Source organism: Vibrio sp. HI00D65 (assembly GCF_001635455.1).
In the GTDB taxonomy this organism is placed as follows: Bacteria; Pseudomonadota; Gammaproteobacteria; order Enterobacterales; family Vibrionaceae; genus Vibrio.
Window position 1 is genome coordinate 1 of record NZ_LWEH01000044.1, and the last position, 57,671, is coordinate 57,671.

Here is a 57,671-nt window from a genome sequence, read left to right on the forward strand (position 1 = left end):
CATCGGTCCCTCGCTTCCACACGCCCTTGGTAAAAAGTACCCGAACGCTTTTAAACAAATTGCTTGGATGTTTATCTTTCCTTCTTTAAGCATCTGTCGGCACCCACTGACTAATAAGCTTTGTCGGCATCATTTACACGATTCTGCACCAAGAAAGGCTCTCAAACGAGCGGTGCAACAGGCTAAAATCTTTAATAAACGAATAACATGCCATACCTTCCGTCATAGCTTCGCTACCGAACTGCTGCGCTCGGGGCAAGATATTCGTACAGTCCAAGAGCTATTAGGACATTCAGATGTAGCGACGACACAAATATATACCCATGTTATTGGCGAATATTTTGCGGGTACTGTAAGCCCACTAAATAAAATCTTTATTGAAAACTATAAGGAAAACCAATGATCCTTGCCATGAACCAAACATAAGAAAAATTAGGGCTTATTTGGAACAGATACTTGAGTGGAGTAAACAATCTTAATTGCTTTGGGGCACAAAAGAGCTAACATTGTCTCTGGACTAAGCTGTTTAGGAGGAAAACTACAAACGTCTTAACAAGTCGTAAACGTCATACTTCCATACCAGCACAGTAACAACCCTAAATTTACATTGAACAAAAGATTACATTGGCCACATTTATTACTTGATTAGGAGTGCGAAACTAATGCTAATGAAAATGCTGAGGTTACTAAAGCAATCTATTGTTCTATTTTGGGTTATGTTGATACTAAGTTTTGTAGTTGACCATTCAGGTATTCACAACGAAATGGCATTTACAATTTTAGGCGTATCTATTTTCAGTTCAGCTGTCACAGCTTGGTTTCTACCGCTCATAATCATAATAGTTAACAAAGAAGTTCAGAGTAAAGGAATGATACTATTCCTCTCATTAGGCCTCCCAGTATTCGGTGGAGTAATTAGTTATATGATTTTAACTAAACAAATAAGAATGATGACAACGTAAAGTCAAGTTTTGAGGCGATACTAAACAAACGTGCCACTTTTCATACTTAATAAACGATTTAGTTATACGGAAAAGTAAGTGTAGTGGGCGACTAAAACAGCCAATATTTGACATTAGATTTTGTTGGGGAAACGCGTGTCCCTTAAGTTTGAACATGTTTTTCTAAATCATATTGGGGCACTTTTGAGCTAGAAAGCGCCACGGGTAAAAACTCAACCTAAGACGCTTTTGGACAAAAGCTTGTTAGCGACCTATTTAAATTACAAATTAATTGATAAGTGAGAATGTGGAAAATTCGCTTAGTTTTATACCACTACTAACGGTAGTAGAACCGCTCAATAACGCTAGGGAACTGTGACAATCAGTGTAATGATCGGCAACAACGCCACCGATCATTTTTACTTCACTGTTTACGAGTTTGAGAATACATAATTAGGTAAATATCCTGACTCAACATCAAGGGTCAATCCATACTTTTCTTTGGCGTATTTAGCCGCTGTGAGCAACGGCAGTGACACATACCCCGTTTCCCTTTGGCTAAAATCTTTATCATGCGTCCACCACTCTTGATGCATTTCCAAAGCACGGTGCATAGCATCACGATATGCCTCTTGATTTTGTTGGTGTACCGCTTGCATCACATCATAGAAACCAAGCGTGATGGTAATACTGTGGAAAATCATCCAGCGCTCTCTGCCAGCGCAATCGCCTTCATCAATTAACTGCGTCAGTCGCTCAATGGCAGCAGTAATATCTTGGCTGGGTTGCAAACCCAATAAGTGCAAAATAATTTCGCAATGCAGCGAACCAAAAATTTCCCCACAATTTACTTGCCCACGCCCTAATTGGGCCATTAGGGCATTTAGATCACCATATCGCCCGGTTATGATTGTTATAAATACCCAATCTAGCCAATCAGTAACAGGTACTGACTGGGCTTTACCACGTGTGGGCACAGAAAAGTCGACTCCCTGATAGGTAAACGCCACAATGCCCCCTTCCGGTTCTGAAAGCACGCGCTGCCATCGCATTAGGTACTGCTGAGCCGTTCTCAAATGTTCAGCCACCGCTTGTTCCGAAACCGAGGGCGCATGATGGCCAATAAAAAATAATTTTTTTTGCTTTTCATATCCCGATTCAAATCCAAACCAATTGTGTCCTTCATCATCCATGGCTTTTTGGTTCATTTGCCAAAATCTGGATAACGTTACGTCATACAGCCGCTGCTTTCCTGCTAAATTACTCACGTGTGTCTTTACTGCCTTTATCATGGCTACGCCCCCAACTCAAATTTCACGTTATTTGACGTTTTAATGGTACCATCTTTGTTAAAGATGAGCTCCGCCTAAGGTTGTTGAAAATCTGACAACTGTCTAAGATTTAATTAATATTTATCAATACCTTATACCTAGTGGCTCATTTCATATACGACATTATGCCGCTATAAAACCTACTTCTATCTCAAAGCACTGCTCACTACGCAAGACGCAAGTTTGAGACAAAAATATGGAGTCAAATAAAGAGTAACTAGTCAGGTCGAAATTCAGCCTGTGAAGGTCTTTGACATACTCAATGCTAACTATTTATGCGATAACACTTGAGTCGTTCGGATACGCCCATAAACCTATTCGATTAAATTTTTCACGATTTTGTTGCGCAAACTCGGAATGGGGCACAAATGAGTTTGACCTTTTGTTTTTACTCATACCCTTATTGTACTCGATAACTCCTCGAAGATTTGCCGCCCGTAATTTCAACTTGAGCGTTCTGCGTAATCTCAATACAGTCAGTGGTACATGACTTCTTAGAGAACGGTGATACTGCCCTGCTTAAGCTGAGTAACGTAAACACAGTGACATTTTTTGCAATTTTGTTTTTCGTTGCAATTCACGTTCAGCCCTTATCCAACAAGGGCTGAGGCGATACGAAACTGATCATCAAAAAAACACAAATGATCATCAAAAACCTGACCTAAAACACAGGAATTCATATATTTCAATCACTTAACAAAAACCAACAGATCAATACTGATCGTCAAAATTTCAATTTATTGCAATTTTTTGCACTCTTCGCAATTTTATTAGGCGTCCTGTAAGCCATTCTCAGCCCTTCAACTATCCCCCATCCCCCGTTACTCCTGAAGGGCTCGCGGCTTGCTAGCTCCCTATTACGGTCGCAGAATTTCGCTGAAATAGAATTGCGAAAAAATGAGTTCGAAAACGCTGCAGGCGGGTAGGAGGAGTGCGTTTTCCGTGGATTGGGCATGCTTTCGGTGGGGCTTTGAGACAGGCGTAAAAAAGCCACCGGATGCGGTGGCTGTTGGAAGTAGTTGCAGTTCAAGCTTAATACTAGTGTTTCCGTATCCCTTCCTAGCCCGAAGAACATAACGCCAAGCTAACGTCACCGAAACCATGACATACACTTTTACGAAGCAAAAGTGCCACGTGTTCAGGGGCACTGTTGAGAGCCTTGTTATATGTACATTAATCCAAGCTAAACTGAATAATTAACAGCTCAATGTCTGAATCTGAATCGTTTATTAAACCGTGCTCGCCATAAGGCTTATTTTTTATCATATCGCCTTTTTTAATCTTTACCTCTTGGTTATCAATAGTCATTGTTCCAGAGCCTTCGAGAATGATATACATCTCTTCGTTGTTGCCATGTTTATGGTAACCAACCGTAGAATTTGGCGGGATAATTTGTCTGTCGATAAAATCGCAGCTGCTAGCGAAGTCTGACTTACTCCAAATTTCATATAACTCGACAGAGCCAATCCCATCATGGGCAGAGTTCTGAATTTGTTTTTCCGTTTCTAAATAATTACGAATCATCTGTAATTCTCTCTGTGCATATAACGCCCAGTTAAACTGTGAGTGAACGTGTGCCAAAATGGAGCGAAGCGAAATCGGCACGCGTTTGCGAATCAGACTTGAACGATTTGTTATAAATCTAGTAACGCTGAATTAACTCAATTTCTTCACCATCTGGACCACTATAAAACACAACTTTACTAATGTCTTTTTGACTATTCTTGCAACGTACAGTGAAAGGTCCACGTAATATACTTTGATTTTTATTACTCATATGAGAAATTGCGGAGTCAAGACATTCTACAGACAATGCGAAATGAGCAATACATCCTCTACCTTTAGAGTTGTACTGCTCAAACGGAAAAAGCTCTATATACGAGTATTCGCTTACTCTTAACTTAACATTCCCATTGTTACTGCCAAGTGTTCCATCTACTTTGAAGCCAAATATATTTTCATAAAAATTGGTTGATTCTTCAATTGAAATACAACTGATTGCAATGTGACAAAGCTCGTTAATTTTCAAAAAAAATGCCTCACTGAATTAGATTTATAACGCGCGTTAAGTAGTGAGCAACGCCACCACAAAACCTAATCAGACCACCGTAAACACTGAACCCAACGATGGAATGAAAAATGCCATGCGTTGGAAATCTGTCTTAAACACTTTGTTATACGTTCTATTCCACAATACTGTACGTCCGCTTTACATTACCTGTTACGCGCCCCCAATCTGAGGTTTTAACTCTTGCTTGATGACTTTCAAACGCTGCTTTATCTGTAAACTCTTCATACACAGTAATCCGAGTTGAAAGCTCACTACTTTGAGTTACTTCAAAGATTAAGCAACCCGCTTCATTACGAGTCAGTTCAATATGCTTATCAAGTGCTGTTGTGACAACTTCTAACTAATTTTCTGGGATATCAATGTAGCCCGATAAAATCACTTTACCCATTATTAAGCCCCTAAATATTTACGTTGTAAGTTAAATCTTGAACATCATCACCAGTCATACCACGAAAACCCCAACAATGAGGTGCTTGCTCTTTGAGGATAATTTCAATATCGATTGGTGAGATACCAAGACTAGACTCAATATTTGTAAATAGAGCCTTAATCAGTGCTTTCTTGGTTTCGACTTTACGCCCTGCCATCATGTTAATTTCAATAACCGTGTAGGCATCTGTTCTACCCTCTGGGTAGTAAAAGTCTGATTTATCCAGTGGAACGATCCGATGAGCGCGCTTGCCCTCAGGAAGTTCAAGAACTTGAGTCATAGATGCCTGAATTACATCTGATAATTGAGCTTTGATCGGGTTCAAACACTCTTTGATTCCATATATTACTACCACCGTGCCTCCTCTGAACGTATAACAGCTTTATTAGACAGAATTTACATTGATATGCTACATATTCAATAACTCATCTGTCACATATGATTCATCACTTCACAAAATACAGAATTTTTCTGCATAGTTTGCCAACTGTGGCTCATCTAGGTAAGCACGTCCCCTAGAAAAAACAAAAAGACATCCCAAAAGCCCTGAGGACTGTATAAATCATCAGCATAATTTAGTACCATGGGCTTATCATTTCGATAGGTTCATGGTGTTATATGAGAGTAGTTTGCCCCGAGTGTGGCGAGAAAGCCCGCATACAAAAATCAAACCGTATTTCAGCGAGTTATAGCGATTTATATTGTAGTTGTAGTGACCCTGAGTGTGGCCATACCTTTGTGATGAACCTTTCCTTCAGCCATACTCTTAGCCCTTCAGCTAAGACGACTTCTCAGTTGGCTTTTGAAATGGTTAAAGCCTTGGCACCCGATCAGCGCCAAGAGCTAAAACAACAACTTTTGATACCTTAGTTGGGTTTTCTACTTTGGAACCGCAGTGAAAGGAACCTCATCGTCAATTCCCAAACGCCCATCCTTAAATGTACCGCTGATTTCAGTATCAGAAATGTAATCAATCAATATTGTTTGCTGCACATAATTCCCACTGAACGTACCATCTTTAAAATATAAATTAGATCCACGTCCATTTACTTCTCCTGAAATTATGTACGTATTCTCACTAAAACTCATCGTTATACCTGGACGATCTTTAACAGCCCATTGATACGAACTACGAAGAATATCACGACTTGATTCGGTGATATAATGGCCTAAGGCTGCATACTTAAGTTCACCGTTAGACGTTAGATATACAATTTCTTGTTTTCCATTACCGTCTAGATCTGCAAGTTCAAAAGACTGTACATCCTCATTGGGCAATAGAGTTCTTGGGTTTGAAAATGAAAGATTTTTAGCAAATACCGACGCTGATAACAACGACGCCATTGATAAAATTAAGAAGCTTTTTTTCATACTGAATTCCTTTTTTAAACACTAGATTGTGCGGCCAGCACACGATTATCGGCACAATCTAAATCTAAAAAAAACAATAATCAATAACATTAAGTTATTGATATTATTGAAAATAATAAGAATGCTAACTTTAATCCCATAGAAATATATTTAACTAGAAATCCAAATCACGTTCGGATCTCATCAGCCATCTCGATTAGCTGCTTAATAGCGGCTAATTTTTCTGGCTTCAACTCTCCTTTTTGATCCGCAACCAATAGACTCATCAAATAAATACCCATATCAGCCCTGCTTTCACCTTCAGTGCTGAGCGCTACAGCATCAATAATGAACCCCATTGCTTGTAAGAATATGTCCTGATTTTTTAATGACATAGCTCTACTCCAAATCAAATTACTGTATAAATATACAGAAATACTGTACGTATTCATACAGTATTGTTATGAAGCGAGATTCATCCCTCAGTTTTACTCACACAACAATGCCTCAAAATGTGACTCTAAATACTGTGCTTGAGTATCCATCCAATAACTCTTTTCGTCGTCATCCACATCCAAAATAAGAGGGCTATCTTCAAATACTGCCTTCCAATAGGCTCGCCGTTCCTGGTGATGAACAAAGCTACTTTCGTAATATGTATCAGCCTCTTGTTTGAGATCAGCTAAATCCAAATCTCTACACTCCATAGACCAACCACGAGCACCAGCTGCCCAATACAGAAACTCATCAACCTTGGTACGTGACTCGTCACCTTCAAACGTCACTGAAAACCGGTTACCACTAGAGGCATGCACTCCACGTTCGCGAATTTCTTGGTTTACCTTTTCTGCCTGTTTTTCTAAACGAATAATTCGGCTCTGCATTTTGTCTGTGAGAGATTTCGGTTTGCCTTGTTTCATGGCTATCGCCTTGGCTTTAATCGTTTGGTCTTTAGCTACCTTCAGCTTTGATATTCTCCGCTTTAACGGTTTTTTCCACTGGTCTAGCTTATGGCCTAGTTCTTTAATGACTGCCGTCATGTTGTCCGCTTCAAACGATGCCAAGCACTGCCACTTTGGCGCTCGTGTACATTTAGATATGCTGTAACGATTTCCCTTTATCAGCCCTTGTGCTGAATCCCCTCCTTTAGCGGCATAGCCCACAGCCTTAATGATGTAAGAGCCGGCAGCCTTTGGCTTTTTGATTCTCTCGAGTGTTGCAAATCCGTGTCCCCAAATTTTTTCTAGACGTTTTGCCCAGGCACTAAAGAACCTAGGTTCAACATTCCACTTTAAAAGAACATGTACGTGGGGGTTGGGTTCACCATCCTCATTTGCAGGACACTCAGCGACCCAAATGTAATGAAAGTCGAGCGGTTTATCTGTTGGGCCAACGTCACTAGGCTTTCCAATATATGCCGGCACTTTTTCAGCTTTTAAATCACAATATTTCTGGCCGCTATCTGTATCAACTTGGACTGTATGATCAGCAACCCAACCTCTTTGATACATTTTCTTCATCGCATCAAGAATCCGAGACACCTCTTTGCCCATTGTGGTTTCAATAGTTTTCTCTAAGGTAAACTCAGCTTTCGGCTTGTCTTCCAAGCGGCAGTAATCACCTGCTATCTCACCACCTCCATTCATCAACTTAGTCCGAGGTCTATTGGCAAATGGGACCGTTGAATAAGGCCCACCGATATCCATGACCGGCAACGCCACTCGTTTCTCAGCCGGGCTACTCGCATAAGTCACCATGTTTCTTCGATAGCGGATAGGATGACGCGCACCAAGATGCCCGAGAGCAGATTCATCGGCCATACCACCAAAAATCGCCAATCGCTGAGCTTTGGTAAACGTCAGAGTGAGGAACGTAGTGAATCCATCATTGCAAATTGCTGAATACGCAGCACTTTCAAAAATCTGGGTAACAGCTCGCTTGGTTAATTTGTCTGTGTATCTATCACCACTGTTTGCTACAGGTGCTTTGCTCGCCGGTGTTTGTGTTATGTGCTGAATTCGATACTGGTTAAAGCATTCACGTTGCTGCAGTTGTACCGATGTGGGAAGGATTTTGGGTTCACAGCGGTTTTCCCTCCCCTTTTCACGCAGCACAGCAGGCTGATTTCGCTCTGTAGAGCCATAGAGCGAGTCGTGGTTGAAATACGACTCTGGGCTTTGTAACACTTCTGATGGATTCACTACCTTGTCCAGAAGCCTCAGAGTGCGACGATTTCGCTCAATTCGATGCCTGTATTTTTCTGTCTGACTTTTGCGCCCTTTGACAGGCCTAGTGTTTTCGGCGATTCTCGCCGCCGCTTCGCGGTCGTGTTCCGTGCGATGGTTAAGCGCTTTAAAGAGATCGGTCGATTTCTGAAGCTCCACTTCTCGCTTCGATCTCTGGTTAAAAACGCGATCGTAAATTGGGATTTTCTTCACCAAACCGGAATCTAGAAGCGCTTGCTCTTGGTCGGTGTAAATTTTGGATACTAAAAAACCAGCGTTAAAGCTGGCATCGTTTCTGCGAATTTTATCGAGGGGCATTACAGCCCCTACGCTATAGAGAAGTTCATTCAATTCCATGCATTAACACTCATCCATGAAGTCTTCTGGTTTGCGGGTGATCTTCAGTTGAATTTGAATCGACTCATTTCCCGAAAGCAAAGTACCTAACAACACCTCATTATCGGGATGATTACCTTCCAGCATTTCCACTAATAAAGTTTCGATGTATCCCGGAGCCTCAGCGGCCACTTTTAACGCTTCGCTCATATCGCCTCCAACTCCTGGTTTGTCACCACCATGAACCCACTTTTACCCTCACCTTTTGAGATCACGCCTTTGTGCAGGTGGGTACATTCAAGCGTTAAGCAAGCTTGATTAACCGCATCGTCCATAGAGTCAAATTCCCAAACTTGAACGTTCGCGACCTGTTGAGTCTCTTCGTGGCGAACAATGCCACCACTTGGGCAAAGAAACACGGCTGAATATTCCATTAGGCCGCCTCCCCTTTTTGATCTTTGAACTCTGCGATGCGCTCAATTAACGTATCTTCCACTTCTAATAGCTCTTTAAGTGCAGACTCACTATCCAGTAGCACGATTAAATGAAGCTCTTTGGTGCGATTCCCTTCAAAGTGAAAGACCCCGAAGTACTTATGTTTAGTAGAAAACTCAATGCGGAAATCAATCACATCACTGTTCTCAAAAACCAAGTTGTAAATAGAATTGACGGTGTATTGAATAGCGCGTTTGTTCGCGACTTCTTGTGTCTGAGTAATCATGCTTAATCCTTAGCTTATGGTTATGACCAGTTACGTTTGATGCTTCTTGCTCTGCGGTTAATCGCCGTTTTTAACGTTGGGCTCTCCGCTTCTTCGTAGTCAGTTCGCAACTTGGAAAGAACACCGTCTCGTACTTGAGCTTTGACTTGCTTGAGCATTGCTAAGCCTTTGGTTTTCTGCTCTTGGCTTAGGCTGTATGCAGGTAAATCCGGGCAAGGTCTATGAATTGGGTTAGTCTATTCCATTCGGGCTCTCCTAAGTCAGTCCGGGAATAGCCGAACCATTGGCGACTAAATCCACACTCATGGCTAAGAATGGGGAAACGCCTTTTGTGCGGCTTTCGATATCGTTGATAAGAAGCACAAGGTTGCTAATACCCGCCTGTGCCTTTTGGATAATAATGTGTTTGTTGGTGCGGCTTAGGCGATCGTTCCCAGCATGTTCTAAAGCCATGCGAGATAAGTCACCCGAGTGCACCGCGTTTTCTAATGCGCGTTTAATGAAAGTCTCTTCACTCGCATCATTAGGGATTTGTGCTGTCACTACGCCGAGGCCAAGCAAAAGGCTATTTAGAATGGTGAAGTTGCCACTGGCCTTAGTGATGAGCACAAGCTCGACATTGGTAAGGATGTGCGGTTGCTCTGGGTTAAGCTTGTTACGAAGCATGGTCGCATTCATGCCCACGGCTTTCGCTAACTTGGTCATGTTCTCCGAGTTCGCAAATGCACAGCACGCTTCATTAAATGCCTTTTGTTTAAAGCCACGGAATTCGCACATTGAGTCAATTTCGTTCATAACCAATACTCAATTGAAGACAAACGGGATGAAAACGAAAACCCAACCAAGAATATTGAGCCACAACGGGCAATACTCTTTGGTTGGCATTAGGGAGGAAAAACGCATAGCGGCCTACCCTAACTTTTCCATCGTTTCACGAGTCGCCATTTCAACTAGGGCGATCATATTGATAAGCGGGGTTTCCTTACCTTTTGCTTTGGTTTTAATAGGTAAGCGACCGTCAGCAACCCAATCCATGATGGTACGTTTAGGCATACCAGAGAACTGAGAGTATTGGTCGTACGTCATGAAAGGCGTATTTAGGACTACTTGATATGAGAGCATAGTGCTATCCTTTTATGTTATTGAATGTTTTATACGGGAATGATTAGTTGCACCTCATCATTCACCCAACAAGGCGAATATTAGATCGATTATGAGTGATTATCAAGACTTGGATCGCCCAATTGAGTATTTAAAAGGGCGTGAAGTAACCGAAAAATTGAAAGAGATCACTAATTCACGTGATTTCCTGTCACTTGCAGAGGTTCTTGGCGTACCGAAATCAACGATTTCCACATGGCACCAACGTAAATTAACACCTTATGAGATAATTATTAGGACTCACTTGAGAACTGGAGCATCTGTTTCTTATATGGCTACTGGTGTAGGTGAGGCTTTCCCTGACAAAAACACGCAAAAGCATGTTTCCAAGAGGAATGAAGCGAAGACACTGTTTGACATCGATCACTTCGCCTTAGTGAACGGAAAGCTTATAGGGAATGAAACGTTAGCGTTTGATAAAAGCTACTTAGACAAACTTGGAGTTCTGAATGTAATGGGCATCGAGCATGATGGGACAACATTCATTGTCGATAAAGAAGTTCGCCAAGCAGTAAGCGGTACTTACTTAGTAGATATGGACGGCCTACTCTCACTTAACGAGATTCAGCGCCTTCCAGGTAAAAAACTAGCGATTAGCTTTAACGGATCGACATTAACCGTTGAGGAAGATGATGTGAGAGTTGTGGGGCGTGTCGCATTAATAATGGAGAAGTGCTAACGGCTGAGCTCATTCTTTGAGCTCATTCGCAGTCAACCTAGTTAACGGTATCGCTAACATCTAAATGGGTTATTATCACCCTGTCCTATCGGGGAAGGACGTTAACACCTTTGCTTGCAAACTAAAAAAGGCTGCCATTTGGCAGCCTTTTTCTTTGGATTAAGCTTCAGGAAAGAGCTTTGCCGCTTGATTGTCATGGATACAAAAGCAAAGTGGCCGGGATATAGTAAATCTTGTGACAAATGAGATGCCCCAGACAAGTACACAATATTATGTACAATTTTTTCCTAAGCTAGTTGAGCTACAATATTCGTTCTAAAAGACTTCTAAATATCTCAGCTATGTAACCAAGGTATAATTCCTAATCTTTATTTGATATTAGACTCAAAAACTTCAACTAAACCTTTAACCTTTTGCATACATTTAGCATTAACACAACCATATTTATCATTATAGCTCATGAGTGATAACAAGTATGAACGATAACCTTTAATTTTATTTTGCAATTGATCATCCGCATACTTAGAATAGAATTCATAGTTTTTTCCATATTTTCTAATGAATTTACTAGGGTTAAGATTAAACACCTTATCCATTATATATATTGGATCTTTTTCCTTTTTAAGCAATACAGAGAGTTTTTTTAACGGTTTAAGTTTTTTATCCGACAATCTGATATTTCCCACTGGCTTTTCTATATATTCATGAAAGAAGCCTTTATTTATTTTTGTGTTCTGTACAACATATCCATTTAAAGATATAGTATTCTCAGCTGCTTTTCTTTTTTTTCTATTCAACTTGAGAGAAAGTGTGGATACAAAAATAGAAATATCTCTTTCAAATTGTTCAGAATGTAAATACTTACTACTTTCACAAGAGAAAAGCATATCATCAGCATAACGAGTATAGACAATACCCTTCTCTTCACACATTTTCTGAATAAGAATATCTATTCGTCTGAAAATTATATTTGATATTACAGGAGAAGAAGAGAAACCTATAGGCAAAATGTCTTTTCCACGAAAGTCTTCTTCAATATAGGTGTCGCTAACCCTATGGGTAACAGACATATATGCAATATCTAGAGCTGAATATTTAGCCCCATTTTTTTCATTATTAAAATATTGAGAAAGTAATTTTTTTACTTCAATCGAAGGGATTGAATGGAAAAATTCTTTTATATCTAGCCTAAGGAAATAATACCCATGGACGTGAGGTCTTAGAAAATCATAATAAGATTTACATTGAACAAAACCACAAGCAGACGAATTAATGGGAATTTTATCTAGAACAATCTTAGTTATTCTATTATTTATACTTTTATGTTCAGACCCCCTAGATATCTCGAAAAACCTATCTCCACCAACCTTAAATTCACTAACAGAAGGAGAGAAATCGCTTAAAAGAGCTTTATTTCCATTAAGTATTGCTTTCTTAAAGAAATCATCACTGATCTTTTTTTTATTTTTAATCATAGAGCTTCAACCCGATACAAAAGAACACAATTACACCGTAGGTGTGTATTTAGCGCACAATAATCACAGTGACTAAATTAGCAATCATTAGGACTATGCTCGAAGCTAGAGGAAGTTGGACTTTTTCAAGCAAGGAGCGGGAGAGGCAAGCTCTCAGATATATGTCGAAACTCATATCTCCCCTCTACTATCGGGTTGAAGCATACGAATAATATCATAGAATTCAGGGAAGTAAACTCTAAATGTCGTTCCAAATGGTTGATTTCTATTTAAAGATTCTTTTTCAACGAACTCAACAGCATGATTTAAGAAACATGTCGTCCACCCATCGGTTTTTTCAAGATATTTATTGCGTACAGTACTCTCTTCCAGTAGTTTCATTAGCATTTTTGCATGCCTAGAAGTATACCTCAGCTTACCGCTTACCTTTTTATTTTTATCTAAGGTTTGTTTATAGGCTTCAATATTAAAATGATTATAGTCAGTCAACGCCATTGATTTACCATTAAAAATAATTCTAATGTAATCAATGAGCATACTCTCTGTAACATACTTGCTCCGTTCTATACGCTGCAATATAGCATCGAAATTAGAGTTATACTTTTTATCTAACCATTCATATACAATTTCTGAGCTATCTTCCTGAATTAAACAGCCCTCTAAAGTAGTTCTATTTATATAAATATTTTTATCAAGTAATCTACTCTTAACCGCTGTAAATATTGAATCGAAGTCAGATTCGTCAATAAATCGTTGAGACGTAGTATTCACTATGACTTCCTTATTTATAACTTCAAGTAATTTCTCTACATTTTCTCTCTTTTTTTTGAACTTCTTACTGAACCCAAACTTATACTTATTCAACTCTGACTTTAAAGTATCCGCTTTAAAATTGAAATAGTCGCCATTTTTCCCTAGCTTTATACACAGACTCTTAGGTTCGCCTTTAACTGAAATTGCCTTGTCTGCATCAAATAAAAACAAATATGGAATAGAAGAATTTGAATAAGAAGGGTTAATTCTTTCACCAATTACATTACTACTACATTTATAAATATCTACATGTCTCAAATGTGGAAAGTGCTCGGTCATTTTCATATTTCCAAAAGCTTCTAATTCACTTTCCCCCTCAACAAATAAAATAAAATCGCTGAAGAACAATCTTGCTTCATTATCACTAAAAATATTTATAAAACTTTCATTATCATAGGTAGAGTTCAGTTTGCTAATCTTAGTTTTACCATCTAGCTTCTTCTGAAAGCAATAAACACGCTGTCTATTTCTGAATTTTTTAATTATCTCTTTTACTATATTCGGCGAGTGAGTTGTCAAGAATACTTTTGGTCTAGTTACTCGATCATCTTTGTTTTCATTATATTTATAACTAACATATACATCTTGAATTAAAACCTCATTCATTTTCGGATGTAAACCTAGCTCTGGTTCATCAATAAAAACAAATGGTGTTATATATTCTCTTCTTGATATTGTGATTAGTATCTTTAGAAAGGTTTTTATAAAATGAAATGAGTTGGTTCCATCTGAATGAAATTTTAGATCATTCTCATCTATTTCAAATCGGTAACCTTTTAATCCAGCTTTTATATAACTCAATACCTTTTCTTTCTGAGAACTTGGCTTTGTAGAAATAGTTTTGTTTAAATCCAAAACATAATTCTTATACGAGTTATCACCATTAGAATTAATTGACTCATCAAAAAAATCGATTACAGATTGATCATCAATTTTCGATAAATTGAAAGATTTAATTCTTGATATAAGGTCCCATAAACTATCCCACTCATGTAAATCCATGTGTCTAGGTTCAATATGAAAAAATGGAAAAAGGTAAAGGATAAGGTTTAAAGTTTGTTTATCTTTGGTTGACCACTTAACTTTACCATCGTTGTAAATATTAAGTGTTAGAGTATAAGTAGTGAAGTCATCATCATAGCGCACTAATGAGAATATACTTCTTTTGTGTGCCGGCACAAGTTTACGAATGATAAAATCAAAATACTTATTTTTAGGTTGGCTTCTGGCCATCCTAAAAATCCTCGTCATATCGAAAGTTAATGATATAGTGCCTTTATACGAATAATTTGAGTTTAACTTGGGAGGTAGTTCTTCTTTACCTTCTAGTTTGTTATAAAAGAATTTGAGGACTTTAAGTAAATTTGATTTCCCGACGTTATTACGACCGACAATGCAATTCAAGTCGTTTAAGTTATCTACGTTTAGCTCATCGAATGATAGCAAGTTTGTAACTTTTATAGCCTGTACTGTCATATAAATCTCTTTTTAAACAATCATATCAAACACTTAAATGAGTTACCACACAAAGCTTTGTTTACTTTGCTAAATCTGACTAAAATCATCCAGAAAGTGTGTTGGACAGTTTTACTAGAGTTAGTATTCAACAAAAAAAATCACTTATTGTGCTTTCATATTTAAGGTTTACTTAGGGAACTTATTGTAATTTAATCAATCCATATTAGTGTGCAGGCTAGTATCTTCTCTGAATTACAATTTATTTTTAGCTATAGATAAAGTATGTATTTCTTTACTTTCATCTTTCGTTTGCTCAATTAAATCATTCCTCCACTCTGAGGCTAAGTTAGAGAGTGTTTTGTAGGCATATTCAGATTCAATCAATGTTTTCACATGATTAATCAAAAATTCGCAATCCATTGAAAATGCCGTTAAAACACGTGTAGTGTAATTATCCGGCCATATATAGGTCCACTCATCTCGATGCTTGAAATAATTTGCAGCACTATTAATAAGTTCTATTAATGAATAACCCTGAACTTTTATACGATGACTCCTGTATGCTTTGTCTTTGGTAATCTTATTGAGACCTAAACTAGTTCGGATTTCATTTATATCTCGTAAGCTTCCAAGACAATATGCTTGGGCTGAAACTAATAAAGAACCATAAAGGACTTCACTGTATTCACTCACCCACAGTCCATCAAACCAAGGTTCAGTCCGATTTCTATCAAGCAGCTTGTCGATACCAATTTGGATCGTTTCTTCAACATCGACTAATGGGCCAAGACCATAGTCAAGCTCTAAAATATTCATACAACTCATGAAGGTCATCTTTTTCTTAATAGTTAGGCTTCTTGCTCAATGATTAGCTGCTCATCAATAAGCACCAGATTGCCTTCCAAAGGTTTGAAGATAGTTGTTAAGCAGTCAAACTTAACAAAACTAGATCTCTAGTAATCGCTAAAATGGGATATCATCATCAAAATCGGTAATAGCTTTTGTCTGTTGTGGCCGGCGCCAAAGAGTTTGTTGCGGCGGAGGCATGTCCGTTGTCAAACACTTAGTACAGCCTTGTGACGTACTCTTATCCATATCTTGTTTCTTCAGATATGAACCACAACTATCACACTCTGGTATTTTGAAAAGCTCATTACCACATCCTCCACAGAAACGGGTATCTGCAATAGGATGTCCACATGTACACAGATAGACGAGTTTATTTCCACAGGAAGTGCAATGTATATCGATGCTGTCTGCAATAAAATTTGCACCTTTGTAGTACCCATTTGGAGACCAAGTTGCATCTGGACACTTCAAATTATCGCACAATGCCTTACTGGGAGAACTCACGGCAAAATGTCCTGCAATAGAAAAGCTTTTTAATTCTCTCAGCATAGATTCAACATTTTGGTAACGCTCGTTAGCATCATGTTCAGCTGCTTTACAGATTAGCTTGCGTAATGCGTAAGGGATCGATAAGTCTGGTTTTTCCAACCCTTTCAACGAAGCTGTACCAGTAAGCAGCTTACATAGTGTCAAGCCCAGTGAATATATATCAGTTCTGCAATCGACATTTTTCATATCTTCATTCTGTTCTGGAGATATATATTCTGCTGAGCCGAGGCGGTCCCCTGTTCTAGTCGCACGTGTAAATTTGGTGTTTCCCGAAGGTGCAAAACCTATAGAAAAGTCAATGAGATAAGAATGACCTGCTGAAGACAACATAATGTTAGAAGGTTTTATATCTCGATGGATTATACCTTTTGAATGAACCAATAAAAGGGCATCTAGAACCTGTGTTGCAATGTTGATAACTTGCCGCTGATCAAGTACTCCATTATTTTGAACATAGTCCTCTAGGTTAGTACCATCAATGTATTCCATTACAATGTATGGAATAGGATTTTGTTGATCTACAACTTCTCCGTGCGTTATTACATAAGGTATCGCTGGATGTTGAACTTCGGCAAGAATGAATGCTTCTCTCTGAAATTTCTTCTTAAGATCAGAGTTATTGCGATTGAATACGCTATCAAAAAACTTTATTGCAACAAACCTTTCTAAAGAAGTCTGCTTGGCTTTCTTTGTTGTTCCAGATAGACCACTTCCAATTTTATCAAGTAAATCAAAGCCTTGGCGCTTTAAATGGCTAGAATACACGTCCAATGTTTACCTCAATGCTCGTAGGCTATTAATGTTGTTTAGTTCAATCTTTAATAATTTGAGCCTATATTGCTGTCATTCTTAATGAATCTCAAGGCATATCAGATTCGTGTGTCAAAATTGAGGTAATCTCAAGGCTAAATAATCAAGAATTGTCAGTTCAGCTTCACCGCATGTAGAATATTTGGAGTTAACTCCCTCAATCAACGCGTTTTTGTGAATTAAGAAAGTTTGATATGGTGGCTTAATTGAGTATCTAGTACTTATAAAGAGCATGTACATTTCTCTTCTCACCCTGCTCAAAACCTTTAATACGATGATGCTTCGGTTGCCCGCCAAACAGTAAAATGTACAACTTCCGATCTTGATACGTCCCTACTACATAATGGTCTCTCTGTATCACGTACTCGATTACTTCAGCGTCTGCGTCAGTACACAGGTATCTGATATCAATCAGCTTCACTATCCGTAAACCTACAACGTTCTCTGCTTCAATGAACCCGCCAAAGGGTGCCCGAAACACATTCCCCATTTTTAAAAGTGCGGATACTTCGCCCGTATTTTTTTTGCTTAAGTCTAATGGGCCAGCGCTATTCATCTTGATAGCACTGTAGCCTACGCTCACATGAATGGATTGAAACATAGTAAAACCTGATTAAATTTCAATGTGTTGATATATACATCGAGCTTGTGCTTGTTGTGCGACATAAAACATTGTTCTACGTTTAAGCTCGACTTACACTGTTTTTATATACAGTTATTTTAGGCTTAATTATGTCAGTACGCAATTTGAAAGATGGTTCAACCAAACCTTGGATCTGCGAATGTTACCCAAATGGGCGAGCAGGAAAGCGTGTTCGTAAGAAGTTTGCTACTAAAGGCGAAGCTAAAGCCTTTGAGCTTCACACGATGAAGGAGATTGACGATAAGCCATGGATGGGTATTAAACCGGATAACCGAAGAATGAGTGAGCTTTTGGAAAATTGGTGGACCATCCATGGCCATACTCTAAAGTCAGGCAAGCAAGCCAAAGATCTCATATCCAAAACAATTGAAGAGTTAGGTAACCCAATTGCCTGCCAGTTTAAAGAACGAGACTACTTAGCGTATCGAGCAGCTCGTGTCCCCTATAGGGGCAAGAATAAATCCATCGAGATATCCCCAACCACACACAACCTTGAACTGATTTATCTAAAGGGCATGTTCAAGAAGCTGATTAAGTACAATCAGTGGAAATATCCCAACCCGCTTGAAGCAATCGAGCCGATCAAAACCAGTGAGAAGCACCTTGCCTATCTAACCAAGCCACAAATCGACGAGTTCTTTGATGAACTGCAGAACTGCAAGCGAGTTATCAAGGTATCAATCCCGCAAATCATTGTCATCGCGAAAATTTGTTTGGCCACTGGTGCACGAATCAGTGAGGCACTCACTCTAACTCGAGCTCAAATAACCGAGTTCAAATTGACTTACACAGAGACAAAAGGGAAAAGGAACCGCAGTGTGCCTATCTCACCATATTTGTATCAAGAGATATTAGATATAGCGGTGAGCGACCATGACATATTTAACACCAGTTACAAAGATGCTTGGCGTTACATAAAAAGAGCCTTGCCTGAGCACGTTCCGAATGGGCAAGCGACCCATGTTCTACGGCATACTTTTGCTTCGTATTTTATGATGAATAAAGGGGATATCTTAGTGCTGCAGCGTATTCTTGGTCATACAAAAATCGAGCAGACAATGGCGTATTCTCATTTTGCCCCAGAGCATTTGATGCAGGCTGTTCACCTCAATCCTCTAGATAATTAGTGGCGACAAAGTGGCGGCAGCCACTGTAAAAGAGCGTTATTTAGCGGTTTTAGACGTAAAAAAGGCGACAATTTACATTGTCGCCTTTTGCAAATCAGAGCCTAATTTAGACTATTCCCAATCAAGGATTACCTTGCCTGAAAGCCCGCTACGCATAGCGTCAAAGCCTTTTTGGAAGTCATCAACCTTAAAGTGGTGAGTGATAATTGGTGTTAGATCTAGGCCTGATTGAATCAAAGAAGCCATCTTGTACCAAGTTTCGAACATCTCACGACCGTAGATACCTTTGATAACCAAGCCTTTAAAGATTACTTGGTTCCAGTCTACTGCCATATCTGATGGTGGAATACCTAGTAGAGAGATCTTACCGCCGTGGTTCATGTTCGTTAGCATGCTGTTGAACGCAGATGGTACACCAGACATTTCAAGACCTACATCGAAGCCCTCAGTCATGCCTAAATCAGCCATCACATCTTCTAACTTCTCCTCCATCACGTTTACTGCACGCGTTACGCCCATTTTCTTCGCAAGGTCTAGACGGTATTCGTTTACGTCAGTAATTACAACGTGACGAGCACCAACGTGCTTAGCAACTGCTGCAGCCATGATACCGATTGGACCAGCGCCTGTGATTAGCACATCTTCGCCTACTAGGTCGAAAGAAAGCGCTGTGTGTACTGCGTTACCAAACGGGTCGAAGATAGATGCTAGATCATCAGAGATCTCCGCAGGGATCTTAAATGCATTGAACGCTGGAATCACAAGGTATTCAGAGAACGCACCAGTGCGGTTTACACCAACACCTGTTGTGTTGCGACAAAGGTGTGTACGGCCGCCACGACAGTTACGACAGTGACCACATGTGATATGACCTTCGCCAGACACACGGTCTCCGATTTCAAAACCACGAACTTCTTGGCCAATGCCAACAACTTCACCCACGTATTCGTGACCTACAACCATAGGTACTGGAATTGTGTTTTGTGACCACTCATCCCAGTTGTAGATGTGTACGTCTGTACCACAGATTGCGGTTTTCTTAATACGGATAAGAAGATCATTATGACCCATTTCAGGTTTTTCAACCTCGGTCATCCAAATGCCTTCTTCAGGCTTAAGCTTAGAAAGTGCTTTAATTTTCATAATGTTACCTAGTTCATCTCGCCTAACTGTAAAGCGAGAATCGAAAACTTTTTATCTATATTCTGAGTTAAGCTTCAGAATTAGATGATTCCCATCTCTTTACCCACTTCGATGAATGCATCGATAGCACGGTCTAGTTGCTCACGAGAGTGTGCAGCAGACATTTGAGTACGGATACGCGCTTGGCCTTTTGGTACTACAGGGAAAGAGAAACCTACAACGTAGATGCCTTTCTCTAAAGCACGCTCAGCGAAGTCTGCCGCTACTTTTGCATCACCTAGCATGATTGGAATGATTGCGTGGTCAGCCCCACCCATAGTAAAGCCAGCTTCTTCCATACGAGTACGGAAGTGAGCAGAGTTTTCCCACAGTGTTGTGCGCAGGTCACCAGATTCTGCTAAAAGATCTAGAACGCGGATAGACGCTGATACGATTGCTGGTGCAACTGAGTTAGAGAATAGGTATGGACGAGAACGTTGACGTAGCCAGTCGATCACTTCTTTCTTACCAGACGTGTAACCACCTGAAGCACCGCCCATTGCTTTACCTAGCGTGCCTGTAATGATGTCGATACGGTCAACAACGTTGTGGAACTCGTGAGTACCAGCGCCGTTTTCGCCCATGAAGCCCACAGCGTGAGAATCATCAACCATCACTAGAGCGCCGTACTTATCTGCTAGGTCACAGATAGCAGGAAGATTTGCTACTACGCCGTCCATAGAGAATACGCCGTCAGTCACGATTAGCGTGTGGCGAGCACCCGCTTCTTTAGCTGCGATAAGTTGTTGCTCTAGCTCTTCCATGTTGTTGTTCGCGTAACGGAAGCGCATTGCTTTACATAGGCGAACACCATCAATGATTGAAGCATGGTTTAGAGCATCAGAGATGATTGCGTCTTCTTTGCCAAGGATAGTTTCGAAAAGACCTGCGTTCGCATCGAAACAAGATGTGTAAAGAATCGTGTCTTCTTTACCAAGAAATGTAGATAGTTTGTCTTCTAGCTCTTTGTGGATGTCTTGAGTACCACAGATGAAACGTACAGACGCCATACCAAAACCGTGTTGATCCATACCCGCTTTACCAGCTTCGATAAGTTCAGGATGATTGGCTAAGCCTAAGTAGTTGTTTGCACAGAAGTTAAGTACTTCTTCGCCTGTTGAAATTTTAACAGCCGCTTGCTGTTGAGAAGTGATTACACGCTCAGACTTGTAAAGACCTTCTTCTTTAACTTCTTCGATTTGATTTTGAATCTGTTGATAAAATGCAGAAGACATTCTCATTCCTTCCTAGTTATTATTCAGCAGCATCGCGCGCCGCATTATGTAGGGATATAAACGATACTAAAACGAACATTTACACTGTAAAACTAATCTCTATATTCTAGTTGAACTCCCCCTTTTCGATTATCCCTCCAGTTGGAAAAACATTAATGAATCTGAGGCATGAATAATAGTTCATCCCAGTGACGCAGTGCACATTAACGCCCCTCTATTGTTCTTTTTAACGCCATATCCATCGAAAATTCGACCAGATTTCGCTTTCATATCAACTCTCAATTTTTAATCTCAAAAAGATTTAGTGGTGAATTACTGTTTCTCTCAGAATATGCGGACGTTACACCGATGCCCAAGATAAGATGAGAAACAAGCCCATGACACTATCCGATCACATCATTCAAGAAGCCTTCGAAAACGACTAGCACACCTGCTTTTATCAACCAAAAGTGGAATCGAGTGCCGAAAAGTGACAGGTGTACAAGCACTGTTTCGTCTGAATATTCTCGAAGAAGGAACCTTTTCACCGGGTGTGTTCATTGATCGTACTTTTGCATTGGGTTACGAAGAAGAGAGCTTCTGAGCAATCTTTAACTGAAGTCAAGTCGCTTCCAGCACACTTGAACTTGGCCGTTAATATCAACAAGAAAGCACTAGCGAACTCAGTTACTGCTCAATGGGGTGGAGAGCTCTGCGAACTGGTTAAACGCTATAAAGTGCTTGGTATTCAGATCTCTATCAATGATTTCGGTATGGGCTAATCTGACATGAAGAAGGTGATGAACCTTGATGTCGATGAAGTGAAATTTGATAAGTCGATTGTAAATAGCGAAGACAGCGCTCGCTCTACGCTAACCCAGCAAACTTTGGCTTACTGCAAAGCGTCTGGAATTGAAACCGCAGCAGAAGAAGTTGAAGATATAGATACACTCAGAATCTCCACCCCGCGTTAGCTGATGAACAGATAACGCCAAAACTACAGTTGTTGATAGTAGAAGAGCTTGAATAAGTGGGCAGTAAAACAGCGAAAGGAAAAGTGGACCAGCTACTGGCTAAAAGCCGCGCTTAAACCACAAAAAGTAACGCCCAATCATGTGGGCGTTACTTAGCCCTATATATTTAGAGCATAGGGTTTACACCGAGATCATATGAGGTCGGATATTGGTTGGCTCTGCGCTTGCTGGCGTTGGCTCTACTCCAGAAATCGCCGCCTGCTTTTCGATAAGATCTTGAATAAAGCACTCTGTCCACGCCTCTAACGCCGTGACATTCAGCATCGCCATCGGTTGTTGAGACCATAAAACGGCGCTATTTTCTTGGTGCGACACAACGTGCGCAGGCCAGTATTCACCAAAGATATTGCTCTTCGCCAACTGCTCCGATATCGAGTTTGCTTCACCAAGTTCTGCATACAGTACCATCCACTCTTCATTCTGATGCGTGAAATGAAGTTGATACTTTTGGTCAATCAGTAGGCTGTAGATACCATCTTGCGCGGTTGGGTTCTCTAGACCGTTCTTTTCGAAAAAGTGTTTAACTAAGTGATCGAATGTGGTTGTCATTAGTGGTTAACCTCCAAGTTGACGATGCTGAATTCTCCCGATAAACCGAATTTCGGTAAGTCGTAGCCTGATTTGTGCCAGAAATCCTGCACAAACCAACTGGTAAAATCTTCCTTGCTTGGGAAAGAAAACTCACCAAAGTTCGGGTCAAAGAAGGTCACTTTCTCCCCATCTACCGCGGCGGCAACGGCATGTGCATTACTTGGACCTTCAAGGCCGATCTTCTTCAATAGCGATGTTTTAGGGCCGTTATCAACGATCTTCGCCGCCAGCTCTGCTGCACCATTTCGGCCACGGCCTGTTTGTCCATACACACGTGATAATGCACCAAGTTCTCGGTAAGGTGATTCGATGTTGTTGCTTCTTAACCAACCTTCAGTGATCGCTTCTTGGTCATAACCCACCATGCCATCGGTTTGCAGTTGCGAGACAGACTGCATCGTCTCTTTGTTCAGCTTACCTTTGTCGCTTGCCGTTCCTGATTGAAATAGTTGTTCGCCAAGGTTAGAGCCTTCTGCTCGTGCCTTCATCCAGTGAGCGCTCAGTGCTTCACAACATCCTCCAGAGGTGTCTGTGTCTTTTAGGATGGCGTTTTTGATGCTGCCCGTTACCTGAGAGACTTGCATGGTCACTTCGCCGTTGTGTTTTGCTGCCGAGTTACGCAATGAAGAGGTTTTAGTGCTAACCAGAGCATGCAAAATACGGTCGCCCAGTGTTTGTACCACTGTTTTGAAGTTTTGTAGCTTTGAGCGAGGCTCTGCGCTTTGTTCTGGTGTCGTACTTTGCAGAGAGAACGAGCTGATTGGTGCTGGGTTTGCAGTAGCACCGCTGCTCATCTGTTGCAGCATCAAGTTGCGAATGGCATCTGGCGTCATTTGCGTGCTTGCACTCAAACCACCAAGTTGACCTTGGTTTTGTGGTTGGCTGACTGGTGCAGAGATGATTGGTCCACTGATAGAGGAAATATTAGTAATACCTTGCATAACTACCTGCTTTCTGTGTTTATTTTGTATGCAGCAAGGTTAACCAAAGCGATGAAGTTGGGCTGTTAGTCATAGTCGTTATTTTGTTGATTTGATCGTGGGGCTTGTTTAAAGAGATTTGGGACGAGTGTATTTTTGAGGTAAATAAATTCGTTGTAGTAGTAGTTCTGTTTGACCAGAAGACAATGATGATTTCCGCAACCATCATTGCCCTTTGAGGTTTATTTCCCTATGTATTGAGTTTTGGCAAACATAGAAACGGTTACTGCGGCACTCTATCCGAAATCACCTTTCCATCTTTGATGGTGATGATTCGCTTAGTGCGCTCTGCTAGGGCGTTATCGTGCGTCACGATGATCAAGGTTCTGCCTTCAGCATGGAGTTGATTGAACAAGGCTTCAATCTCTGCGCCAGATTTTGAATCCAATGCCCCCGTTGGTTCATCCGCTAAGATGATTTGCGGATCGTTAACTAGGGCTCTTGCAATCGCCACTCTCTGCTTTTGACCACCAGAAAGCTGATTTGGCTTGTGGTCGAGGCGATCCCCTAGCCCAACTTGCTCAAGCAGCTTCTCGGCGCGCTGGCGACGTTCTTTGGCTTTGATGCCAGAGTAAACCAACGGCAGTGCCACGTTATCCAATGCTGTCGCGTATTCCAATAAGTTAAAGCTTTGGAAGACAAAGCCTACCTTTTGGTTGCGAATACCGGCTAGCTCGTTGGGGCTTAAACTTGCGACGTTTTGACCACCCAATTGGTATTGGCCATCGGTCGGTTTATCTAGGCAGCCCAGCATGTTCATCAGAGTCGATTTGCCTGAGCCCGACGGACCAAGAATGGAAAGAAATTCACCTTGATTGATGGTCAAGTCGACGCCGTCTAGCGCACGTACTTCCGCCTCTCCGCTTGCGTAGTATTTACAAATGTTAGTCAGTTCAACCAATGGGGCGTTCGACATTTTCTCTCCAGAATTCTTATTATTATTCACTTTGCAGCGCCTCCATCGGGCTCACTTTTGCGGCTCGGTTTGCAGGCAACCAAGCAGATACGACGCCAATAAACACCAAGGTGGAAACCACAATCGCAACCACTATCCAAGACAGCTCGGGGATCGGTTTTCCAAGGCGTTCATACAGCGTGTTGCCCTCAAGATTTATAGCGCTGATTGCCGATACAATCGCATACGTCACTCCTAATCCAAGTAAACCGCCAAACATCATTGTCATCAATGATTGCACGAGATAGTGAAGGCGTATGGCTGTAGGCGTTGCACCTATAGCCATTCGAACGCCAATATCTCTAGTGGACCGTTTTACCGTGGCATACATTACGTTCGCAATGCCCAAGCCCGCCACGGCAAGCGTGACAAACCCAATGATGCCGAGAAAACTTTGTAAACCAACCAAGAATTGTTGCATGCTTTTCTGTTTAAGAAACATATCTTTGACTTGAACAACTTGCTCATCACTCACGCTGGCACCGTGTTTACGCGCGATCACTTGGCGAATGGTTTTTGCCAGTTTTTCACGATCAGCATGAAATTGCGGCTCGACGTTGATGCCTCCGATATCGCCGTTAGTATGAAAGCGTTGCCATGTGGCTAACGGTACAAAACTGGCGTAATTAATTTGGTCACCTTGCTCAACTTCAGCACTATTTTTTTCCAACACACCGACTACGGTGAACACTTCGCTGCCAATCTTCACTTTTTTCCCTACAGGATTGGTTTTTAGTGTTACTGGCGTAAACCAACTGAAGTCTTTATTAGGATTAAACAAGTCCGCAGCAAGTAAGTAGCCAAGAACAACCACCTTACGCATTTCTTTTTGGTCAAGGGGATTTAACCAACGACCTCCGTCCATCGGGGTTAATTTAGTCATGTCGGCAAAGTCTGTCGTGACAGCAAGTGGCTCTTGCCAAGAACCTCGGTCACCAACCGTAACCCGTTCATCCCATACAGCGGTTGGCGCGATACTTTTCACCTCAGGTAAGGCTTTAATCACCTCGGTATCACCTACATTTAAAGTCAAGAACTTACCTTGATGAAACGCACCGTGATCGACACTTGCCATGCCTCCAGTTAAGTGAATCAGGTTCCCATTCCCATTCTGCGCGGTTCTCAATACGCCCTGACGAATTCCCTCGCCCACGGCCAACATTGCAGCGATACACAAGGTCGCCCATGCCACAGCAAGAATGGTCAAACCCAAACGCAGCTTTTCTGCTGCCATTTCTTGAAAGATTTGTCTCATTGGTAGCAACATCATTACGCCCTCGCACTTAATGCAATTACGGGGGTAAGACGCGACGCTCGCCTAGCTGGAAAATAAGACGCCAGCAGCGCCAAAACCAGCGTCACGAATAACGACCAAGCAATGGAATCCGAAGTAATCACAGGTAAACCTAACCAATCCGGCAAACTAATTGAACCAAGTAGTGTAACCACCAAGTAAGCGACTATTAAGCCAAGTGTGGTACCGACAGCCACCAAAAAGAGCCCTTCGAGAATAAATTGGCTGAGTATAGACTTTTGCGTTGCACCAACCGCCAAGCGCACACCAATTTCTCGAGTTCGTTCTGTCACTGATAGGAACATGATATTTGCAACACCGAGAGCCCCCACGGCCATGGTCATGGCCCCGCTCGCACCAAGGAAAATTTGGATACCACGGAAGATCCCTGTAATCACCGCCGCACCTTCGCTGTAATCCGGCAAGCGGATTGCTTCTTTGTCCGTCGGATCAAAGTGCAATTGCTTGGCATAAAAATTAGCAATGGCTTGTCGGAAGGCATTGCTATCCATACCGTCGACAGGATTAAGTATTAGCAGCCATGGCTTAGCATCCCACAGATCAAGATAAGTCGTATGAGGAATAAAGACTCTACGGCTGTCACCAAACGACAAGCCAGCATCTTCGTCTGTCATAATCCCTACCACTAAAAATGGTATTCCATTAATTTTGGTTATTTGGCCTACATGTATATCCCCCATCTTCGCGATTTGGTCTCCTAAGATCACAACTCGCGTATGGTTGGCAATATCACTGGGCGATAGGTCTCGCGACCCTTGCTCTAGCTTTCTCTTAACTAAAGAGAAGTAGTGGGAATCAATGCCACTGACGAAACGCGTCAGGTTTTGCCCTTTTTCATTGGTAACATTCGCATCCCACTTGGCGTAGAGGCTAGATGCTTGTTTCACTAAGCCAGATTGTTCGAGCGTTCGGACCTGATCCTGCGAAATGGTAATCTGACGCCGTAAAGACAAACCTTGCCAAGGCTTACTTGTCCTCGATGGAATGGCCAACTGCACATTATTAGCCATAAATGACAGCTGATTAGTTTGATGGCGGTAGAAACCCTCCCCCAACGCAATCAGTACCACAACGGAAATCACCCCCCAAGCAATGGCCACGATGGCCAGCATGCTCTTCATGCGATGCGCCATCAGTGTTTGCCATGTTTGCTGCAATAAGGTTTGCTGTAATAACGAGTGCTGCAATAGACGGGTCATGAGTTAAATGCTCGGGAGATCAGCACCATAGTATCGTCATCTAACTTACCTGCGGTTTGCAACAAGCCGATACGCTGACGCCAGTAGTTGTAGAGATTGTTTTGCAAGCTGTTTTTCGCTTCAAACAAGCTGTTGTGCGCATTAATCACTTCCGAGACTTCTAACAAACCTGCATCGTAAAGTTTCTCTTTGCTACGCAACACTTTCACACGAGAAGTCACCAGCTCTTTAGCCATTAAGACTTGATTCCAGTTAATATCGACTTGAGTAAATTTCTGGACCACGCGTTTTTGGATGTCGATTTCGACTTTACGTAAGTCTTGTTTTGCGCTGAGGATATTGAGTGACGCTTCGTCCACTCTGGCGCGCGTTGCGCCGTTCAAGTCAATCGGTACGCTTAGGGTGATGCCAGCGTTGAATTCGCCGTCTTTGAGTCGGTCATCATCGTTATACCCAACATTACCTTTCACCGTTGGGTAGAAGCCACCTTGTGCGGAATCTTTAGCAAACTCGCTGGCTTTGACGTTCTGGGCTGCCACCAGCAACTCTGGGCTGCTGTCTTTAGCAAGCTTTAACCACTGTTCTTGCGTTTCCACCATCATTGGCGGTTGAGCAAGGGAGTCAGTGCGAATTTGATCAACGTCTTGTGGAACTTGGTTGATCAAAGCCGCCAGCTCTGCTCGTTTGACTTCTATATCTGAGCGCGCATTCAAAATACCGGCTTTATCCGCAACTTGTGTTGCACGGATCTCTTCGACATCAACGGATTTCACTTTACCAGCTCGGTAACGCTTCTCGATGATCTTCAGCAGTTTGTTGCCTTCTTCCAGTTTGGACTGCGCCAGTTGCAGATCCCCCTGCGCGCTTGCCACATCCAAATAAGACGAGAGCAGTCTTTGTGCAAGCTCATTGTGTGACTGAGCCAGCTCTAGCTGAGATTTAATGTAGTTAGCATTGGCTTGATCCAAATCTGACCACAAGCTGCTGTCCCAGATGGTTTGAGAAAGCGATGCGCCATAACTGTTGGTGTTGTCGGCGGATTCATTCCAATTCGCCGAGGCCGTCGCACTTAAGCCAGGTAAGAGTGAACTGCGGCTTGCATCAACACCTACTTCGCCGAGTTGAACGCCAATTTTGGCTTTCTCGTAGTTCGGGTCATTTTGCTTCGCCTGTTGCCACGCTTGTTCAATGGAAATGGCATAGCTTGGTAAGCTAAACGTAGCAGCCAAAATCGCACACCCGATTTTAGACTTATTTAGTTTAATCATGCGCGGCTCCCGCCATCATACTGTTGTCGATGATTTCTTCGTCTAACTTAACGCCGTCCAATACTTCTACATTGATGCCATCCGACAAACCAAGCTTCACTTTTTGTTTGTGGAAACCTTGCTCTGAGCTATCTGGAATCAATACATTTGGTGTATCGCCATCAAATTGCAGTGCTCGTTCTGGCAAGGTTAAGACGTTTTCGGATTTCTTCAATGTGATTTGCGCAGTAGATGAGAAACCCGAACGTAATAGGATCTCTTGCGGGATTTTCAGTTCTCCGACTTCCACTTCGAAGCCGTTATCAAAGCTTTTGGCTGTTGCACTGTCCTCTGGCGAGTTAAGATTCTCTGATTGAATAGCAACTTTTGTTAACACGCCAGAAATCTCTGTGTCAGGATAAGGTGCAACGGTCAGTAACACAGGCATGCCCGGAGAAAGCTGTGCCGCGTCATGTTCACTGACACTACCCTTAAAGATTAAGCTGTTCATGTCGGCCAGAGACATCATTTCTGTCGCAGCTTGGCTGGATTCAGTGGAAATGATCGGCTCACCCACTTCCACTTTACGGTTCAATACTGTGCCATCAATTGGTGCGTAAATGGTTGAAGTCAAACGGGCATCACCAATGGAAGCTTCACCACTGCGGATCAGTTCTAGATTCTGACGTCTTTGAAGCACGTTCGCTTCAGCAGATTTTACAGCTGAGCGCGCGCTGACGTATTCATCGTAGTTTTTTGGGATTATGTTCTGTCTTACCAAACTTTCAAGGTTAGAAAGCTTTTGCTTTTCGGATTCTAGCTCGGCTTCACTTCGCATTAAATCCGTTGATGCATCGGTTAATGCCTGTGGCGTTGGATTTGGGCGAACTTTGATCAGTGGTTGGCCCTGCTTAACTTTCTCACCGACCTGAACGTACATCTCGCCAACGATGCCATCGATTTGCGACTTAATAGACACCGAGTGCGCAGGGACGATATTGCCGACTGCGACCGCTTGTTTTTCAATGGTTCCCTTTTCTACTGCCAGCGTTGGAAAGGCCTCTGGTTGATTGGAAGATTGCAGATAAAAATACATACCTCCACCAAGCAGCGTGGCACATGCCACTGAAACTAACCCACGTTTAGTCATAATTGTTTCCAGATCATTATTTTATATTTATGAGCCCTATGACTACCGTGGATGCGCTAAGTTCATAAGTAACGTAAAATTTTATCATTCATAGCAATAAAACAAATTTAGAAGAGAGATTTTTAAACGGCTCTTAAGTATATCAAATGGCCAGATCATCGGAAAAGCCACAAATAGATAGTTAAACATCATCCTGATTCATTTTACTTGTGCCAATTAATGAAACTGATTCACAAATTAAGTTAAATCACTCACAATTACTATTATGTTCGTTGCTGACTCTTATGGATACTTATGGTCAACCCCAAACTCATAGCCCTACTTCCCGATCTCGCCTCATTTATCCTAGTGGTAAACGAAGGCAGTTTTACTGCGGCAGCCAAGCAATTAGGGGTAACGCCTTCTGCACTCAGTAAGCTCATTACGCGTTTAGAGAAGGCACTGTCAGTAAAGCTTTTTGAGCGAACCACTCGTACGCTTATTATCACTCAGGCAGGTCAATTGGTTTACGATCAGAGCGTTGTCATGATAAACGCAGCACAGCAAGCGGTTGAATTATCGACCTCGGATCATACCGAGCCTTCTGGCTCACTCACGGTAGCTGCGCCAGAAGCGTTTTTAAACTCCGTACTTCAGCCTTTTGTGGTGCCATTTCTTAATCAGTACCCAGAGATCCAACTTAAGTTACGCGCTGCTGATGGTGATATCGACATACTACGCCAAGGCATCGATATTGCGTTTCGACTCACTGATAAGCCCGATGAGAGTTTGGTGTTAAAAGAACTAGGCAAAACCAACTTAGTGCTGTGCGCGAGCCCGGATTATTTGGGCCACAGAAGGACACCTTCCCATCCTACGGATCTTAGCCAGCACGATTGTCTATACCTAGCAGAAACAGACAAAGACCACATTTGGGACTTTCTCAAAGACGATGAGTTTCACACCGTCTCCGTTAGTGGTCGATACGCAGTGAACCACTCTCAAATGCGACTTAAAGGCGTGAAAGAAGGTCTGGGGATTGGCATCTTCCATGACTTCGTGATTCAAGATGCGTTAGCAGAAGGCAGCGTTGTTCAAGTATTGAATGACTGGACCATCAAGAGTAACTATCACGGCGCTATAGCAATGCAGTTCGCACAAACCAAATACATGCCCGCCCGCCTTCGCGTGTTCATTGACTACGCGATGGAACACTTGGGTGACAAGTTAGCAGGGGAAATAAACTGATGCTAAAAGGAATCCACCACGCGGCAATCATCTGCTCTAATTACGAACTATCGAAACGCTTTTATACTGAGGTTTTGCAACTTGAAGTGATTGCAGAGAATTACAGAGAAGCGCGCCAGTCTTACAAACTTGATCTGGCATTACCCAATGGTGCACAAATAGAGTTGTTTAGCTTCCCTGATGCACCTGAAAGGCCTAGCTTTCCAGAAGCTCAAGGACTAAGACATTTAGCCTTTTGTGTTGAGGACATTCAACAAGTAAAAAGCTATTTAGAAGGACATGGAATCGACGTTGAACCAATTCGAGTAGATGAGTTTACGGGGAAGCCATTCACGTTTTTCGCAGACCCAGACGGCCTGCCGCTTGAACTTAATGAAATATAGAGCTTTATCAAAAATAGGCTTTATCAAATCTAAACTTTCCTGATAAATCAACTTTCCTACAGAATACAAAACGGACCTTCTCAGGCCAAAAAGGTCCGCTTTCAGTTCAATTAGCTCAACGCCGTTTTGAACTTCTCAACACGTGAGAAAAGTAGCCAATCTAATATCATAGCTGTGACAATCGTTGCTCCCGCGAGAGGAAATAGCACTGAAATAACCACAACACTCACCAAACCAGCCTTCCATAGGCCAGCATCACCAACCTTAGGTGGTGCTCCAAGCTTACGTTGACCTGATGGTCTACGCATCCACCACATCACACCACCCGTTAGTGACACCGCGATGAACGCCAAGCAGAATAAGGCGTTTAAAAGCTTGTTAATAATACTAATATCACCCTGATGCAGAGAAATACCGACCGCTAATGTCTTAGCGATAAAGTTATAATCTTGCCAGGTCACTTCACCAAGGATACGACCTGAATATTGGTCTAGGTGCGTGGTACGATCTTGAGTTGGATCGATGATATCACCGCCCATCGTGTTGGCTGTGACCGTGTACACACCGGTTTCTGAACGTGGGAAGTTCACCTTGTACTGAGTGAAACCAAGAGTTCGCGCTTTCTCAATGACATCATCAATGGCAAAGCTACTCGCAGACATGACATGCATAGAGTGGTCATCGCCCATTTTAGAGTGATCATGCGGTTCTGAGGCCTCTTCCACATGATGTACGTGTTCGGCAGGCTTATCTTGAGACAACGGCAATGGTGTCTGTTCCAAGTTCCAAGGAAGCTCTTCTTCCGAACCATGGTTAAGCCATGCGTGTGTCTTATCAGACAGCGGAATATCATCCCACATTTGAGCAGGGAAAGTGCTCCACGCTTGCACTAACTTACCGCCCCAGAAACCTGTCCACGCCAAACCAGAAAGGATAAAGAGCAGCAGAATAAGAGATAACGTGCCACCGATGTTCGCATGCAGATCACGCATCAGTACGCGTGTCCCGGATGACACTCTCAACTTAAGGAAGCCTGCACGGCTCGCATTGTCTCTTGGCAACCAAAGGTAAATGCCACTTACGAGCAACAGAATCGACAAGCTGATCGCGACTTCAATCAGGTAGTCTCCCCAATCGCCAATCAATAACGTGCCGTGGATGTCATTCGCCAATTGATACAGGCTGTCGCTGCGAGGTACTTTACCAACAACTTCACCAGTGTATTGATTCACAGTTGCGAAAACAGATGTGCCATCTTCCAGAGAAACTGAAAATCGGTTCGCCAAATCAGGCGCTTTGCTTGGTACAAACTGTGTCACTGAACCTTTTGGATATTGCTTTTGGACTGCCGCTAACTGCTGCGAAACCTTGATTGGTTCACCGGATGCCGTAATTTCAATCGCCTCTTGATGAAAAGCCAGTTCGATCTCATCGTCAAACAACATCACTAAGCCAGTAATACTTAGCATCAGCATAAGTGGGATAACGAACAGCCCTGCATAGAAATGCCAGCGCCAGGTGAGAAAGTAGAGGGTTTTATTGCGCTCTTTGCTTTGAATATCGGTTTTCGAACTGCTTGTTGCACTGCTTTTAGACTGCGAAGTCGCTTGTGCCTTCACAGTAGTTTGAGATTCATTTCTCAACATTATTATTTCCTTTGACATGCACAAACGAACCCTCTGAAAAATCAGAAGTTCACTAAGGCATGTTTAACTTTACTTAATACTATATTTTTTAATTATTTTAATTATTTTAATGAGTGAGGTTTAAGCAGTAACAAAGGGAGGGCCACGGGGGGCTTGCCTCGAATAGCGTTCGCTTAGAGCCAAAAAAGCGTAGCTGTCTGAGACAATAAAACTCAGGCGAGTTGTGAGTAGTGTAGTTGGAAGTTCATCTTGGTGAAACGTGGAAAAATGGCTAAACGGACACGGCTTACCTTTATGATTATTCGGCTCGCCTTCTTCGATTTGAACCAATTCAAAGCCATTGATCGTACACAACGATGCCCACACTCCCGCACTATTACCATGAGCATTGATAACAGGCATTAATGTCACTAAGGCCCAGCTTAATGCAGTGGCAAGTAACATAGAGAGATTGAACGAGGTTCGGCGCATTATTCCAAATCTTTGTAAATTTCTCTTATTATGAGGCACTTGTTATATAGGTAAACGTAAAGATTAACATCAGGTTAAAAAGTTGAAGCCAACGCACACTCTTTTTAGTTAAAACCTGGTTACGCGAATAGACGATAACCCATATTATTCATGTTCGTGCATAGCTCTCGGCTAGATAGCCACCAATAAAAAACGCCGCCTATATTCTCCAACAAAGGGAAATATGAGCGGCGCTTTAAAAATCAAATCTTAAGGTTTGGCTCTGTTAACTGTTAAAGCAAGCAAACTCTCTTGTTAACCCATTAACCGAAGATCTTGCTCCATATGCTTGGGTTACGCTTGTCGTGGTACTCTTCACGAAGGCCATCAATCGTACGCAGCTCTTGTTTTGCTGCTTCGAAATCGCCTTGGTCTAGCTTCTGCTCAATACTATCGATCGATAGACTGATCTTCTTGAAGCCTTCCATGAAGTTTTCTTCTTTCTCTACTGGGTACACACCCGTTTTAAGCTCTGCCACCAGCGTATCTAAACGAACGATAGGTTTTTGCATCTCTTCAATGCTTTGAGCTTCTGCCGCTTGTTTGAATGCAAGCTTCATCTCTTGCATGTTTTTCTTAAGGTCAACGTTAGCAAATGCATTACCAGACATTACTGCTGCAGCGATTAGGCCAGATAAAAAAATTGAGCGAGTTTTCATTGTTTCTCCAAGTGAAACTGTGACTTTGAAGATAGCGCCGTCATTATTGCGGCGCTTCGACTTTATTATTTTCCGGTAGTGTATACAAAAATCCGTTAGGCACAAAAATTGATTGTGTCGAAATGCAAACCCGCCGACATTCTCTTAAACAAGAGCCGAATATTCAGGGATCTCGTTGCGACCACGTAACGCAAGAAACGATAAGAATTGCTGCGGTGAATGAGTAATAACCTTATTCAAGTCAATGCCAACCTTATCAAGCAGTGAAGATACAAGATCCAAACCACCAACATCATTACAAAAATGAGCATCACTACCCGAAGTGATAAATGCCCCTTTTGCTTTTGCTATTCTCGCGATCTCGTAGCAGCGGTCGACACTACCTACGCGGCTATTGCCTTTCAGTGTCGTGTTATTTATCTCGATGGCGACATTGTGCTCTGCCGCACATTGAATGACGGCTTCAAAGTCGAAATCAAAATTAGGATTACCCAAATGACCGAGTGCATCGACGCGACCACCTTTGATGACATTTAAGAGAGCCTCAGTATGAGCTGCAGAATCTGACGGACGGAATACAGGCTCATGAAAGCTCGCAATTACCCAATCTAAGTTCTTATCAACACTTGGGTGTATATCGATTTCCCCCTGAGTGTTCATAATGTTTGATTCAACGCCGCGAATAATCGCAACGCCTTCGATAAAACGAGGAAGTACACGCTGATTGCTAAAGAACCAGTAGTGTGGCGCGCCCGGCATTAACTCTGAATGGTCAGTAGTACAGAACATTGAAAGGCCGTTTTGTTTTGCCGATTTAGCATTTTCAATCAATGTACTATAGGCATGGCCACTGGCGTATGTATGGGTGTGAGTGTCTACCTTTAATTCCATAAATCAATGCCCTCTCTTGATATCTAAACTTTTCAGAAAATAAACCTAAAGCCTCTGATCGGAATCGAGTGCCTTATGGTATCAATAGAGCCAGTTTATCAGCACAAAGTGACAATTAGCACCTTAACCTAACGCTTTCTTGTAACCAATTACCCAGTTGCTACAAGGCAGACTATCACCTCGACCTTCACCCAATATTCTATCGGTCGGCTTCATTATCATAGCGACAGGCTAACCTGGTAATTGAGCCAATTTTTTGCAACCTACCCAAGTTCGTCAATACTTAAACCAGTTCACACGCTGGAGTGTTAGATGAGACGAAGACGTTATCCGCTGAGTATCCATATCACTAGCCTTTTCCTAATTTTGACAACGTTTGTCGGTGCTGTTTTGATCTCAATAAGCTACCGGCATTCTCAAGAGTTGCTATTAGGAACCGTTCGCGAGGTTAGTAATGAGCACCGCGACAAGCTAGAGTCTGTGTTCAAACAAGCGATAGCCCCGGTTATTACCACATTGAATGTGATGGCAGTGAGCCCGTTTGTTAATCAGCAAAGTGCTTCTATCGAAAAGGAGTCTTGGATTGCGGCGGTTGATATCATCTTCAAACAGAATACTAATTTGGTCGCGCTCTTCTATGGCTCAGAGGACGGTGACTTTAGAATTTTCCGCCCATTAAGAACAAATAAGCAAAGAGCCGAAAACAACGCTCCAGCTAAGGCGACCATGATGGTCAGCAGCACCAATTTGGATGGCGAGAACTTTATAACTTTCCTCGATGGCGCACACCAAGTAATCAGCACGGTTCAAAGCGAGAGTAAATTCAACCCAACGACTCGTACTTGGTATCGCAATGCAAAACCAGATGGATCAATACACCTATCTGAGCCCTATCTTTTTTATTTCCTGAAAACCAATGGCATTACGCTTTCTAGGCGTTCAGCTGATGGTAAACATGTGGTGGGCGCTGACTTCACGCTGAGTTCACTCTCTTCTCAGATCAGTGAGCTGGCTTATTCTCAACAAACTAGACTCGCTCTATTTGACCCACACTTTAACCTTCTTGGTCAACATCAACTTAATTTAACCACCTCGAACCTCACACTCGAAGCTAAAAATTCCAACACTCGTAATGGGCAAAGCACAGGTAAGATCTCTGGTAGTGAGCAAGAGAAAAGCTTCTTCAACATCCCTAAACGAGACCAAATGGAGGCGTTAAAAGCATCTGTTTTGGGCCCATTGATCTCAGACGAACAGAAATTTAATCTCGATCTAAAAAACGTAGAGTACAACCTGAACACATGGGCATTGACCTTAACTCCGGTTGAGCTCACCCAAAACGTGACTCTCTATTTGGCAGAAGCAACACCCCATAATGAGCTACTTTCTGATCTCATTTCGATGCGTGACAAACAGGTTGCCGTCGCGATTGGGATGTTGTTTATCTGCTTTGGTATCGTATGGCTAGTGGCAAATCGCCTGTCCCAACCACTCAATACCTTGATGCAGCTTACCGATAATATCGCACGCTTTGATTTCCGTCGTACCCACTATCCCAAAAGCATGATTAAAGAAGTCGCGAACCTCGCCCACTCCATTGAATTGATGGAACACACACTTCATGACCTGATCAACTTGCTGCGAGACACGGCGGGAAATCAGGAATTTTCGATACTTGCCAAGAACATTGCTCATCAAAGCTATCTGATAACCAAGGCCGAAACCATTGTGCTGTTTACTCAATCAGAGAAGAAAGATGTGTTTGATACCGCGGCCAACCTAGCGATCATTCCCTTTAAAGCAGACATCAATGACTTCATCAAGCATACACCTTGGTTACTGTGCAAACTCAAGTCAGGAGAGACCATCCACTTAAATCGAGAGGACAATGTGCTCCACTATTATCAAGACTCAATCTTCAATTCAGACCTGTATCTGTTTCCGCTGTTGAACCGTGAAAAACTGTTGGTTGGTATTGTGGCGATTGGCTATGAAAGACCCATAACCAAAGCTCAAGCGGATAAACATGCCTTTCTAAGAGAACTACTGAGCTTTGCGGAAATAGCCAAAGACAATATTGACCAAATGCAGCAGCAGAAAGACATGCTCAATGCCTTTATTGAGCTGATAGCCTCCGCGATAGATACCAAGTCACCCTACACTGGCGGTCACTGCCAGCGAGTACCCGAGCTGACCAAATGGTTAACCCAAGCGACTATAGATGACGACCGTTATTACCCTCAGTTCTCTCTGGACAGCAAACAGTGGGAAGAGTTGATGTTAGCCGCGTGGTTACATGACTGCGGGAAAGTCACCACACCAGAGTATGTGGTAGATAAAGCAACGAAACTCGAGACCATTTACGACCGAATCCACGAAGTTCGCATGCGATTTGAGTTACTCAAACAGCAAGCTGAAACCGATTATTGGAAATCGATGGCGAATGGTGAACTTCAGGAAGAGCAACTACAAATCCTCGAGCAAACCCTGTCAACTCTCGATGAGGAATTTTCCTTCGTTGCCCAGTGCAACCTTGGCGGCGAATCAATGACACAAGAACAGCTAGAACGATTGGACCAAATAGCCAAGCGTCAATGGAAACGGACGTTAGACGATCAGCTTGGAATTTCTTGGGCTGAAAAAGAGAGATGCGACTCGTGGCAGAAATCGTCACAACCTGCCGATGCTGCATCAGATAACAGTGAACAGCCATTACCAGTAATGGAACCACTGCTTGCAGATAAACCAGAGCACCAAATCCCATGGGATAACGGCTTTAACCCAGCAGAATTGTGGCAAGAAGAGTTCGTTATTAAGCCGGGAGAAGTCAAATACAACCAAGGCGAACTGCATAATTTGAAGGTCAATCGTGGCACTCTCAACGAAGAAGAACGCTTCATGATTAATGACCACATTATTCAGACCTTCACCATGTTAAACAAACTCCCTTACCCACCTTACCTACAAAATATTCCTGAAATCGCAAGTGGGCATCATGAACGCATCGATGGCAATGGCTATCCACGAGGGTTGAACGAAGACCAGTTACCTCTACCGTCGAGGGCCATGGCAATCGCTGATGTGTTTGAAGCCCTGACTTCGAGCGATCGTCCGTATAAAAAAGGAAAGCTACTGAGTGAATCACTCAATATAATGACCGATATGGCCACCAGCGGTCATATCGACCCTAAGCTCTATTTACTGTTTCTAGAAAACAAAATCTACGACAAATACGCCGAGCAATTCCTTGAACCAAACCAACGATGCGTGATTGATGAAACGAAACATATCGATAAAGTAAAAGAGTACATACGCTCACTCTTTTAAACGGTTAGCGCTTAACTATTGTTGTAAACCCAACATCGAGCTTTCTTTGGAACTGCTCGTTGACTTGGCAGCTTGCCCAGCTTTACTGTGCTTTTTCGCTAACAAGGTGTTCGTGATGCTCGCAGCGACAATCAGATTAATACCGAGCAACTGCTGAGTAGAAAATACATCATCAAAAAACACCCCTTGCCACAGCGCACTGAACAGCATGTTAGTGAAAATTAACGGAGCCAGTTGAGAACCACTTTCTACAAGCTTGTAAGCCTTTGAACGAAAGATCTGTGTATTAACAGTACATAGCGCCAATCCAAATGCACCTATTCCGATCCAGCCGATTTGGTCAATCGTCTTTAAAGTACTAAGAATGCTTGAGTCTGCTTGCACTCCAGAAATGCCTTGTATTGAAGTGAATACCAACATTGGGATAACCAATATTGCCGCAACCAAGAATGTCCAAGCGTTGAGCTCTGCAGGTGTGAGACTGGTTTTAGAAGCGCGATACAAACTCACTTGTGACGCTGAGTTGAATACTCCAGCCAACAAACCGAGAAGCAATTCAGGTCTAAAGAACTCAGAGCCAATTTTAAACTGCGACCAATCCCCTGCCATCATCACAACACCGGCAAAGGTTACCGCTAAGCAAAATATGGTTGTTGTATGAATTTTGGTTCCAAACATTAACTTTTCTAACAAAGGAATGAATAGCGGCCCAGTACTAAACAGCACCACACCTTCCACCAGCGTTAAAGTTTGCAACGACGTAAGAAAACACCACTGACATGCCACCATGAATATCGCACGCATCACCAATGGCTGCCACATATTCCCTGTCGGCCTGCTGATTTGAGAAAAGATAAGAAAAAAGAATAAGAGCAAGCTTGGTAAGAAAAAACGCACGAAGCTTAGTAATAAAATAGGCATCGCTTCCGATAGATACTTCGCCACTAAACCGCTTAAAGACAAACTGAACGTAGACAACAACATGAAAGTCGTCGCCTTGGTAATATCAGACATAATTATCACCTCCTATACTGTCTATTTTAGAAGCGTGACGTCATTAAAAATAGCGAGTAATATTAACCATAACTGTAAGGAAAACTTACCAATGAAAAAACTCGTTCCGCTTAAATCCGTTTACGCTTTCATTGCTGTCGCAGAAACTGGCAGCATGACCGATGCCGCTCGTGTGCTGTATGTCAGCCACTCTGCAGTAAGCCAAGCCATTAAGTCTTTAGAACAACAGGTCAATAGACCTCTGTTTCAGCGAGTAGGTCGCCGTGTTGTCCTTAATGCCGCAGGTAAACGTTATTACCGCAAAGTCGCTCCTGCATTGGAGCAGGTGATAGAGGCGACTGAAGAGCTAGCAAGGACGCCCTATAACCATCGCATTACCCTCAATATGGTGAATTCGCTTGCAATGCACTGGTGGATACCCCGCGTCCCCGACTTTCAAGCGTTCGCTCCATCACTTGATATTCGTATTTCAACACTAACGGGCCCTTTCGATATTGAACAAGAAGGGGTTGATATTGCTCTCGTGCATGGCAAACCCAATGAGTGGGAACGGTACTACAGCGAAAAACTAGGCGATGATGATCTGATGCTGGTGTGTAGCCCTACGCTACTTGCGAACAATCAAGAGTTAAGCGTCATAGAGCTTGTCGAACAGAACAATACAATTGGTGTTTTTAACCCTAGGCGCAAACACGACTGGCAAGTATGGTGCGACCATTATCAAGTCCCGATGCCCGGTTTCCACAGTAATCTAACGTTTGATGTATCGATTCAAGCAGTACAAGCCGCCATTCGTTCACTTGGCGTGTTAGTCACACATCGCTTGTTCGTAAAAGATGACATCAGCCACGGCATGCTGGTTGAGCTTGGCGAGCCAGTCGCGAACCCACACCAAGATTTCTATTTTGTTTGCCCAAAAAACAAGTTAAAACAAGAAAGTGTGCTACAACTAAGAACATGGTTAAGACATGAATTTGCCAATTCAGACATGACGCTTAACGATAGAACATAAGTAGAGAATAACGATAACATTCAATAGAACCGTTACTTACAAGAGGCCATTATGATTATTACCACCACACAATCTGTCGAAGGTAAACGCATTGTCGACTACAAAGGGGTTATTGCCGGAGAAGCTATCTTAGGGGTGAACGTATTCAAGGATATGTTTTCTGGCATTCGTGATTTTGTTGGTGGACGTTCTGGCACCTACGAAAAGGAACTCGAGAAAGCACGCAACTATGCATTCAAAGAGTTAGAGCAGAAAGCGATTGAAGCCGGAGCAAACGCCGTCGTGGGTGTCGACATCGATTATGAAGTGCTTGGCACAGGTAACGGCATGCTAATGGTGTCTGCCAGTGGCACAGCGGTGGTTGTTGCCTAATTGATACTGGTTGATTTTGAGCCCAGCTAACCACCAAGCCTTGCAGCCTGGAAGCCAATAATGTGATTCTCTATAAAAGCCCCTGGCCAAATCGATAGCTAAGGGGCATTTTTGTATGCATTGCCAAGTTAGGTTTGAATATCTTTAACTTGCACGCTCTGCGGGCTCAGAGATCATGGCATCAAAAGATGCGATTCGAGCCAAAAACTCTTTTCTATCTTTAGGCATAATCGAGCTCGCCATCGGTAAGTTGGCCTTCATCGCATCAACAGCTCGACCACGAACCAACACCTCAAAATGCAAGTGTGGGCCAGTAATACGGCCAGTCGCACCCGATAGCGCAATTTTTTGGCCTCGCTTAATTTGTTGCCCTTTCTTAACTAAGAATCGGCTCAAGTGAAGATAACGCGTCGTGTATACACTGTTGTGTTCGATCACCAAGTACTTGCCGGCATAGGGGTGGTCACGAAGCGCAACAACACGGCCATCACCCGTTGAGTAGACAGGTGAGCCCACTGGCGTCGCAAAGTCGGTTCCATTATGTGGTGAGATTCGCCCTGTTACTGGGTGTCTTCGTGTCGGGTTAAATGGTGAGGTAATTCGTCGAAATTTTCTGTCGACAGGGTATCTATCAAAGGCTTGCTCTAGACTATTGCCCTCTCTGTCATAGAAAAGACCATCTGGCGCTAGAAAAGCGGCCACCTCACGGTTTCGCAACTGGATTGAGATCCCTTGAACTTCTGTTTTACCTGTTAGGTGATCATCTGTATATTGCTCTTTAACCAATACATTGAATTGGTCACCCGCTCTCAGCTCACGAGCGAAGTTAACTTTATCTTTCAACGTGCGAGTAATATTCGCTATCTGGGCGGTAGTTAACCCTGCTCTGTATGCAGACGTTGAAAAGCTCCCTTCGACAGTACCTGCATAGAGTTTTTCTTTCCATTCACCTAGGGTCTCGTGGAATTTATAGGTGAAACTACCATCATCGTTTCGAGTAAAGGTCGCTTGCTCAACCGGACTCTCGTGATAAATCAACTCCACAAGCTGTTTAGAGTCACCATCCAAAAGCAGTTCTAAATGATCACCTGGCTTAATTGTATCGAGTTTCAAAGACTCAAGATCCGCTTCCATGACTTTATGAACGGTTTCATAAGGCAGATTCCAAGACAAAAATATGTTGCTGAGGGTATCCCCTACCTTCACAAAGTAGTGAATTTTGACTAATGAGTTAGTCTGATTTTGTACCTGCGCCTGTTCCTCACCGTCCGTGTGTAGTTCTTGATAAGGCGTTATTTTTATTGAAATTTCTTTTTCTGTTTCGGAATGAAAGGAAAGGAAAGTAGCGAGTGAAAATGCACTGATTGCAATCATAATCAGGCTAATACGGAGGTACTTCATAAAATACTTAACGGTTATAACAAGGGACTTATAAAGTGTTATAACATAACAAATCATGCAAAAGCACTAATGAAATGTAAGAAACCGTTCCGTATAAAGCATAAAAGTATGGTGGGACACGCCCCCACCATACAATCAAATCGTTATTCTTCGCGAAGCGCCTCAAAACGTTCTAAGCCTCGAAGCATTTCGAAGTCCGGCTCTTCAGCCAACAACTCTCGCATCGAGCCACTGGCTTCGACGGAACGTTCTAAATCATCAATCGCTTGACCTTCTGCTCCTAACCTAGCGTATGCACATGCTCGTTGATATAAAGCATGAGCGTTCTGGTCATCTACCTCTAACACACGATTACATAAGCTCATCGCCCAATGGTATTCCTGAATCTCCATCGCTGCGTCCGCTTTGTATGTCAATGCTTCCAAGTCCCCAGGACGAACCTTCAAAATCTCATCATAGATTTCAATTTTCTGTTCCGCGGTTTGAGCATTCTGCGCCCTCAACCATAGGTTGTGGATCTCATTGATGATTTCGATTTCTCGGTTGTTCTCTGAAATGATTCTTGTCTTACGCTTCAAGTCTCTCTCAAGCACGTTGAACTTTTTCTCATAATCTTGAGCGATAGTGTTGAGTCGTTGATCTGCCATCTCTTTGGTAGTGTGTTTTAGCTCTTTGAGCGATTGCCAACCGACTAAGGCGATTAAAGACGCTACACCTGCAATAATGTAGAAGAAATAGGTAACGGTGACATTGGCATAATTGAGCGACTTATCTGCCACAGCCAGCTCACGATCCGTCATCTGAATTGTTAAGCGCCTTTCAAGATCTTGCTGATCCATTCGCAACTGCTTCAACTCATCTAAAACGTAGCGTTCCATCAATGGTCTATCCAAATACTCTTTTTCAGAGTACTTAACTTCTTCGCTTGCAAAACTCATTGTGCTGAACACTGAGATAACTGCAATCAATAAGATTCGAAGCATTATACATTCCTTACATATTTATCTTTAACCTAACTGTATCTCGTAATAGGCATACAAGCTAGGAAATGGGCAAGTTTGCCTTATCCATATTGGAATTAACACTCTAAAACATCATTGATAATTATAAAACACCTGAAGCAACATCATTAATTTCTAAATTATAAAAATACCAAGTAATACTGTTCTATATAATTAATTCGCGATGCAAATATAGAGTCATTTGATTTATTGCATCGAGGTGAAACTTATATTGATAACGATCAGAGCGAGGTTAATTTGAATAATCCAAGATACGATTTAGTAAGCCGTGTACTGCACTGGGTAATGGCTTCAGTAATCATTTATGCCACAATCGCAGGTTATGTGATGCACTATGTTGCCAGTCATCCAGAGCTGTTTTCATTCTTATCAGTGCTTAACATGTCATTGGCAACCGTTGCGACACCATTACTCGTTATTCGTTATATCTGGAGTCACTTTCACTCTTCCCCAACCATGCCAACATCAATACCAGAGGGACAAAAGTGTGTGGCTAAGCTTGTTCACTCTTTAATGTACCTCGCCATGTTTATGGTGTTCAGTACAGGCTATTTAATGCTGGAACAACCATACTCATTATTCTGGTTAACCACAGTCGAAAATCTAATTACCAACCCAGCAATCAACAGCTTCTTCTTTTATTTACATCGTGTCAGTTGCATTGCCCTAGCTTGTTTGGTTGTTTTACATATTAGTGCAGCACTTAAACACCACTTCGTCTCCAAGAACTATGTATTAAAAATGATGATTTAAATAATACTGGGACACTTTGGACTTAAATCGCGGCCAAAAAAAAAGCCATAGCACTTCTGCTATGGCTTTCTTTTTCGGCGTGATTACTTGGATTGGTTATCAAGCATCACTTGCCAGTATTCACATTTAGCAAGAAACTCTTTTAGGTAAAGTTCTGGGTTAGCTAGCTTCTCGCCCCCCTTAACATCAGCACCAGTCACTCGCCAAAAGCTGCGAGTCACTACGTTTCTATGATAAATAAAATCGTTAAATTCGCTTTTTTTCAGCGGTAGTTGTTCACCGAACGTCTGCTCATACAAGCTGAGTGTTGCTTCTTGGTGACACGCCTTCTCTCTCAAAAAGGTTTCTGAGTCTAAACCTAGCTCTTTATGAGCATCTTTTGACAAGGTTTTTGCTAATTTAGAGATCACATTAAACAGCGCCAACTCTACTTTTTGGGACGCTATTAACGATGCACCCAAAAGTGCATGTTCATTGGAGATCTGTTGCTCTGTTGCTGAAACGGAAGCTGTTGTCACTGTGTTAACCTCAAATTGTCATAACGGATATTATTGAGCGTTTCTGATTACGCGCTTTTGCTAAGCTGAGCTCGTTTAGCGTCAACGATGATAAAACCAGCCGCGTCTTCACTTTTCTCTACTTGCACTAAACCTTTGAAGCCAATTTGCGACAGTTTATTCGCAAGGTGCTCAGGTGCGGTTTCAAAAACTACCGACATGAAAGGTAAATGCTCTGCGGAAACAAAGCCATGCTCGTTAAACAGGTCCATTGCGTGAGATAAATGGTCTGAGTCGGTTAATTCAATGATTTCTACAACTTCTTCCAACAACATTTTCGATTCCATATTCGCCAGAAAGTGACTGACACAAGCACGTAAGTTTGCTCGCATACATCCCGATGCCCTAAGACACCCCTTAAGTAGTAGGGAGATGATAACATATTAATGTTCGTAAAATATGTATATTTTCTAGCTACTCATTTACCGAAAATCACAAGTAACGCCCCTACATTCCTCACGTTACTCAGGCAGTTAACTAGAATTCACACCCTGTAGTCCTCAAGGTTAATCCGTGCTTGCAATGGGCGCATTGAGCTTGGCGGTGTTGGAGATAGAAAGATTTTCTATCATCACAACAAAATAGAGGATCAAGCTAAAATCGGTATTTTTCATGCTCTACTAAAACTATAGAGTTATGTTATTACTCACATCTCGATAGTCCTTTACTGAAAATGAAAACGTATCCCAATATTATCGTTTGTTACCTATACAGAATCTCTATCACTCAGATCAATCTTTGGTGTTGGGCGAGTTATATTGGCTATAAACAAAAGTTATGCCCGACTAAAAACAATAAACCCCAGTGCGATGACTGGGACTTATTGGACCGCTGACAACAAATAAACCGATTGCAGTAGAGCCTAGGCTTCAGCTGCCTTTGGCTCATTGGTCTCCACTATCGACTCTTTCAATAAGCCAGCATAAATACCGTTGTGCGCCACTAACTGCTGGTGATTACCCTTTTCAACTATCTCACCTTTTTCTAGCACTAGTATAGTGTCTGAGTGACGTACCGTGCTCAGGCGGTGAGCAATCGCTATCACGGTTTTCTCTTTGAACAGACGCTGCATCGCTTTTTGAATAAGATCCTCGGTAATCGAATCTACCGAGCTGGTTGCCTCATCCAGCATCATCAGCTGTCCACCTTGGGCGACTGCTCTGGCGAACGAAATAAGCTGCGTCTGTCCTACTGATAGGTTCGCTCCATTCTTATCTAATTGGAAGTCATAGCCTTGAGGCAGCTGTTCAATGAACTTGTCGGCATAAACATAACGCGCCGCCTGCTCAATCTCGGTACTTGATAGATGTTCTTTACCTAGTGCGATATTGAAAGCTATCGTCTCTTCGAACAAATGCACATCTTGCATCATCATCGAGAACAGGTGTGCCGAGTTTTCACTAGAGATCTGCGACAGCTCAATGCCATTCAGCAATATGCTGCCTTCGTAGTCTTGGTAAGTTTTAGAAATCAAACGCAGAATCGTTGACTTGCCTGAGCCTGTAGAGCCCACAAGTGCAATTTGGTGTCCTTTTTCCAAGACAAAAGAGACGTTCTTAAGCACATAGGGAGAATCATCTTTATAACGAAAACTAACGTTCTTAAATTCAAGGCTTTCAAACTGCTCTAAAACTTTAGCAACCTTATCTGATGGCAGTAAGTTACGCCCTTCTTCTTCAGTTGGTTCAACAAACAACTCTTCGATATGATCGAAGGCCGCAAATGAGCTCTGAATAGAAGCAATTTGTGAAGTAAAATCGCGGATCGGCACGAACACTTTTTCTAAAGTATTAATGAAGGCAATTAACACACCTAAAGTCAGTGCTTCCTCAATAACTTGCTCTGAGCCATACCAAATCATTACCGCAATGGTGATGGACGTGATACCAGAAATGAACGAGAACAAAATCGCATCATATTTATTGATCTTTTTCTGCGCCCTGAGAAATTCGTCGGTATAGCCTTGGTAACGTTGTTCCACTTGTTCTTCCGCTCGGTACATCTGTACGGTTTTCATACCAAACAAGACTTCTTGCAAGAAACCAATGCCTTGAGCCAAAGACGAACGCGTAATATTATACAGAGCACGAAGTCGATTTCGAACATGCACAGTCAGATACATCACCGGAGGCATAATGATCAATACGATCAGCGTTAGCTTCCAATCAATAAAGAACATCATAACCAATAGCGCAATGGTGTTAATGCTGTCTTTTACCAAACCGACAACCGACTGGACAAACGTCTCGCCTATGGTTTCTAAATCACTGGTCAGACGCGAGAGCGTGACGCCAATCGGAGTGTTATCAAAATAGCTGCGTGGTAACTTCAAAACACGAGCAAACAGCACTAAACGCATGTCAGTGATGGTGTATTGACCCATTTTACGCAGGTTATACGCATAAATGGTATCCACGACATAACTGGCGACTAGCACGGCAACCAGGTAGAAAACGTATTCTAACAGCCCATCCATATCTCCATGGCTCAACTGAACGTCGATAACTTGGATGATCAACCAGGGGAACAATAAGCTCGTGATGACAGAAAGCGGAAGCATTGCAATGCCCAAAATCGCGAAACCTTTGTATTTCTTGGCAAACTTAAAGAAATGCTTTAGGTACTTGAGGTCAACACCTTTTAACATGCTACTGCCTCCGTTTCATTTTGCTGTAGTAACCATGTCTCATAGTAGTAATCGCAAGTTTTCAGTAAGGTTTTATGGTCGCCCTTAGCAATCACTTTTCCTTCATTCAACACGATAACTTCATCCATATACTCCAGTGCATTAACACGATGTGAGACGACAAGAACCGACTGGTTTTCTAATCGCTTGAATAGACCTTCTAAGATTTTTCTCTCTGTCTCGTAGTCAACAGCAGACAGGACGTTATCCATAATGATGAGATCGGTTGGTTGTAATAGAGCACGAGCAATACTGAGGCGCTGTTTCTGCCCTCCTGATAGCATAATGCCCTTCTCACCGACTAAAGTTTGGTCACCTTGCTCAAAGCGTGTCACATCACCGGCTAGTTGGCTAAGCTCTAACACTTCATCAACCTGGCTTTTTGCGAGCTCGGTATCGGCGCTACCAAAACGAATATTCGCTTCTACAGTAGCTGAGAACAGATATGGATCTTGGGTAACGGTTTTGACGTAACGACGCAAATCACTACGCGAGAAGCTTGTGATATCTCTCTCGCCAAGCAGTACTGACCCTTGTGGAGTGTCCAAGTGATGGTTCAAACAGTTTACCAACGTCGTTTTACCCGCACCGATTCCGCCTAACACTCCGACTTTCTTCCCTGCTGGAATATCAAAACTAATGTCATCGAGAATCAGACGCTCTTCACCCGGGTAGCTAAAGCTTAGGTTACGCACGGAGAACGTTTTTCCTTTAAGATATTTCACATCGAGATCAGAAAGCTTCTGCTCATCAAGCTCTGGGATTTGGGCATTAAGAATAGTTTGTGCGCTTTGAATACCGACCATGCCGCGCTGATAAATCGTCGCGATTCGTCCTAATTGCATCAGCGGCATGGCAAGCAAGACTGAATAAGTTAAGAATGCTGTGATTTCACCTAGGGTCAGTTCCTGTCTCATCAGCATAAAACCACCTAAACCTAAAATAATGATTTTCATCAGGTCATTGGCGTAATCGAGAATTGGCATAAAGAAGACTTGGATACGCGTGATTTTGAGGCGGCATTCAAGCAACAACTGATTCAGTTTCTCAGTCTCCGCTCTTACCCAAGATGACATCTGCTGGCTTTTAATCAGGTCAATTCCAGACAAATAGCTCATCAGTTGTGCAGACAAGTTTTGCAGTCGCTTCATATGCTCTAGATGGAGCGTTTTCATGCGCTTAAAGCCCACTCGGAAAATCACGAAAGCGATTGAAATCGGAATGATCGAATACAGGGTTAGTTCAGGCGATATACGCCACATGTATAGCGGCGTTAAAGATAGAGCGAGCAACGCATTAAAGAATTGCAGAAAGCCAACACCAAACATCAAACGAATACCACTTAGGTCATTGTTGATGATTGAGATTAAACGACCAGAAGCAAAGCGCTCGTGAAAGCTATTTGGCAAGAGGTTGAGTTTCTGAAGAAGTGTGGTTTTTAGTGAAGCTTCTGTTATTCGCCCTGGGTTGAGCGCATAAATGCGAGACAGAATCCTAACGACGACCATTGCAACCGACATACCAACCACAATCCAAACATAAGTCTGTAGCTGTTGATGACCACTTGAGGAGGCGTCATCAATTAGGTCTATTGCCAGTTGGATATAACGGGGAATTTCTACTTGTAACCAGTTAACGAGAAAAATGAACACAACCGCAAGTAAATAAGAGTTGCGATTCATGCGCAAGTAATGGGCAATAAACTGTCTTTTATTCATAACATTCTTTATTGAGGGCAGGCTTATAACTATTTGGTGATTTTGCTTAGAAAGCACTTCACGATATGGCAAAGATACATCAAAAACACTTAGTTGACAATATCAACCATATTCAATGATTCGTCATCGCTATTCATTTTTCGTATTGTAGACACAACTTTGCCGCCAAGTATGGCGGCAAAGGTATTAGAAGTGGAAATGAAAGCTAAGGCTTCAATCCAGTATTGGCATTAAAGAAGCACATCCACCTTATCATTTTCGATACTAAAGGAGCCCTTCACTTCACTGCCTAATGCTGATGGGTACCAAACTTCGACCCAAATTTTATCAACATGGTTTGGTAACAATAGCGTTGTCGAAAAGTCAGTGTCTTCATTAATCGGCGTTCTTAGCACCTGAGATGTGTAGTCGACAACGTCTCCATCAAACTCAGTGTATAAACTCATGAAGCCTCTGGAGCTTTGCGAACTCGCCACATCAACCGTCACTGCTACTTCTCTCTCAGTTGAGAAATCAAAGCCTTCAGGTATGGTCAGCTCCACCGCTCTCAAAACTTGTTCCTCAGGCACGTCGCTAGAGGTCACTGTGTTATTGCCAGCAGATGACGTGTCGCCTGATGAAGAATCATCCGCTGGTGGGACAGAGCTTGGAGCTGATGTAGTAGAACCACCGCCACCGCCTCCGCCACCACATGCTGCAAGGAAGGTAAGCGTCACACTACTTAGCATTAGTTTTGATAGTTTCATAAATCCTCCTTGATTAATCTTCGGTAGACCAAGTTTTGTCTGAGTTAGGGTTTAGATACCAAGTCGGTTTGGAAGAACCGCCAGAGGTTGCCCATTCTGCAAAGTCTGGGAACGCTTCACTGATATCAATATACTCTGATGGGTGATTCCAAGGAGATGAAATCAAAATACCCCAAGGCATGTTTTGCGTAGTTCTGTAGTATTTTCCAGTACTTGGATCTGAATCATCTTGCGCTACACCGTAAAAGTCGCTGACTAACGTACCACGTGACGTTGGTGGAAGATCCGCAGTATGAATCTCAAGGTCTTTACCAGGAGAGCCGGTAAAACTAGAGCCATGGAAGAGCCCTTCACCCGGACCAAAGATGAACGGGTCGAACCCACTCAATGGTAGCAGTGAACTTACTATTGGTTGATCGCCATCGTTAAACGGTAGTGAGATGCTGAACGTCATTTGGTCAGACTCAAGAGACGGATTACAAGATGGGTTGGTACGGTGGAACATACACTCATCGTTGATCGGGATATCATTTCTCAAGTTCAGTGAAGCGACCACAACAAGATCCCCTCCCGGTGATGCAACCGATTTATCTTCGCCAGTAAACGGTGAGATATTCACACGAGTTGCGCCGTTTTTCTGAACTCTGGCAGTCTGTAAGTCCACATCCGACTCATCAAAGCCACTCAGTTTCCAACCCAAGCCATTACCGTAAGAGGCGCCGTAAGCCATGATGCTACCGCTAATATCCATACGTAACACAGCATCATCTTTACTTAAAATGGTGGTTCGGTAATAAACAACAACATCATTTAAATCGAAGTCACCCACTTCAGGCCAGTTATCTTCGAACGCTGCAGTGTAGTAGTTAGAGTGTTGGATAGTGGTTCCCGGATCAGTGACGTTAAACACGTAATCCTCGACCTCCCCATCACCTACATAGCCATAACTTGGAATATTAGGGCTGCTCGCTAAACGGAAACGGGTTTGCACAGTACCCACGCTTGCGTTATCGGCGACTCGGATTGGAATCACTTGTCCACCACCGACAACCGCATGATTTTTCAATATTTGTTCATCATCATCGAAAGTACCACTTAAGTCCCAGTCAGCCCAAGCTTGTAAGAGACCATTGCCTACTACATTAACGTTGATGAGACTATCCAACCCGATTTCTAAGTTAGTAAGTAGCGTAATACCGTCGTCATCATTCCCGTCAACATCCAAGTCATCGCCGTTTGATAAAGCGCCCGGTTGTCCGTCAGAATCTGTATCAACAGTAGCCCCCAGATAAAGTGTTGAAGAGACAGCATGTTCAGCACCATTGCTTGCTTGTAACGTTCCATAGGTGTCCGGCGCATCACCAAAATCAGAATCATCAGAGCTCTCAATCGGATTAGCAAAACCACTCAAATCCCAGTTGCCATCAAAGGCAGAAAAGATTGGATTAGGGAAATTACCACCAGTAGTCACTGTTTCAAACTGGAGCGTAACTATGGAAGTATTTTTGTAGGTAAATTTAACCGCCCCTGAAGTGTCTGTTTCAGAGTAGTTAGTACCTGGTCCGGTGAAAAGAACTGAATCTCCATCAGCACTCTCTTCAGCAGTCAGACTGGCACTCGCACTCCCTAGCTGGTAGCTGTAAAAGCCTTCACTTTTGAAGACTCGAACTTGCTCTGACTGAACGGGCTCACCATCAATGTCATAACCGATCATTTCAAACTCAGGAATGGTGTAAGGGACCGAGAAAGTACCTGATAGCCCATCTGTTCCGTCAAAGAACTCAAAGGTATAAATCAAACCTGCAGACCCGGCAGAGTTAGTTTGATAGAGGAAACCAATATCGCCTGACGGTTGTGTTGCGCCAACTTTGTAATTAGGTGCATGAAACATAAATGTAGCATCACCAAATACGCTACTGGATACCTTGGCATCAATAGTCTTTCCATTGTGTGTACCAACATTGAGGAAGTGCATGGTGGCGCCATCGTAGGTTGGCCCTGCCCAGCTGCTGCTACCGTTCGTTGATTCTATGTGATTTGAAAAATCCAAGTCCACTATAGTTGCGTGGACCGGGACACTAACTATTGCTCCGATGAGATAAATAATTTGCTTGTATTTCATAGTTGACCTCGACTTCTTCTTCGCTTGGGCGATTTCCTTGAAAAGTACGTAAACTTTGAACGGCAAAGCTAAATAAATGTGTCCCTAAAATCTGATGCTACGAGACAACGGATGTCTACTTTTTTATTTTGGTGCCGACAAAACGAGTTGCATAAGAAGCAGAAGCAAGAGGGAAGCCAAGTTTTTGAACACTTAGAAAATAAACATAACAACATGAAAGTATAGGTTTATTTTTCTCCCCCCCCCCTTAGACTCTGGACCAAATAAACACTATATTCAAAATAGGAATCAATTTGATAAATGAAGTAACTCAATTTGACAGCTTGTCTTTAATTGGAGTGTTAGAAGTAGACTCCAAGTGAATAAATATGTCGTTCAAACAGAGGAAGCGGCGTGAAACTAGAGAAATAATGGCTGTTGGCTTTAAGAAAAGTTAGATGGCTGAAATCGATAATAATGAACTGTTTAAATACGGGGGAAATTAAACAGTTCAAAGGTCGTTGTCGGCTGCACTTCAGTTACAACTGAACAATTAATTCTGTGCAATTACTGCAAACTAAGGTTTGGTGAGGTTAAAGCGTTTCTTTCGCGATCAAATGCAAAAATAAATCTCACGCTCAATGGTCATGCCCTTTTTAGGGCTTTCAGTCATCGCCTTTTCATTATGTGCAATTGCTGTATGGATGTTCATCAACATAATATTCCCTACCAAAAATAGTACATTAAAAATCATAAACTTAGACTAACTCAACATACAAAGTGGCGACGACTTTTGAGCTCTAAGATACGGCAAGATATGGAGAAAGTTGCATTCTGTCACTCTGTACACCTTTTCGCATTTTATCAACTAGACCCGAATTACTGTTATCGAGCCTTTGTAATAAGCCAGTCAGTAAATATAAAGAAGCATCTGCTTTTGCACTTTTCATAGACGGTCCTTGTTAATTTTCACGATTCACATAACGCTCGGTTAATATGAAGCCTCTGGGCAAAAACGCCACAAGTAAGAGGACATCATTTTCATCAAGCAATATGACCCTGTTCAGCAGGTTTATGGTGGGCCCGATTACTTAGGGTGTGTTCAATCTGCACTCCTAAGCCAGGACTCGACCACCTTTCGCCGCCGGTACTATAAGAACGGTTTGCACATGGGCTTTATCTTCTACGCCACCGACCCAAACCTAAGTAAAGAAGATGAAGATGACCTGAAAGAAAAGATGGCTTCAAGCCGCGGCGTAGGTAACTTTCGTTCGATGTTTATCAATATTCCGAACGGCAATGAGAGAGGTATACAGCTCATACCCGTTGGCGATATTGCCACAAAAGATGAATATGAAAAGATTAAGAACGTGACTGCGCAAGAGGTGATCACTGGCCACCGCTTCCCCGTTGAGCTCACTGCCATTATTCCTAATGGTGGGACCCGTGGTGACCCTATTAAATTCGATTACGTCTACTGCAAAAATGAAGTCATTCCAGCTTACGAGATGTTCATGGATGCCGTTAATCGTGATCCCGAAGTGCCGGAAAGTCTGCATTTAACCTTTGATCTGGACAACGTTGCCACGTAAACACAGTGACATTTTTTGCAATTTTGTTTTTCTCTCCGATTCACGCTCAGCCCTTATCCAGTAAGGGCTGAAGCGATACGAAACTGATCATCAAAAAACACAAATGATCATTTAAAAACTGACCTAAAATACAGAAATTCAAATATTTCAGACACTTAAAAACCCACAACAGATCATCGCAGATCGTCATAATTTCAATTTTTTGCAACTTTTTGCACTCTTCGCAATTTCATTAGACGCAATATAAGCCATTCTGAGCACCATTAACATTCAGCAAGCCCCGTTATTACTAAAGGGCTAACGGCTCGTTAACCTTTATTAGCAGTTGCAGAATTTCGCTGAAATAGAATTGCGAAAAGGTGAGATCGAAAACGTCGCAGGTGGGGAGGAGGAGTGCGTTTTTGGTGATGTATTTGTACTTTAGCTGACTAGTTAGTAGATATAGGTTGCTGTGTTCGCTTTTTTAAATAACCCCACCATTGTTCCATTCACTTTCAAAAATAACAATTACACAAAAACAAAATATAAATCACAATTTTCATTTTCAGAAAAATAAAACATTTTTGTCAGTTCTATTTTTCATATTAATGTAAATGGGATGTTAAATTTATACATTATTGGTTTTAAAATTTATAGGTCTTTTAATAATGAAACTAACAACAACTTTATTGGCTACCCTTATTTTTTCTTCAACAGGCGCTATTGCTAATACAACAGAATTAAATGAACAAGATGAATTATTAATTCAACGAGCAGAAAAAATACATCTTCGTAGTTGTGCATTGGCGCAATTTCAAAAACTTTCTAATAATCCAGAGAAGCTAGTAGAACTACAATCAGTATTTCACACTATGAAGGATAATATTGAAGCTTTTGTTATTGAAAATGGTTTTAACATATCAAGCCGTGACGGTAATTCTTCGTTTACCGTAGACGACGCTGCTATCATGTTAGTTGCGAGCTGCATTGTACCAACAAGAAATTAATTTATTTATATTTTAATTTTATCTGTCAATTTTATTTAATAGGAAAAACCATGAAAATTCTAACAGCAATCACCACTTCTATAATTTTATTATCTCCATTTGCTGCCAGTGCATATGATGCAAACGAACAATTTCAGGACTGTGTGAAAAATATTACAGTTTTATATCATGATGATTTGGCTAAGGAGTGTGCAACTTATCCATATTGTCGCGGTGAGAAAAAGCGCGATGAACTTAATTTGTTCAGCGTAGTGACTGCTGATGGTGCATTCGATAAAATACAACTGAGCTATGATGCTTCAGCGATAATTATTTGGGCTAATGACGTCGGCCTTAACGAATCAAATACTGATGTAATATTACGTAGTTCTGTTGATAAGTGCGGTATTACTTTCTAATTGCTACTCAAAAGAGTAATACACTGTAAAGTAATCCAAGTAATAAAAGAGTGGCTTATATCCACTCTTTTTATTTATTCGCCAATAATTTTTAAGCTTCAATCTGTATTAAAGTACTTTTCCGGCATTCCTCACCATTTCAGACCGATGATAAGCCTTACCATCGAGTTCTGCTTCTATGTAAGTAATGATTTGACGCGTATAAAAGTAGGTTTTCTCACTCAAACGCTCGAAAAGTTGCATCGTCTGAGTATCAGAAAATCGACTCTGGCTTCCGCCATTCTCAGGTTTAAGTTTTTAAGATAGAGCATAATCACTAAAGTGACGAACAGCTGCAGATTCATGAATACAAAGAGTTTGAGAGATCATAGCCGGGCTCCGACCTTCGGCAGCCAGCAGTACCATTTTCATGGTGAGCATGCATGACTCTGACTCAATGAAAAATCATGTATTTTCAATGGTTACGGATATATTTGCAACATCAGAAAGTATGAACTAATTTTTCTAAGTAATATCTAGAAAAAGGAAAAACATGATGAAATCTGGTATTTTTATTTTAAGTTCTTTGATTCTATTTGGTGCTAATGTAAACGCTAAAGAAAGTGAAAATATAGTTACATTTGAGAATTACCCCCATGTTGAATCGACTATTGAAATATCAAATTATCAAAAGTTAGCTGAAGGGGTTAACAAGTGGTATCACTTTAGAGCTCCGACACCTATAGACAATCAGCCTACTATCAGGATGAATAGAGATACTTTATATAGTATGGCTACAATCGATGTGTCTCAGGGAGCTAAAGTAACTTTACCCGATGCAGGGGAAAGATATATTTCACTAATGATTGTGAACGAGGATGGTTACACAAATAAAGTATGGTACGGCAAAGGTGAATATGAGCTAAATAAAGATTTAGTTGGAACAGATTATGCCTTTGTTATAGTAAGAATTTTCTTGGATAGTAATGATAAGAATGATGTGACTACGGTTAACAATTTACAAGATAATCTTAAAATCGAAGCAAAGAGTAGTACCCCATTTGAACCAAAAAATTGGGACATGACAAGTTATCATAAGGTTCACGAAACACTTATTGATATATTTCAGCTTCTTCCCAACACATTGGGCGCTTTTGGTAAAAAGGAGAACGTTGACCCGATACGATTTATCTTAGGTAGTGCAGGTGGTTACGGTGGGTTACCAGAAGAAGATGCATTCTACATGAATGTGAGCCCAGGACTAAGTGTTGGAAAGTATGAAATGACATTAAAAGATGTACCAGTTGATGGCTTTGTTTCGTTCAGCTTATACAACAAAGAAGGTTTTTTCTTTCAGTCTGATAGCGGCCTTCCTAGCTTAAATAATGTTACAGCTCAAAAGAATCCGGACAATAGTTTTACAGTCTACTTTGGAGGGTGTGATACTCGTAAAATAAATTGTTTGGCACTTAAAGATGGTTGGAATTTTGTTGTAAGGCTCTATCAGCCAAGAAAAGAAATTTTAAATGGAAGCTGGAATCTTCCAAGCATTAAAAAATCACAATAATTAATGTGGTTATCAGAGCTGTGTTAAAATAGCTCTGATAACTATTGGGTAAATACACCCATTGTGAAAGAAAAAAGACGACCTCTAAAACGGTAGAGCTGTATAAATCCTCAGCATAATTTAGTACCATGGGTTTATCATTTCGATAGGTCCATGGTTATTATATGAGAGTAGTTTATTCCGAGTGTGGCGATAAAGCCCGCATACAAAAATCAAAATACATTTCAGTAACTTATAGTTGATAATATTGTAGTTGCATTAACCCTGAGTGCAGCCATACCTTAGTGATGAACTTTTCCTTCAGCCATACCCTAGCACTTCAGCTAAAACGACTTCTAAATTAGCTTTTGAAATGGTTAAAGCTCTAGCCCCTGAACAACACCAGGAGCTTTCAAGCTTATAACTCTATAACTTTCGTCTGTTCAAGTATTGTGTGATACCAAACAATCAATTCCGATAGAGTACATAATAAGCCGGACATTAGAACATCAAAAGTATCTATGTGCATTGCAACATGCTCGAACCATGTCAAATTTCTTTTGGGTTTTAAAATCAAACTAAAAGTTTTATTTAACAATTTTCTGAAAGCAATCAACGGTAAAGTTGCCTTACTGGTGAAGACCAATACTTAAGCCTCTGAGGTCCCTGTATCATCTTGTTACTAGAACCTCCAATTTGTACTCCACTAAAATCCCAAAAAAAAAGAAAGCAAAAGATGCGAAGAGTGCTTGCTCAATCTCACCTAAGGACAAGATATGCTTAAGTATTCCGTATTAAAAACACTAAATAAACTGCCCATAAATAATGGCCCAACTACAAAAAACACCTCAAAAATAGAAATGTTAAAGCTACCCATAGTATTGCTACCTTTTTTATTACAATCTAATTCCCACTAAATCATCAGGCATTTCAATAAGTCATTACATCAATCACCCCATATAAATTCACAAAGCTATCGACTCTTGCTTCAGAGTGACAAAATCCAACCATATATTTCCGATGTGCTCTCTCGTACCACGAAATACCTCTACTAGCCCCACACAATGAGGGGTTGTAAAACCAGCTACAATATCGCTATTATTTCCAAAGCTTGTTTAGCAATTTAGTATTGTAGGGTGAATATTAAGTTAATGAAAAAACGTTATCATTCACATTTTCTCAGTAGTCTTGATTTGGTGGTGCTCAAGTTGGCCGTCAAACAGTGAAATGTACAGTTTATGTTCTTGATTCGCCCCTACTACATAGTGGTCTTTTTTGTAATACGTATTCGATAGTTTCAGCGTCTGCA

Annotated in this window: 57 protein-coding genes and 5 pseudogenes (1 of these 62 running past the window's edge); 17 read left to right on the plus strand and 45 right to left on the minus strand. The window is 41.9% G+C overall.

Features of this window, described 5'->3' with window-relative positions; translation table 11 throughout:
• On the plus strand, positions 1-403 hold a 403-nt coding region (locus A3712_RS06600), incomplete at its 5' end, for a tyrosine-type recombinase/integrase (protein ID WP_157618713.1).
• A 969-nt stretch (positions 404-1,372) separates the two neighbouring features.
• On the opposite strand, the gene A3712_RS06610 is transcribed toward A3712_RS06600, so the two are convergent.
• The 5 genes and pseudogenes from A3712_RS06610 to A3712_RS06625 form a co-directional block, all read right to left on the minus strand.
• Positions 1,373-2,233: an Imm49 family immunity protein gene (locus A3712_RS06610; RefSeq protein WP_197465795.1), complete on the minus strand. Its 861-nt coding sequence runs from the start codon at positions 2,231-2,233 to the stop codon at positions 1,373-1,375.
• Positions 2,234-3,445: 1,212 nt separating this feature from the next.
• Positions 3,446-3,796 (minus strand): cupin domain-containing protein, encoded by a 351-nt coding sequence (locus tag A3712_RS06615; protein ID WP_004742476.1) that lies wholly within the window; start codon positions 3,794-3,796, stop codon positions 3,446-3,448.
• A 118-nt stretch (positions 3,797-3,914) separates the two neighbouring features.
• Positions 3,915-4,301, minus strand: coding sequence for a VOC family protein (locus tag A3712_RS06620; RefSeq protein ID WP_017105996.1), 387 nt, complete (start codon positions 4,299-4,301; stop codon positions 3,915-3,917).
• 154 nt (positions 4,302-4,455) lie between these two features.
• Positions 4,456-4,656: pseudogene (locus tag A3712_RS26575) on the minus strand (putative quinol monooxygenase); the annotation flags it as partial.
• Positions 4,657-4,741: 85 nt separating this feature from the next.
• Positions 4,742-5,128 carry a tautomerase family protein gene (locus A3712_RS06625; RefSeq protein ID WP_063522790.1) on the minus strand — a complete coding sequence of 129 codons (387 nt, stop codon included), beginning with the start codon at positions 5,126-5,128 and terminating at the stop codon, positions 4,742-4,744.
• A 263-nt stretch (positions 5,129-5,391) separates the two neighbouring features.
• Here A3712_RS06625 and A3712_RS26580 point away from each other — a divergent pair, with 263 nt between their 5' ends.
• Complete coding sequence (locus tag A3712_RS26580; RefSeq protein ID WP_082856188.1) at positions 5,392-5,643, plus strand: ogr/Delta-like zinc finger family protein; 252 nt, start codon at positions 5,392-5,394, stop codon at positions 5,641-5,643.
• 9 nt (positions 5,644-5,652) lie between these two features.
• Here the strand turns inward: A3712_RS26580 and A3712_RS06630 are convergent, their stop codons facing one another.
• The 9 genes from A3712_RS06630 to A3712_RS06670 all read right to left on the minus strand — a co-directional run bounded on the left by A3712_RS06630 (position 5,653) and on the right by A3712_RS06670 (position 10,527).
• A complete protein-coding gene (locus tag A3712_RS06630; RefSeq protein ID WP_063522791.1) occupies positions 5,653-6,144 on the minus strand; it encodes a hypothetical protein in 492 nt (163 codons plus the stop codon).
• Positions 6,145-6,311: 167 nt separating this feature from the next.
• Positions 6,312-6,518 (minus strand): hypothetical protein, encoded by a 207-nt coding sequence (locus A3712_RS06635; protein ID WP_004742469.1) that lies wholly within the window; start codon positions 6,516-6,518, stop codon positions 6,312-6,314.
• Positions 6,519-6,611: 93 nt separating this feature from the next.
• A complete protein-coding gene (locus A3712_RS06640; RefSeq protein ID WP_231891772.1) occupies positions 6,612-8,666 on the minus strand; it encodes a rolling circle replication-associated protein in 2,055 nt (684 codons plus the stop codon).
• Positions 8,667-8,708: 42 nt separating this feature from the next.
• Positions 8,709-8,894, minus strand: coding sequence for a hypothetical protein (locus A3712_RS06645; protein ID WP_004742467.1), 186 nt, complete (start codon positions 8,892-8,894; stop codon positions 8,709-8,711).
• Entirely contained in the window at positions 8,891-9,118 is a 228-nt protein-coding gene (locus A3712_RS06650) for a hypothetical protein (RefSeq protein WP_063522793.1), read from the minus strand. Before A3712_RS06650 ends, A3712_RS06645 begins: the two co-directional genes overlap by 4 nt.
• Positions 9,118-9,405 carry a hypothetical protein gene (locus tag A3712_RS06655; RefSeq protein WP_063522794.1) on the minus strand — a complete coding sequence of 96 codons (288 nt, stop codon included), beginning with the start codon at positions 9,403-9,405 and terminating at the stop codon, positions 9,118-9,120. The genes A3712_RS06650 and A3712_RS06655 overlap by 1 nt, the downstream gene beginning before the upstream one ends.
• A gap of 20 nt (positions 9,406-9,425) precedes the next feature.
• Positions 9,426-9,563 (minus strand): hypothetical protein, encoded by a 138-nt coding sequence (locus tag A3712_RS06660; RefSeq protein ID WP_231891773.1) that lies wholly within the window; start codon positions 9,561-9,563, stop codon positions 9,426-9,428.
• A gap of 97 nt (positions 9,564-9,660) precedes the next feature.
• Complete coding sequence (locus A3712_RS06665; protein ID WP_063522796.1) at positions 9,661-10,200, minus strand: phage regulatory CII family protein; 540 nt, start codon at positions 10,198-10,200, stop codon at positions 9,661-9,663.
• A 114-nt stretch (positions 10,201-10,314) separates the two neighbouring features.
• Positions 10,315-10,527: a hypothetical protein gene (locus A3712_RS06670; RefSeq protein WP_063522797.1), complete on the minus strand. Its 213-nt coding sequence runs from the start codon at positions 10,525-10,527 to the stop codon at positions 10,315-10,317.
• 91 nt (positions 10,528-10,618) lie between these two features.
• Here A3712_RS06670 and A3712_RS06675 point away from each other — a divergent pair, with 91 nt between their 5' ends.
• Positions 10,619-11,245: a helix-turn-helix domain-containing protein gene (locus A3712_RS06675; protein ID WP_063522798.1), complete on the plus strand. Its 627-nt coding sequence runs from the start codon at positions 10,619-10,621 to the stop codon at positions 11,243-11,245.
• Positions 11,246-11,613: 368 nt separating this feature from the next.
• On the opposite strand, the gene A3712_RS06680 is transcribed toward A3712_RS06675, so the two are convergent.
• From A3712_RS06680 to A3712_RS06700, 5 genes are all read right to left on the minus strand, one after another.
• Entirely contained in the window at positions 11,614-12,720 is a 1,107-nt protein-coding gene (locus tag A3712_RS06680) for a reverse transcriptase family protein (protein WP_063522799.1), read from the minus strand.
• A 171-nt stretch (positions 12,721-12,891) separates the two neighbouring features.
• Entirely contained in the window at positions 12,892-15,009 is a 2,118-nt protein-coding gene (locus A3712_RS06685) for a retron Eco8 family effector endonuclease (RefSeq protein ID WP_063522800.1), read from the minus strand.
• A 234-nt stretch (positions 15,010-15,243) separates the two neighbouring features.
• Positions 15,244-15,807: a hypothetical protein gene (locus A3712_RS06690; RefSeq protein WP_157618714.1), complete on the minus strand. Its 564-nt coding sequence runs from the start codon at positions 15,805-15,807 to the stop codon at positions 15,244-15,246.
• 147 nt (positions 15,808-15,954) lie between these two features.
• Positions 15,955-17,154 (minus strand): serine/threonine-protein kinase, encoded by a 1,200-nt coding sequence (locus A3712_RS06695; protein ID WP_231891774.1) that lies wholly within the window; start codon positions 17,152-17,154, stop codon positions 15,955-15,957.
• Between the two features lie 259 nt (positions 17,155-17,413).
• Complete coding sequence (locus A3712_RS06700; RefSeq protein WP_063522803.1) at positions 17,414-17,800, minus strand: hypothetical protein; 387 nt, start codon at positions 17,798-17,800, stop codon at positions 17,414-17,416.
• Between the two features lie 131 nt (positions 17,801-17,931).
• Here A3712_RS06700 and A3712_RS06705 point away from each other — a divergent pair, with 131 nt between their 5' ends.
• Positions 17,932-18,969 carry a phage integrase gene (locus A3712_RS06705; protein ID WP_063522804.1) on the plus strand — a complete coding sequence of 346 codons (1,038 nt, stop codon included), beginning with the start codon at positions 17,932-17,934 and terminating at the stop codon, positions 18,967-18,969.
• Between the two features lie 111 nt (positions 18,970-19,080).
• Here the strand turns inward: A3712_RS06705 and tdh are convergent, their stop codons facing one another.
• Complete coding sequence (gene tdh, locus A3712_RS06710) at positions 19,081-20,112, minus strand: L-threonine 3-dehydrogenase (protein WP_004742453.1); 1,032 nt, start codon at positions 20,110-20,112, stop codon at positions 19,081-19,083.
• Between the two features lie 80 nt (positions 20,113-20,192).
• Positions 20,193-21,386 carry a glycine C-acetyltransferase gene (locus A3712_RS06715; protein ID WP_063522805.1) on the minus strand — a complete coding sequence of 398 codons (1,194 nt, stop codon included), beginning with the start codon at positions 21,384-21,386 and terminating at the stop codon, positions 20,193-20,195.
• Positions 21,387-21,916: 530 nt separating this feature from the next.
• On the opposite strand from A3712_RS06715, the gene A3712_RS28170 reads away from it, so the two are divergent.
• Together A3712_RS28170 and A3712_RS28175 are read left to right on the plus strand one after the other, a co-directional pair.
• Complete coding sequence (locus A3712_RS28170) at positions 21,917-22,147, plus strand: hypothetical protein (protein ID WP_063522806.1); 231 nt, start codon at positions 21,917-21,919, stop codon at positions 22,145-22,147.
• 6 nt (positions 22,148-22,153) lie between these two features.
• Positions 22,154-22,339, plus strand: a complete 186-nt coding sequence (locus A3712_RS28175; RefSeq protein ID WP_231891775.1) for a hypothetical protein — start codon at positions 22,154-22,156, stop codon at positions 22,337-22,339.
• Positions 22,340-22,519: 180 nt separating this feature from the next.
• Here the strand turns inward: A3712_RS28175 and A3712_RS06725 are convergent, their stop codons facing one another.
• From A3712_RS06725 to A3712_RS06755, 7 genes are all read right to left on the minus strand, one after another.
• Positions 22,520-22,948 carry a CesT family type III secretion system chaperone gene (locus tag A3712_RS06725; RefSeq protein ID WP_063522807.1) on the minus strand — a complete coding sequence of 143 codons (429 nt, stop codon included), beginning with the start codon at positions 22,946-22,948 and terminating at the stop codon, positions 22,520-22,522.
• A complete protein-coding gene (locus tag A3712_RS06730; RefSeq protein ID WP_063522808.1) occupies positions 22,948-23,931 on the minus strand; it encodes a YopT-type cysteine protease domain-containing protein in 984 nt (327 codons plus the stop codon). Before A3712_RS06730 ends, A3712_RS06725 begins: the two co-directional genes overlap by 1 nt.
• Before the next feature lie 262 nt (positions 23,932-24,193).
• Positions 24,194-24,886 carry an ABC transporter ATP-binding protein gene (locus A3712_RS06735; protein ID WP_063522809.1) on the minus strand — a complete coding sequence of 231 codons (693 nt, stop codon included), beginning with the start codon at positions 24,884-24,886 and terminating at the stop codon, positions 24,194-24,196.
• A 22-nt stretch (positions 24,887-24,908) separates the two neighbouring features.
• Complete coding sequence (locus tag A3712_RS06740; RefSeq protein ID WP_063522810.1) at positions 24,909-26,192, minus strand: ABC transporter permease; 1,284 nt, start codon at positions 26,190-26,192, stop codon at positions 24,909-24,911.
• Between the two features lie 2 nt (positions 26,193-26,194).
• Entirely contained in the window at positions 26,195-27,439 is a 1,245-nt protein-coding gene (locus A3712_RS06745) for an ABC transporter permease (RefSeq protein ID WP_063522811.1), read from the minus strand.
• Positions 27,436-28,707, minus strand: a complete 1,272-nt coding sequence (locus tag A3712_RS06750) for a TolC family protein (RefSeq protein ID WP_063522812.1) — start codon at positions 28,705-28,707, stop codon at positions 27,436-27,438. Before A3712_RS06750 ends, A3712_RS06745 begins: the two co-directional genes overlap by 4 nt.
• The gene (locus tag A3712_RS06755) at positions 28,700-29,836 is read right to left on the minus strand and encodes an efflux RND transporter periplasmic adaptor subunit (protein ID WP_063522813.1); all 1,137 of its coding nucleotides are present in this window, start codon (positions 29,834-29,836) and stop codon (positions 28,700-28,702) included. The genes A3712_RS06750 and A3712_RS06755 overlap by 8 nt, the downstream gene beginning before the upstream one ends.
• 294 nt (positions 29,837-30,130) lie before the next feature.
• On the opposite strand from A3712_RS06755, the gene A3712_RS06760 reads away from it, so the two are divergent.
• Positions 30,131-31,063: a LysR family transcriptional regulator gene (locus A3712_RS06760; protein ID WP_063522814.1), complete on the plus strand. Its 933-nt coding sequence runs from the start codon at positions 30,131-30,133 to the stop codon at positions 31,061-31,063.
• Entirely contained in the window at positions 31,063-31,446 is a 384-nt protein-coding gene (gene gloA2, locus A3712_RS06765; RefSeq protein ID WP_063522815.1) for an SMU1112c/YaeR family gloxylase I-like metalloprotein, read from the plus strand. The genes A3712_RS06760 and gloA2 overlap by 1 nt, the downstream gene beginning before the upstream one ends.
• 110 nt (positions 31,447-31,556) lie before the next feature.
• Here the strand turns inward: gloA2 and A3712_RS06770 are convergent, their stop codons facing one another.
• The 4 genes from A3712_RS06770 to A3712_RS06785 form a co-directional block, all read right to left on the minus strand.
• Positions 31,557-33,092, minus strand: a complete 1,536-nt coding sequence (locus A3712_RS06770) for a PepSY-associated TM helix domain-containing protein (protein ID WP_063522816.1) — start codon at positions 33,090-33,092, stop codon at positions 31,557-31,559.
• A gap of 120 nt (positions 33,093-33,212) precedes the next feature.
• Complete coding sequence (locus tag A3712_RS06775; protein ID WP_063522817.1) at positions 33,213-33,563, minus strand: hypothetical protein; 351 nt, start codon at positions 33,561-33,563, stop codon at positions 33,213-33,215.
• Between the two features lie 302 nt (positions 33,564-33,865).
• Positions 33,866-34,261: a cytochrome b562 gene (locus A3712_RS06780; protein ID WP_061031190.1), complete on the minus strand. Its 396-nt coding sequence runs from the start codon at positions 34,259-34,261 to the stop codon at positions 33,866-33,868.
• Between the two features lie 144 nt (positions 34,262-34,405).
• On the minus strand, positions 34,406-35,152 hold the full coding sequence (locus A3712_RS06785) for a phosphatase (protein WP_063522818.1): 747 nt from the start codon (positions 35,150-35,152) through the stop codon (positions 34,406-34,408).
• A gap of 312 nt (positions 35,153-35,464) precedes the next feature.
• Between A3712_RS06785 and A3712_RS06790 the strand changes: the two genes are divergently transcribed.
• Positions 35,465-38,479, plus strand: a complete 3,015-nt coding sequence (locus tag A3712_RS06790) for an HD domain-containing phosphohydrolase (RefSeq protein ID WP_063522819.1) — start codon at positions 35,465-35,467, stop codon at positions 38,477-38,479.
• Positions 38,480-38,494: 15 nt separating this feature from the next.
• Here A3712_RS06790 and A3712_RS06795 read toward each other — a convergent pair whose 3' ends face one another.
• Positions 38,495-39,493: a DMT family transporter gene (locus A3712_RS06795; protein ID WP_063522820.1), complete on the minus strand. Its 999-nt coding sequence runs from the start codon at positions 39,491-39,493 to the stop codon at positions 38,495-38,497.
• A 91-nt stretch (positions 39,494-39,584) separates the two neighbouring features.
• Between A3712_RS06795 and A3712_RS06800 the strand changes: the two genes are divergently transcribed.
• Both A3712_RS06800 and A3712_RS06805 read left to right on the plus strand, forming a co-directional pair.
• Positions 39,585-40,505, plus strand: a complete 921-nt coding sequence (locus A3712_RS06800) for a LysR substrate-binding domain-containing protein (RefSeq protein WP_063522821.1) — start codon at positions 39,585-39,587, stop codon at positions 40,503-40,505.
• A 51-nt stretch (positions 40,506-40,556) separates the two neighbouring features.
• Complete coding sequence (locus A3712_RS06805) at positions 40,557-40,877, plus strand: heavy metal-binding domain-containing protein (protein ID WP_004730185.1); 321 nt, start codon at positions 40,557-40,559, stop codon at positions 40,875-40,877.
• 144 nt (positions 40,878-41,021) lie between these two features.
• On the opposite strand, the gene A3712_RS06810 is transcribed toward A3712_RS06805, so the two are convergent.
• Positions 41,022-42,278: a peptidoglycan DD-metalloendopeptidase family protein gene (locus A3712_RS06810; RefSeq protein WP_063522822.1), complete on the minus strand. Its 1,257-nt coding sequence runs from the start codon at positions 42,276-42,278 to the stop codon at positions 41,022-41,024.
• A 143-nt stretch (positions 42,279-42,421) separates the two neighbouring features.
• A complete protein-coding gene (locus A3712_RS06815; protein ID WP_063522823.1) occupies positions 42,422-43,261 on the minus strand; it encodes a tetratricopeptide repeat protein in 840 nt (279 codons plus the stop codon).
• 276 nt (positions 43,262-43,537) lie between these two features.
• Between A3712_RS06815 and A3712_RS06820 the strand changes: the two genes are divergently transcribed.
• Positions 43,538-44,053: a cytochrome b gene (locus A3712_RS06820; RefSeq protein ID WP_082856191.1), complete on the plus strand. Its 516-nt coding sequence runs from the start codon at positions 43,538-43,540 to the stop codon at positions 44,051-44,053.
• Positions 44,054-44,136: 83 nt separating this feature from the next.
• Here the strand turns inward: A3712_RS06820 and A3712_RS06825 are convergent, their stop codons facing one another.
• From A3712_RS06825 to A3712_RS27310, 8 genes and pseudogenes are all read right to left on the minus strand, one after another.
• Positions 44,137-44,571 carry a hypothetical protein gene (locus A3712_RS06825; protein WP_063522824.1) on the minus strand — a complete coding sequence of 145 codons (435 nt, stop codon included), beginning with the start codon at positions 44,569-44,571 and terminating at the stop codon, positions 44,137-44,139.
• Positions 44,572-44,618: 47 nt separating this feature from the next.
• Positions 44,619-44,885 (minus strand): hypothetical protein, encoded by a 267-nt coding sequence (locus tag A3712_RS06830; protein ID WP_063522825.1) that lies wholly within the window; start codon positions 44,883-44,885, stop codon positions 44,619-44,621.
• Between the two features lie 587 nt (positions 44,886-45,472).
• Positions 45,473-47,257, minus strand: a complete 1,785-nt coding sequence (locus tag A3712_RS06835; RefSeq protein WP_063522826.1) for an ABC transporter ATP-binding protein — start codon at positions 47,255-47,257, stop codon at positions 45,473-45,475.
• Positions 47,251-49,014 carry an ABC transporter ATP-binding protein gene (locus A3712_RS06840; protein WP_063522827.1) on the minus strand — a complete coding sequence of 588 codons (1,764 nt, stop codon included), beginning with the start codon at positions 49,012-49,014 and terminating at the stop codon, positions 47,251-47,253. The genes A3712_RS06835 and A3712_RS06840 overlap by 7 nt, the downstream gene beginning before the upstream one ends.
• A gap of 230 nt (positions 49,015-49,244) precedes the next feature.
• Complete coding sequence (locus A3712_RS06845; RefSeq protein WP_063522828.1) at positions 49,245-49,760, minus strand: hypothetical protein; 516 nt, start codon at positions 49,758-49,760, stop codon at positions 49,245-49,247.
• Positions 49,761-49,773: 13 nt separating this feature from the next.
• Positions 49,774-51,882 carry an LruC domain-containing protein gene (locus A3712_RS06850; protein WP_063522829.1) on the minus strand — a complete coding sequence of 703 codons (2,109 nt, stop codon included), beginning with the start codon at positions 51,880-51,882 and terminating at the stop codon, positions 49,774-49,776.
• Between the two features lie 572 nt (positions 51,883-52,454).
• Positions 52,455-52,573, minus strand: a pseudogene (locus A3712_RS27690) (DNA mismatch repair protein MutT); the annotation flags it as partial.
• An 88-nt stretch (positions 52,574-52,661) separates the two neighbouring features.
• A complete protein-coding gene (locus A3712_RS27310) occupies positions 52,662-52,811 on the minus strand; it encodes a hypothetical protein (protein ID WP_157618715.1) in 150 nt (49 codons plus the stop codon).
• A gap of 78 nt (positions 52,812-52,889) precedes the next feature.
• Between A3712_RS27310 and A3712_RS06855 the strand changes: the two are divergent.
• The 3 genes and pseudogenes from A3712_RS06855 to A3712_RS06865 all read left to right on the plus strand — a co-directional run.
• Positions 52,890-53,453, plus strand: a pseudogene (locus A3712_RS06855) (phage portal protein); the annotation flags it as partial.
• A 647-nt stretch (positions 53,454-54,100) separates the two neighbouring features.
• On the plus strand, positions 54,101-54,439 hold the full coding sequence (locus tag A3712_RS06860; protein WP_063522830.1) for a hypothetical protein: 339 nt from the start codon (positions 54,101-54,103) through the stop codon (positions 54,437-54,439).
• A gap of 50 nt (positions 54,440-54,489) precedes the next feature.
• The gene (locus tag A3712_RS06865) at positions 54,490-54,837 is read left to right on the plus strand and encodes a hypothetical protein (RefSeq protein ID WP_063522831.1); all 348 of its coding nucleotides are present in this window, start codon (positions 54,490-54,492) and stop codon (positions 54,835-54,837) included.
• A 168-nt stretch (positions 54,838-55,005) separates the two neighbouring features.
• Here A3712_RS06865 and A3712_RS28180 read toward each other — a convergent pair.
• Positions 55,006-55,233 (minus strand): annotated as a pseudogene (locus A3712_RS28180) (IS630 family transposase); the annotation flags it as partial.
• A 136-nt stretch (positions 55,234-55,369) separates the two neighbouring features.
• Between A3712_RS28180 and A3712_RS06870 the strand changes: the two are divergent.
• Together A3712_RS06870 and A3712_RS28830 are read left to right on the plus strand one after the other, a co-directional pair.
• Positions 55,370-56,383, plus strand: coding sequence for a DUF1254 domain-containing protein (locus tag A3712_RS06870; RefSeq protein WP_231891776.1), 1,014 nt, complete (start codon positions 55,370-55,372; stop codon positions 56,381-56,383).
• 257 nt (positions 56,384-56,640) lie between these two features.
• Complete coding sequence (locus A3712_RS28830) at positions 56,641-56,727, plus strand: hypothetical protein (protein ID WP_443083584.1); 87 nt, start codon at positions 56,641-56,643, stop codon at positions 56,725-56,727.
• An 804-nt stretch (positions 56,728-57,531) separates the two neighbouring features.
• Here the strand turns inward: A3712_RS28830 and A3712_RS28700 are convergent.
• Positions 57,532-57,671: pseudogene (locus tag A3712_RS28700) on the minus strand (hypothetical protein); it runs 205 nt beyond the window's last position.

Excerpts from the sequence above, each read along its gene's own strand:
- A3712_RS06610 (WP_197465795.1), bottom strand. The coding sequence starts at position 2,233 with ATGATAAAGGCAGTAAAGACACACGTGAGTAATTTAGCAGGAAAGCAG.
- A3712_RS06615 (WP_004742476.1), bottom strand. The coding sequence starts at position 3,796 with ATGATTCGTAATTATTTAGAAACGGAAAAACAAATTCAGAACTCTGCC.
- A3712_RS26580 (WP_082856188.1), top strand. The coding sequence starts at position 5,392 with ATGAGAGTAGTTTGCCCCGAGTGTGGCGAGAAAGCCCGCATACAAAAA.
- A3712_RS06630 (WP_063522791.1), bottom strand. The coding sequence starts at position 6,144 with ATGAAAAAAAGCTTCTTAATTTTATCAATGGCGTCGTTGTTATCAGCG.
- A3712_RS06635 (WP_004742469.1), bottom strand. The coding sequence starts at position 6,518 with ATGTCATTAAAAAATCAGGACATATTCTTACAAGCAATGGGGTTCATT.
- A3712_RS06640 (WP_231891772.1), bottom strand. The coding sequence starts at position 8,666 with ATGCCCCTCGATAAAATTCGCAGAAACGATGCCAGCTTTAACGCTGGT.
- A3712_RS06645 (WP_004742467.1), bottom strand. The coding sequence starts at position 8,894 with ATGAGCGAAGCGTTAAAAGTGGCCGCTGAGGCTCCGGGATACATCGAA.
- A3712_RS06650 (WP_063522793.1), bottom strand. The coding sequence starts at position 9,118 with ATGGAATATTCAGCCGTGTTTCTTTGCCCAAGTGGTGGCATTGTTCGC.
- A3712_RS06655 (WP_063522794.1), bottom strand. The coding sequence starts at position 9,405 with ATGATTACTCAGACACAAGAAGTCGCGAACAAACGCGCTATTCAATAC.
- A3712_RS06660 (WP_231891773.1), bottom strand. The coding sequence starts at position 9,563 with ATGCTCAAGCAAGTCAAAGCTCAAGTACGAGACGGTGTTCTTTCCAAG.
- A3712_RS06665 (WP_063522796.1), bottom strand. The coding sequence starts at position 10,200 with ATGAACGAAATTGACTCAATGTGCGAATTCCGTGGCTTTAAACAAAAG.
- A3712_RS06670 (WP_063522797.1), bottom strand. The coding sequence starts at position 10,527 with ATGCTCTCATATCAAGTAGTCCTAAATACGCCTTTCATGACGTACGAC.
- A3712_RS06675 (WP_063522798.1), top strand. The coding sequence starts at position 10,619 with ATGAGTGATTATCAAGACTTGGATCGCCCAATTGAGTATTTAAAAGGG.
- A3712_RS06680 (WP_063522799.1), bottom strand. The coding sequence starts at position 12,720 with ATGATTAAAAATAAAAAAAAGATCAGTGATGATTTCTTTAAGAAAGCA.
- A3712_RS06685 (WP_063522800.1), bottom strand. The coding sequence starts at position 15,009 with ATGACAGTACAGGCTATAAAAGTTACAAACTTGCTATCATTCGATGAG.
- A3712_RS06690 (WP_157618714.1), bottom strand. The coding sequence starts at position 15,807 with ATGAATATTTTAGAGCTTGACTATGGTCTTGGCCCATTAGTCGATGTT.
- A3712_RS06700 (WP_063522803.1), bottom strand. The coding sequence starts at position 17,800 with ATGTTTCAATCCATTCATGTGAGCGTAGGCTACAGTGCTATCAAGATG.
- A3712_RS06705 (WP_063522804.1), top strand. The coding sequence starts at position 17,932 with ATGTCAGTACGCAATTTGAAAGATGGTTCAACCAAACCTTGGATCTGC.
- tdh (WP_004742453.1), bottom strand. The coding sequence starts at position 20,112 with ATGAAAATTAAAGCACTTTCTAAGCTTAAGCCTGAAGAAGGCATTTGG.
- A3712_RS06715 (WP_063522805.1), bottom strand. The coding sequence starts at position 21,386 with ATGTCTTCTGCATTTTATCAACAGATTCAAAATCAAATCGAAGAAGTT.
- A3712_RS28175 (WP_231891775.1), top strand. The coding sequence starts at position 22,154 with ATGAAGAAGGTGATGAACCTTGATGTCGATGAAGTGAAATTTGATAAG.
- A3712_RS06725 (WP_063522807.1), bottom strand. The coding sequence starts at position 22,948 with ATGACAACCACATTCGATCACTTAGTTAAACACTTTTTCGAAAAGAAC.
- A3712_RS06730 (WP_063522808.1), bottom strand. The coding sequence starts at position 23,931 with ATGCAAGGTATTACTAATATTTCCTCTATCAGTGGACCAATCATCTCT.
- A3712_RS06735 (WP_063522809.1), bottom strand. The coding sequence starts at position 24,886 with ATGTCGAACGCCCCATTGGTTGAACTGACTAACATTTGTAAATACTAC.
- A3712_RS06740 (WP_063522810.1), bottom strand. The coding sequence starts at position 26,192 with ATGTTGCTACCAATGAGACAAATCTTTCAAGAAATGGCAGCAGAAAAG.
- A3712_RS06745 (WP_063522811.1), bottom strand. The coding sequence starts at position 27,439 with ATGACCCGTCTATTGCAGCACTCGTTATTACAGCAAACCTTATTGCAG.
- A3712_RS06750 (WP_063522812.1), bottom strand. The coding sequence starts at position 28,707 with ATGATTAAACTAAATAAGTCTAAAATCGGGTGTGCGATTTTGGCTGCT.
- A3712_RS06755 (WP_063522813.1), bottom strand. The coding sequence starts at position 29,836 with ATGACTAAACGTGGGTTAGTTTCAGTGGCATGTGCCACGCTGCTTGGT.
- A3712_RS06760 (WP_063522814.1), top strand. The coding sequence starts at position 30,131 with ATGGTCAACCCCAAACTCATAGCCCTACTTCCCGATCTCGCCTCATTT.
- gloA2 (WP_063522815.1), top strand. The coding sequence starts at position 31,063 with ATGCTAAAAGGAATCCACCACGCGGCAATCATCTGCTCTAATTACGAA.
- A3712_RS06770 (WP_063522816.1), bottom strand. The coding sequence starts at position 33,092 with ATGTTGAGAAATGAATCTCAAACTACTGTGAAGGCACAAGCGACTTCG.
- A3712_RS06775 (WP_063522817.1), bottom strand. The coding sequence starts at position 33,563 with ATGCGCCGAACCTCGTTCAATCTCTCTATGTTACTTGCCACTGCATTA.
- A3712_RS06780 (WP_061031190.1), bottom strand. The coding sequence starts at position 34,261 with ATGAAAACTCGCTCAATTTTTTTATCTGGCCTAATCGCTGCAGCAGTA.
- A3712_RS06785 (WP_063522818.1), bottom strand. The coding sequence starts at position 35,152 with ATGGAATTAAAGGTAGACACTCACACCCATACATACGCCAGTGGCCAT.
- A3712_RS06790 (WP_063522819.1), top strand. The coding sequence starts at position 35,465 with ATGAGACGAAGACGTTATCCGCTGAGTATCCATATCACTAGCCTTTTC.
- A3712_RS06795 (WP_063522820.1), bottom strand. The coding sequence starts at position 39,493 with ATGTCTGATATTACCAAGGCGACGACTTTCATGTTGTTGTCTACGTTC.
- A3712_RS06800 (WP_063522821.1), top strand. The coding sequence starts at position 39,585 with ATGAAAAAACTCGTTCCGCTTAAATCCGTTTACGCTTTCATTGCTGTC.
- A3712_RS06805 (WP_004730185.1), top strand. The coding sequence starts at position 40,557 with ATGATTATTACCACCACACAATCTGTCGAAGGTAAACGCATTGTCGAC.
- A3712_RS06810 (WP_063522822.1), bottom strand. The coding sequence starts at position 42,278 with ATGAAGTACCTCCGTATTAGCCTGATTATGATTGCAATCAGTGCATTT.
- A3712_RS06815 (WP_063522823.1), bottom strand. The coding sequence starts at position 43,261 with ATGCTTCGAATCTTATTGATTGCAGTTATCTCAGTGTTCAGCACAATG.
- A3712_RS06830 (WP_063522825.1), bottom strand. The coding sequence starts at position 44,885 with ATGTTGTTGGAAGAAGTTGTAGAAATCATTGAATTAACCGACTCAGAC.
- A3712_RS06835 (WP_063522826.1), bottom strand. The coding sequence starts at position 47,257 with ATGTTAAAAGGTGTTGACCTCAAGTACCTAAAGCATTTCTTTAAGTTT.
- A3712_RS06840 (WP_063522827.1), bottom strand. The coding sequence starts at position 49,014 with ATGAATAAAAGACAGTTTATTGCCCATTACTTGCGCATGAATCGCAAC.
- A3712_RS06845 (WP_063522828.1), bottom strand. The coding sequence starts at position 49,760 with ATGAAACTATCAAAACTAATGCTAAGTAGTGTGACGCTTACCTTCCTT.
- A3712_RS06850 (WP_063522829.1), bottom strand. The coding sequence starts at position 51,882 with ATGAAATACAAGCAAATTATTTATCTCATCGGAGCAATAGTTAGTGTC.
- A3712_RS27310 (WP_157618715.1), bottom strand. The coding sequence starts at position 52,811 with ATGAAAAGTGCAAAAGCAGATGCTTCTTTATATTTACTGACTGGCTTA.
- A3712_RS06860 (WP_063522830.1), top strand. The coding sequence starts at position 54,101 with ATGAAACTAACAACAACTTTATTGGCTACCCTTATTTTTTCTTCAACA.
- A3712_RS06865 (WP_063522831.1), top strand. The coding sequence starts at position 54,490 with ATGAAAATTCTAACAGCAATCACCACTTCTATAATTTTATTATCTCCA.
- A3712_RS06870 (WP_231891776.1), top strand. The coding sequence starts at position 55,370 with ATGATGAAATCTGGTATTTTTATTTTAAGTTCTTTGATTCTATTTGGT.